Raw genomic sequence first — 56,142 nt, forward strand, 5'->3', positions numbered from 1 at the left:
GAGAGCCGGTGCTCGCGCTGATCCTGCAGAAGCTGCCGGTGACGCTGCAACTCGCGATCGCATCGATCATCGTCGCCATCGGCATCGGCATCCCCGCCGGTATCCTTGCGGCCCGACGCAAGGATACGATCATTGACTATTCGACGAGCGCCCTGGCGCTGTCGGGGCTTTCGATCCCGAATTTCTGGCTCGGGATCATGCTGATCCTGGTCATCTCGGTCGAACTGAAATGGCTGCCGGCCTCGGGCTATGAGCCTTTCTTCAGCGACCCGAAGGGGGCGATCGAGCGGCTGATCATGCCAGCGTTCGTCCTGGGCTCGGGGCTTGCCGCCTTCCTGATGCGGCACACCCGCTCGGCCATGCTCGAGGTGCTGAGGTCGGATTATGTCCGTACCGCTCGCGCGAAGGGGCTCGACGAGGATGCGGTGGTGAACCGGCACGCACTGCGCAACGCACTGGTGCCGATCATCACGCTGACGACGATCCTCTTCGGGGAATTGCTCGCCGGCGCCGTCCTGACCGAACAGATCTTCACGATACCCGGCTTCGGCAAGCTGATCGTCGACGCGGTCTTCAACCGCGACTACGGCGTGGTGCAAGGCGTGGTGCTGTGCACGGCGATCGGCTTCATCTTGATGAACCTGCTGGCCGATGTGCTCTACATCCTCGTCAATCCGCGTTTGAGGGTTCAGTGATGGCGGCAACGGGATCAGGAGCCCTGACCGGGCCGGCCGAACCGACCCTCCGTTCGCGGCCCAGCGTTCTGGCGCGGCTTCTCCGAAACCGCTCCGCGCTGATCGGCGGCGCGATCGTGCTCGTCTTCGTGCTGATGGCGGTGCTCGCGCCGATGCTGCCGCTGGCCGATCCGATCAAGTCCAACTTCCTCGCCATCCGCAAGCCGCCCTCGGAGCTCTACTGGTTCGGCACGGACGAACTCGGGCGAGACCAGCTGTCGCGGCTCTTCTTCGGCGCGCAGGCCTCACTGCTGGCGGGCATCATCTCGGTGCTGATCGCGCTCGCGATCGGCGTTCCGTTCGGGCTGCTCGCCGGCTGGTATGGCGGCTGGGTGGACGCCTCGGTCTCGCGCGTCACCGAGGCCATGCTCGCCTGCCCCTTCCTGATCCTGGCGATCGCCTTCGCCGCCGTGCTCGGCCCGTCGCTGACGAACGCGATGATCGCGATCGGCCTCTCGGCGGTGCCGATCTTCGTGCGGCTCGTGCGCGGGCAGGTGCTCAGCGTCAAGGCCGAGGATTTCGTCGAGGGCGCGCGGGCCGTCGGCGCGCGCGACCTCAGGATCGTCCTCCGCCACATCCTGCCCAACATCCTGTCGCCGATCGTCGTGCAGTCGACGCTGTTCATGGCTCAGGCGATCATTCTCGAGGCGGCACTGTCCTTCCTCGGCCTCGGTCAGCAGCCGCCAGCCCCCTCCTGGGGCCAGATGCTGAACGTCGCCAAGAACTTCATGGACCAGGCGCCTTGGATGTCGATCGCGCCCGGCATCTGCATCTTCCTCGCCGTGCTCGGCTTCAACCTTCTCGGCGACGGCCTGCGCGATGTTCTGGACCCGAAGGAGAGTTGAACTGCTCCTGTCGCGCGCCGGTCATTCCGGAGGCAACGCAACGGAGTGCCGAAATCCGTCGTAGAGTTCGGTGTCCTTCCGAAGGCTTCGGGGTCGGCGTTGCCATGCAGCCTGCCTGGATTGCCGGCCCTTTCTCGTTCCCAGCCCTGCTGGCCCAAGGAATACCGCCTCATGTTCACCACCCGCCCGGAAATTCTCGGCACCTTCGGTGTCTGCACCTCGACGCATTGGCTCGCCACGGCGACGGGCATGGCCATGCTGGAGAAGGGCGGCAACGCCTTTGACGCCTGCGCGGCCGCCGCCTTCGTGCTGCAGGTCGTCGAACCGCATCTCGTCGGGCCCGCAGGAGAAATGCCGGCAGTGTTCTATTCGGCGGCAACGAAGAAGGTCGAGGTCATCTGCGGGCAAGGCACCGCGCCGCAGGCGGCGACCAGCGAGGCCTTCAAGGCGCTCGGCCTTGACCTCGTGCCCGGCTCCGGCCTGCTCACCGCCGTCGTGCCGGGCGCCTTCGGCGGCTGGATGACCCTGCTGCGCGACCATGGCCGCCTGCCGCTGCGCGAGGTGCTCGAACCCGCGATCGGCTACTTCGAGAACGGCCATCCGATGCTGCCGCGTGTCTCGGATACGATCGCCGGCCTGACCGACCTCTTCACCGATGAATGGCCGACCTCGGGCGAGGTCTACCTGCCGGGCGGGCAGGTGCCCAAGGCCAAGGCCCTGTTTAGGAACCAGGCGGCTGCCGACACCTACAAGCGCATCCTCGCCGAGGCTGAGGCCGCCGGCGGCAGCCGCGAGAAGCAGATCCAGGCGGCTTACGACGCCTGGTACAAGGGCTTCGTCGCCGAGGCCATCGATACGTTCTGCCGCACGACGGAGGCGATCGATTCCTCCGGGCGCCGTCACAAGGGGCTGCTGACCGCCGACGACATGGCGCGCTGGCAGCCAACCTATGAGACGCCGGCCAGCGTGACCTATCACGGCTGGGAGATCTTCAAGATCGGCCCCTGGGGCCAGGGCCCGGTTTTCCTGCAGACGCTGAAGATCCTGGAAGGCATCGACATCGCCGGAATGGGCCCCGACAGCGCGGCCTTCGTGCATCATGTCGCCGAGGCGATGAAGCTCGCCTTCGCCGACCGCGAAGCCTATTACGGCGACCCGGATTTCGTGAAGGTGCCACTGGCGACGCTGCTCTCTGAAGATTATGCGCGCGGGCGGCGCAACCTGATCAGCGACAAGGCCTCGCACGAATTGCGACCGGGCGTGATCCCCGGCTTCGAAGACCAGGTCGCCCGCGCCATGGCTGGGGTGCGCTATGCCGGCCAGGCAGGTGCGGGCGGCGCCACGGTCGGCGAACCGACGATGGCCTCGATGGTCGCGGCCGGCCGGCGTGGCGACACCGTCCATATCGACGTCATCGACAAGTGGGGCAACATGATCGCGGCGACGCCCTCGGGCGGCTGGCTGCAGTCCTCGCCGGTGATCCCCGCGCTCGGCTTCCCGCTCAACTCGCGGGCCCAGGCCTTCTTCCTTGAGGAGGGGCTGCCCTCCTCGCTCGCCCCCTTCAAGCGTCCGCGCACGACGCTGACGCCGTCGCTCGCCTTCGAGAACGGCGAGCCGCGCCTCGTCTTCGGCACCCCGGGCGGAGACCAGCAGGAGCAGTGGCAGCTCGGGCTGTTCCTGCGCCGGGTGCACCATGGCCTGAACCTTCAGGAAGCGATCGACCTGCCGCTGTTCCACACCCAGCATTTCCCCTCGACCTTCTACCCGCGCGAAGCCAAGCCCGGGCATCTGGCGGTGGAGGAAAGCATCGGCGAGGCGGTCCTGACCAATCTCGTCGCGCGCGGCCACGCGCTGGAACGCTCCCCGGCCTGGACGATCGGCCGCCTCACCGCGGCCGAGAAGAGCCCCGACGGCCTCTTGCGTGCGGCCGCGACGCCGCGTCTGATGCAAGCCTATGCCGCCGGCCGCTGAAGGATCGATCGCATGACCTGGTCCATCGTCGCGCGCGACGCCGCCACCGGAGCCTATGGTGTCGCCGTCTCGACCTGCGCTTTCGCGGTCGGCTCGCGCGTGCCCTATGGCGGCGGGCGCATCGGCGCGATCGCTACGCAGGCTTTCGTCAACCCGCTTTTCGGCATCGACGGCTACCGGCTGCTCCAGGAAGGGCGCTCAGCGGTCGAGATCGTCGCGACGCTGGTCGCAGCTGATGAAGGCCGGGCGCATCGCCAGCTGCATGTCATCGACCGCGAGGGCCGGATCGCGGCCTATACCGGCGCGGCCTGCATCGAATGGGCCGGGGCCGTGGACGGACCGCAGGTCTCGGTCGCCGGCAACATGCTCACCGGCCCGGAGGTGGTCGAGCAGACGCTGAAAGCCTACATCGCAGCCTCGGCGCTCGATTTCGACGAGCGGCTGCTGGTCGCCCTCGAAGCCGGCGAGAAGGCCGGGGGCGATAAGCGTGGCCGGCAATCGGCTGCGATCCGCATCTGGTCGGGCGAGCCTGTGCCGAGTTTCGACATCCGCGTCGACGACCATCCCGATCCGCTGGCGGAACTGCGCCGGCTGTGGCGCGTCGCGCACCAGCGCTACGTCCCGTTCCAACAGGCCTCGCCCTCGCGGGGGCGGCCGGCGGGCGTGACGGACCGGGACGAGCTGGACCGGCTCTGTACGGAGTATGCAGCCGCCTGGAACGCACGCCATCCGGAGGTGTGACCGACTGGCGCGGCAAAGCGGGAGGAAGCCATGGCCGAGAGCGACACTGACACGCTGCTGCGCCGGATCGCGGCACTGGAAGCCAAGCTTGGCGCACTGACGCAGATGATCTCCGCGAGCGGCGGCTCGCTCGTCATCACCGCGCCCGCGGGGCTGAGCATCACCTGCGGAGGAGCGATGTCGATCCAGGCCGGAACGGCCCTGTCGATCGCGTCTGGCACCAACGTCGCCGTTTCCGCCGGCAGCCGGATCAAGCTGGCTGGCGGCCAGGAGATCGCGCTCGACAGCCGCCAGTGCAATCTCTCGGCGACGGTTTCGATGAGCCTGGACAGCGACAAGGCGTTCGCGATCGAGGCTGGCCGGGAGATGACGGTCAAGGTCGCCAAGACTCTGACCGTCGAAGCCGCCGATTCCATGAGACTGGACAGCGGCGGCGCCGAACTGACCCTGAAGAAGGACGGCACCACGACGCTGAAGGGGCGCGACATCACGATCGAGGCATCCGGCCGCCTCACCGCAAAATCGAGCCGCGACCTCGTGCTCAAGGGCTCCAAGATCAGCCAGAATTGAGCGTCGAACCGCCTCGCCCGCCCATTTCCCTCAGAACCACGCCGTCATCCTGGACAAACTGCGAGCAGCGCGGCTCCGGGATGACGGCGGTGTTTCCTCGCGAAATCGTCAGGCTCAGCCGAGCTTGCCGCGCGCCGCGACCGGCAATTCGCCGACCAGCTTGTCGCCGCGCACCGTCACCAGCCGGTCGACCATGTTGACGACGACGCAGACATGGTTGGGCACCACGCGCACGACATCGCCGACCTTGGGCCGGCCATTGCTGGCGGACAGATCGAGGAAGCCGTGCTCCTCCGCGAACTTCGCGATCCTGGCCGCCGGGTATTCGAGAATATGGCCATGGCCATCGAGACCGCCCGAGTCACTCGTCAGCGTCTTCGAACCGGAATCGAGAATGCCTCGCTCGGGCCCGGCGCGGCTCACGACCGTCGCATAGACCGTGAGCGCACAATCATCGAGCGATGCCACGCCGGCCGCGACCTGCATACGATCGTTGAAGATCGAGGTGCCGGCGCGGTGTTCGGTCGCGCCCTTGAGCTTGCCGATATTGGGGATATTGGGCGAGCCGCCGGTCGAGACGATGCCGGCCTCGAGCCCGGCGTCGCGCAGGCCCGCATTGGCCGTGTCGAGGAAGGTCTGCGTGCGCGCCCAGCCGTCCTCGGGCGGGTACATCAGGAAGCCCGCGAAGGTAAGCCCCTTCGAGGCCGCGATCAGCTTCGCGAGTTCGACGGCTTCGCCCGGGGTCTCCACGCCTGCGCGCTGGCGGCCGGTGTCGCATTCGACGACGACCTCGAGATCGCGGCCGGCGATCTCGGCCGCGTCGGGAAGGCCGGCGATGGTAACGGGATTGTCGGCGGCGACGATCATCCGCACCCGGCGCTGAAGCTGGCCGAGGCGGCCGAGCTTCTGCTCGCCGAGGATGTTGTAGCTGATCAGGATGTCATCGATGCCGCCATCCGCCATGACCTCGGCTTCGCCGAGCTTCTGGCAGGTGATACCGCGCGCGCCGGCCTCGATCTGGAGCCGGGCGAGTTCGGGAGATTTATGCGTCTTGATGTGCGGGCGGTTGGCAACGCCGGCTGCATCGCAGACCGCCTGCAGGCGGGCGATATTGGCCTCGACCTTGTCGAGGTCGATGACGACGGCCGGCGTGCCGTAGACGCGGGCGATCTCCGCCTTGAGTGCTTCCTGGGCGGGCGTGGTCACGGCAGCACCTTGATGATCGCCTCGATCTCAACGGGCATGTTGCCAGGCAGCGAGCCCATGCCGACAGCCGAACGTGCATGGCGGCCGTTATCACCCAGCACCGCGACGAGCAGGTCCGAGCAGCCGTTGATGACCTTGGGCTGGTCGCCGTATTCAGGCACGGCATTGACCATGCCGAGCAGCTTGATGACCTCGACCTTGTCGAGCGAACCCGCCGCTTCCTTCATCGCCGCGAGCAGGCCGAGCCCTGTGTTCTTGGCGAATTCATAGGCCTGCTCGGTGGTGAACTCCTTGCCGACCTTGCCGTTCGGGATCGAGCCATCGGGATTTCGCGGCCCCTGCCCCGACAGAAAGACGAGATCGCCCACCTTCTTGAAGCGGACATAGTTGGCCATCGGCGCTGCGAGCGTGGGCAGGCTCAGCCCCAGATCCTTGAGTTTCTGTTCGGCGCTCATTGGTCTTCCTCATGGTTTCTGGTTGGTGACGCCGGTGGCGCCGGGACTTCAAGCTCGCGTTCCAGATAGCGCGCGGCATCGTCATAGCTCGCAAGCTTCGCGGCAAGTGCGGGGTCATGCATCTCGCGAAAGCCATGCCGCTGCCAGAAGCCGGACGAGTCGTTGACCGCGATCAAGGCCAGCCGCGGTTGCTGCGCCTGACGGGCCAGAGCCACCAGGCGCTCGAGGATCAGGCGCCCTGCCCCGGTTCCCCGCGCGGCCGGCAGCAGCGCGAGATCGTGGATGTAGAAGGCACCCGGCGCATCCGGCAGGTGGCCGAGCGACGTGTTCAGCGCCGGCGGCGCGCCGCGATGCCAGGGATGGGCGACGACATAGCCGAGCAAGCCACTGGGCCCTTCGAGCACCAGGCAGCCATCCGAGAACAGACGCAGCCGTTCGGCGAAGACCGCTTCGTCTTCGGGGTAGTCCGGGTGCACCACCGCGGCGACCGCCAGCACAGCCGGCAGGTCGGTTGCGTTCATCGGGCGCCACGTCGCTTCAGACATTCGGGCCTGTCCAGCCATCGGGCTTGGGCGTCATGCTCGGGCCGGTCCCGAGCATGACGCACACACCCGCGTTCAGGCCGCGACCTTCTTGAACTTGTTCGTGCGCTTCGGATGCCACCACGCTCCCTTGAGCACGACGCCCTCGGAGACGATCTTGCGGTCGCCCGTCATGTGCTCGCCGGTGACGTCGGCATAGTCGAACTTGCCTTCCTTCACCGTCAGGATCGTGGCGTCGCCAAGCGAGCCGACCTTGAGCGAGCCGTACTCCGGGCGCTTCAGCGCCATCGCCGCATTCACGGTCGAGGCGGCGATGACGTTGTTCAGGCTCATGCCCATGACCAGGAACTTCGACATGGTGGTGACCTGGTCATAAGCCGGGCCGTCGATGCAGAGCTTGTGGACGTCCGAGGAGATCACGTCCGGCTCGAAGCCGTTGGCGAGCATGGCGCGCGTCGTCTTGAACGAGAACGAGCCCTTGCCGTGGCCGATATCGAAGATGACGCCGCGCTTGCGGGCGGCCATGACCTCGGGCTTGACCGTGCCCTGCGCGGTCGACGGCGCGTTCGGGAAGGGGCGGAAGGCGTGCGTCAGCACGTCGCCCGGCCGTAGCATGTCGACCACCTCCTCGTAGGACGGTGGCGGGTGGTCGATATGGCACATCAGCGGCATGCCGACTTCGTTGGCGACCTGCAGCGCGATGTTGAGCGGCACGGCGCCGGAGTTGCCCGAGGCGTGCAGGCCGACACGGACCTTGATGCCGACGATCAGGTCGCGGTTCTTGTCGGCGACCTCGACGCAGTCGATCGGGTTCATCATCCGCAGATCGCCGCTCTCGCCGACCATGACGCGGTGGTCGAAGCCATAGATGCCGGCATGCGAGACATGGAGATAGGCGAGGATGCGAGCCTGGCTCTTCTCGATGACATGCTTGCGGAAGCCCGCCCAGTTCCCAGGGCCGGCCGATCCCGTGTCGACCGAGGTGGTGACGCCGGACACCCGACAGAACTCGTCGGCATCGATGCCGAGCGAGGTGCCGCCCCAATAGACATGGGTGTGCAGGTCGATCAGGCCCGGCGTGACAATGTAGCCGGAGACATCGCGGACCTCCTTCGCGCCCTTCAGATCCTTGCCGAAGCCGGAGACCTTGCCGTCGGTGAAGGCGACATCGGCGATGCCGTCATGCTTCTGCGAGGGGTCGATGACCCGGCCGCCTTTCAGGATGAGATCATGTGTCATTGAGCTTTCCCGCCCGTCACTTCGATTTCAGAACAAGACGCCGGCGCCCCAGGTGCGACTAGGCCGCACCCGGAATGACCAGCCAAAAGGTCGAGTCGTCACACCGGCCCCACGGCGCCCTTGCGCTCGACGATCAGGCCATAGGCCTGGGGCTCCCGGTGCTTGGCGAAGTTGAAGGTCGAATTCTTGTAGCTCTTGCCGAGGTCCATGTCGCAGCGGGCGACGACGAGTTCATCGCCCTCGGTCACGGCTTGCGCCACGACCTCGCCGGTCGGGGCGATGATGCAGGAGCCGCCGATCTGGTCAACGCCGGCCTCGGGGCCCGCCTTGGCGACGCCGACGACCCAGGTGGCGTTCTGATAGGCGCCGGCCTGCATCACGAGCTGGTTGTGGAAGTTGCCAAGCCGGTCATGGTCCGGGGCCGGCGGATTGTGCTTGGGCGTGTTGTAGCCGAGCACGATCAATTCGACATCCTGCAGGCCCATCGAACGGTAACTCTCCGGCCAGCGCCGGTCGTTGCAGATCATCATGCCGATATTGGCATCCATCGTGCGCCAGACCGGCCAGCCGAGATTGCCGGTTTCGAAATAGCGCTTCTCCAGGTTCTGGAACGGAGCCTCGGGACGGTGCTCGGGGTGGCCCGGCAAGTGGATCTTGCGATACTTGCCGACGATCGAGCCTGACTTGTCAACCAGGATCGCGGTGTTGAAGCGACGCTTGCGGCCATCCTCATGGGCGAGCTCGCAATAGCCGAGGTGGAAGCCGACGCCGAGGCGCTTGCTCTCCTCGAAGAGCGGGGCGGTTTCGTTGCCCGGCATCGCGCTCTCGAAATAGCCGTCGATCTCGTCTTCATCGTCGATCCACCAATGCGGGAAGAAGGCGGTGAGCGCCGCTTCCGGGTAGACGACCAGATCTGCGCCGTGGCTCTTGGCCTGGCGCATCAGCTCGATCATGCGGGCGACGGCGGACGCCCTGCTCTCGTCGCGCTGGATCGGGCCGAGCTGGGCTGCGGCAATGGTCAGGATGCGGGTCATGATGGCTATGCTTTCACCCGGCTCGTTTCGTCGCGTCGGGAGCCGGAACGCGATGACGTTACGGAAACGACAATTGCGCCGAGCCGGGTGGCGGCGTAACTTCGACGGGCGGGCCGCGGCCGCGCCCCCAAGCGATGGCCTGGCCCTGTTGCGGCGAAGGCAAGCGGGGGAGCACAGCGATGACCGTGTTCAATGTCGTCCGTTTCCGCGTCAAGGCGGGCCGGGAGGAGGACTTTCTGGCAGCCCATCGCGACGGCAACGCGCGGTGGCCTGGCCTCGTCAACGGGCACATCATCAGGACCGGCGAGCGATCCTACTGCCTGATTGGCGAATGGGCGGATATCGACGCGATCAAGGCGGCGCGCGCTCCGATGATCGCCACGCTCGACAGCTTCCGCGACACCTTGGAAGACCTCGGCGGCGGACTTGGCGTCACCGATGCGGTCTCCGGCGAGAAGGTGGTCGACCTTCTCGCCTGACGGGACCTCGAGGTCGCAGGACGGATCCGGGACACCCGAATTCCGCTGCGCAGACGCGCTGCTATGGACACCAGACATGCCGCGGCGCCGTCACAATGCCTTCGCCAGTCTCGGGTCAAGCGAGTCGCGCAAGCCGTCGCCGAGCAGGTTCACCGCGAGCACGGTGATCGAGAGGAAGATCGCCGGGAACAGGATGATGTGCGGCTTGACCTGCCAGAGCGCGCGTCCCTCCGCCATGATGTTGCCCCAGGACGGCGTCGCCGGCGGGATGCCGGCCCCGATGAACGACAGGATCGCCTCGATGATCATGGCGCTGGCGCAAATATAGGTCGCCTGCACGCTCATCGGCGCGAAGGTGTTCGGCAGGATGTGACGCAGGATGATGCGCGGCGTGCGGGCGCCGTTGGCGATCGCGGCCTCGACATAGGGTTGCTCGCGCAGCGACAGCACGACGCCGCGCACGAGACGGGCGACGCGCGGAATCTCCGCAATGGTGATCGCGATGATGACGTTCTGGATCGAGCCGCGTGTCAGCGCCATCAGCGCGATGGCGAGCAGGATCGGCGGGATCGACATCATGCCGTCGATGATCCGCATGACGACGCCGTCAGCCCAGCGCACGAAACCGGCGAAGAGCCCAACAGCGAGGCCGATCACCGAGGACAGAAGCGCCACGCTGAAGCCGACCACGAGCGAGACCCGCGCGCCATAGACGACGCGGGAGTAGATGTCGCGGCCAAGCATGTCGGTGCCGAACCAATAGAGCTCGGACGGCACGCGGGTCCGCCGGGAGGTCGCGATCGCCGTCGGATCGACGGTCCAGAGCAGCGGCGCGAAGATGCCGATCAGCGCCATCAGCGTGAGCAGCGAGCCGCCGATCAGCACGGAGGGGTGACGGCGCAGATAGCGCCGGAAGCGGACCCAGCGACCGAGCGTCGGCTTGATCGCGGGTTCGGGCGAAGCCGCCAGCGCGGCTGGTGCCGGAAGGGAGCTTTGCATCGTCAATAGCGTATCCTCGGGTCGACGAGGGTGTAGGTCAGGTCGATGAGCAGGTTCACCAGGACGTAGACGAGGCTGAACATCAGCACGACGCCCTGGATGACCGGATAGTCTCGCCGCAGGATGGCATCGACGGTGAGCCGGCCGAGACCGGGAATCGCGAAGACGCTCTCGGTTACGACCGCGCCGCCGATCAGAAGCGCGATGCCGATGCCGATGATCGTGACGATCGGAACGGCGGCGTTCTTGAGCGCGTGGAGGAAGAGCACGTCACGCTGACCGACGCCCTTGGCCTGGGCCGTACGGACATAATCCTGCTGCATCACCTCGAGCATTGTCGCCCTCGTGATGCGCGCGATCAGCGCGATATAGACCAGGCCCAGCGTCACCGCCGGCAGGATCAGATTCTTGAACCAGGGCCAGAACCCCTGGGACAGCGGCGTATATCCCTGCACCGGAACCCAATCGAGCTGAAGCGCGAAGACATAGGCCAGCAGATAGCCGACGACGAAGACCGGCACCGAGAAGCCGAAAACGGCAAAGGCCATGGCGCCGCGGTCGATCCAGCTTCCGGCCTTCCAGGCGGCGATGACGCCCATCGGCACGGCGACCGTCACGGCGAAGATCAGCGTCAGCACCATCAGCGACAGTGTCGGCTCGATACGCTGGGCGATGAGCTGCGTCACCGGCAGGTTGGTGAAGATCGAGGTGCCAAGGTCGCCCTGCAGCACGCGGAAGGCCCATTCGGCGAAGCGAACAAGATAGGGACGGTCCAGACCGAGGCTGGCGCGGATGCGCTCGACGTCGGCAGGCGAGGCCTGGTCGCCGGCGATGACCGCAGCCGGATCGCCCGGCGCGATGTAAAGCAGAGAAAAGACGAACAGTGCCACGAATGCCATCACAGGGATGGTCGTGATGATCCGTCTGACGATGAAGGCTAACATTGCGGCTTTCTAGCCCTTTTTCACTCGGTCCGGTGTCTGACTGCCCCGGGCTCTTGCTCGGCCCGGCGAAATGAAAGCGGCGGGATCGGCATGCAGGATGCCGACCCCGGATCAATGCGGGGGCGGCAACGCGCCCCCGCTCGCAGGCATCAGGCCTTCGACACGCCCCAGAGCACCGGGAAGGGCCCGCTGGTGACGCCAGAGACGTTCTTCCGCCAGGCCTGGTAGCCGAGATAGAAGCCCGTCGGCACATAGACGACGTTCTCGACGGCGGCCTTGTTCAGGCGGCCCATCGCGGCCTTCTCCTCCTCCATGTTCTTGGCGTTGAACCAGTTGGTCACCTCGGTCTCGACCGACGGCACATCCGGCCAGCCGAACCAGGCCTTTTCGCCATTGGCGCGCACGGCCGTGTAGGAGGACGGGTTCACGCAGTCGGCGCCGGCATGCCAGGTGTGGAACATGCTCCAGCCGCCCTGCCCCGGGGCCGTCTTCTGGGCGCGGCGGGCGCCGACGGTGCCCCAGTCGGTCGCGACGAAGTCGACCTTCATGCCGATGCTCTTGAGCAGTTCGGCCGTGACGTCGCCCATCGACTTGGTCGCCGCCATGTCCTGCGCGACGACGCAGACCACGGGCTCGTCCTTGTAGCCGGACTCGGCCAGGAGCTTCTTGGCCTCGGCGACGTTCTTCTTCTTCATGATATCGCCGCCCTCCTCGGTGTAGAGGGGGGTGCCGGGCGTGAAGAAGCCGGCCATCGGCTTCCAGAGCTTGTCATCGTCGCCGATGATCGAGCGCATGTAGTCTTCCTGGTTCAGCGCCGTCATGACGGCCTGACGCACCTTCACATTGTTGAAGGGCGGGTGCATGTGGTTCATGCGGAAGGCGCCGATATTGCCCAAGGGATCGCCGATATCGACGTTGATGTTGGCGTTCTTCTTGAGGACCGGCACGAGGTCCGCCAGCGGGGTCTCCCACCAGTCGACCTCGCCGTTCTGGAGCGCGGCCGCGGCCGTCGCCGGATCGGGCATGATCACCCATTCGACGCGGTCGAACATCATGTTCTTGCCGCCGGCCAGCCAGTCGGCCTTCTCGGTGCGCGGCTTGTAGTCGGCGAACTTCTCGAACACCGCCTTGGCGCCGGGCACCCATTCGCTGCGCACGAACTTCATCGGCCCGGAGCCGATGTATTCGGTGATCTGGGTGAACGGATCGGTCTTGGCGATGCGCTCGGGCATGATGAAGGTGCAGGGCGCGTTGTTCTTGCCGAGCGCGAGCAGCATCTTCGGATAGGGCTTGTTGAGGACCCATTTCCACGTCTTGTCGTCGACGGGCGACAGCTCGACCTCGATCGCCTTGATCATCAGGCCCATCGGGTCGCGCGCCTGCCAGCGCTTCAGGCTCTGCACGACGTCCTTGGACGTCACCGGCGCACCATCGTGGAACTTCAGGCCGTCGCGCAGCGTGAAGGTCCAGGTCAGGCCGTCGGCGGAGACCGTCTCGCTCTCGACCATCTGACGCTGCGGCTGGAACTTGGAATCGATGCCGTAGAGCGTGTCCCAGACCAGCAGGGCCGCATTGCGGACAACGTATTGCGTCCCCCAGATCGGGTCGAAGTTGGCGAGATTGGCCTGAGGCACGAAGCGCAGGGTCTTCGTCGCCGCGCCTTGCGCAAGGGCCGGCATCGCGAGCCCACCGGCCGCGGCCATTGCGCCGGAACTCGCGGCGGCTTTCAGAAATGTTCTGCGATCCATCAATCTCTCCCCTGAAACGGCAACCTCTGACGGGCGACCCTGGCGCGAATTTGGGCAGAAAAAATCTGCCGTGACAACTCGTCTGGCGGGCCTCCCGTAGGCGCCGGACCGCCTGCACGGTTCGTGCCAAACGGAACTGCTCACGCCTTTTCCGTGTGATGTGCTCTCCGGCATGCCGATTTGCCCGGCCAGATTATTTTGACGCGCCGGGCGAAAGGCCGCGAGGTCTGCATCATCGCGGAGGCGGTCTTGCCTTTCGTTAGGGCAGAGACCTCGCGCGAGCCTCGAATCGATGCCGCGACGCTGATGGAACGTTGGAAACCAAGTGCTTCGTCATGGTAGTGCCGACATGACGCTGCGTCGTCACGGGAGGAGCGGATGCGAGGCATTTGGATGGCGCTGGCGGCGACACTCGCCGGCTTCGCGGCCCAAGCTCAGGCGCCCGATGCGCAGGAGTCACGCCGCCAGCAACGACGCGCCAGCGCTGCGCCCGCCGTCCAGCCGGACCCGGCGACGCCGACCATCCCGTTCATCGACGGCCATGTCCACCTCAACGACGAGGCGATGCAGCTCGACCTGATGCAGCGCTTCGGCGCGACGCGCGCGGTGATCTTCTGGGGCCGCGCCAGCGACAACGAAACCATCGCCGAGGTCACCCGCCGCCATCCCGGGCTGTTCATCCCCTTTGTCTCGGTCTCACCCGAGCGGTCGCTCTTCCGTTCGGCCTGGGACAGCGACGATCCAAAGCTGCTCGCCCGGCTCGACGAGTGGCTGGCCTCAGGCATCTACAAGGGCATCGGCGAAATCTCCGCCGTGCACTTCCCCTCGCCCGGCCTGAACGAGACGGATTTCGATCCGGTCGGCGCGACGATGCGTGGCATCTTCGCGTTGGCGCGCAAACATCGCGTCCCCGTGCTCGTCCACATCGAAACGACCCGGATGCGTGAACTGTCCAGCCTGCTCGAGGCCTTTCCCGACGTGCAGGTCATCTGGGCGCATGGCGGCTACACGCCGCTGTTCCTGGCCCGCCGGATGCTCGAACGGCACCCGAACCTGACTTATGAGCTCAGCGCCCGGACCTGGCCGAGACATCCGCGCGCGCCGGACTACACGATCCTTCGCGACGGCCAGCACGTCTGGCCGGAATGGCTCGAACTGATCGAAGCCAAGCCGGACCGTTTCGTCGTCGGCACCGATGCGAGCCATCGCTCGCAAGCCAGCGAGGTGATCAAGTTCGAGAGCGTCCAGAACCTGCTGCGCCAATTGAGCCCGACGACGCGGGAGCGCGTGGCGCACTCCAACCTGATCGACCTCGTCGAACCGCGGCGTTGACGACCGCGCGTCAGATCACCCCGACGGGCGCGTCGATCCGCGCGAAGGGCCGCGCGGCCTCGAAGGCTGCCGCGGCGCGCAGCACCAGCGCATCGCGCCCGAAGGCGCCGACCACCTGAAGCCCCGCCGGAAGGCCTGCGCTCGTCAGTCCGCAAGGCAGCGAGACCGCCGGCGCCTGCGTGATGTTGAAGGGGTAGGTGAAGGGGGTCCAGCGCGTCCAGTCATCGCCATAGCCGCCATGGGCGGGGGTGTTGGCGCCGACATCGAAGGCCGGCAGCGGCAGGGTCGGGGTCAGCAGCAGATCGAAGTCTGCATGAAATTGCGCCATCTTGTGCGCAAGCGCATTGCGCTGGTTCAACAGCGCATCGACGTAGCTCGCGCCCGAAACGCGCTCTCCTTGCTCGGCAACGGCGACGAGGCCAGGATCCATGCGAGCCCGCTCGGCCGGGCCGGCACTGCGCAATGCGAGTGCGGCACCTGCCGACCAGATCGCCATCAGCGTCTCGATCGGATCGTCGAAGCCCGGATCGACCTCCTCGACGCTGGCGCCGAGATCGCGGAATGCCATCGCGGCAGCTTGCGTCAGCGCGGCGATCTCGGGATCGACCGACACGTTGCCGCCGAGCTTCGGCGACCAGGCGATGCGCAGACCCTTCACCCCGCCCTTGAGGCCGTCGACATAGTCGGGCGGGCGGACGATCATCGCGGTCATGTCGCGCTCATCGGGCTGGCCGATCGCATTCATCGCGAGCGCCGTGTCCGCGACGGTGCGGGTCAAGGGCCCGAGATGGGCGAGGAAGCCCATGGTCGAGATCGGCCAGGCAGGAACGCGGCCATAGGTCGGCTTGAGGCCGACCACGCCCGTGAACGCCGCGGGGATGCGGACCGAGCCGGCGCCGTCGGTGCCGATATGGATGCAGCCGAGGTTGAGCGCCGCGCAGGAGGCTGCGCCGGCCGAGGAACCGCCGGGACCGGTCGCGATGTTCCAGGGATTGCGGGTTATCCCCGAGAGCGGCGAGTCGCCGACACCCTTCCAGCCATATTCCGGCATCGTCGTTTTGCCGAGGAAGACCGTTCCGGCCTCCCGCAACCTTGCCGTCGCCGGCGCGTCTTCCGGAAAGGGGGCATCCGATGCCACGGCCGAGCCGCGCCGCATCGGCCAGCCGGCGACACCGATATTGTCCTTGATCGTGACGGGCACGCCATCGAGCGGACCGAGCGGCTCGCCCTTCAGCCAGCGCGCCTGCGAGGCCTCCGCCATGGCGAGCGTGATCTGCGCATCGCGCACCACAAAGGCGTTGATCTGCGGCTCGAAGCGCTCGATCCGCTCCAGCGCATCTTGCGCAACCTCTACGGGCGAGAGTTCGCGGCTGGCGAAGAGCGGGCCGAGCTCGGCGGCCGAAAGCGATGCGATTGCCGTCATGGACACAGCCTGTCGTTGAGAGCGGAAGGACTGGAAAACGCGGGAGGCGGCCGATCTCGTCAGCCGTTGGCGGCACGCCACGCCGCGCTCAGCAGGACATTGGCACCGGCGGCCATATCCTCGTCGGTGCTGAATTCGGCCGGATTGTGCGAGAGGCCCCCGATCGAAGGGATGAAGACCATGGCGGTGGGGCAGAGCCGCGACATCATCTGGGCATCGTGGCCTGCGCCGGAGATCATCCGGCGGATCGGGAGACCGAGTTCCGCGGCGCTCTGCTCGACGCCTGCGATCAGCTCCTCGGCGAAGGGCGTCGCCGGGAAACGGGCTAGATCGCGGAAGGAAATCTCGATGCCGTCGCGGGCCGAAAGCTCGGCGCAGAATGCCCGGACCGCGGCCTCCGCTTCCGCCAGCGGCGCATCGAGCGGGTTGCGCAGGTCCAGCGTCATGGTGACCGTCTCGGGGACGACATTGACGTTGGCCGGCTGCACGCGGATGACGCCGCAATTGGCGAGCTGGCCGGGTATCGTCTTGGTCAGTTCATTCGCGAAGATGTTGATGCGCGCCGCCGCGAGGCCCGGGTCCTTGCGGTAGACCATCGGCGTGGTGCCCGCATGGCTCGGCCGCCCCTTCAGCGTCAGCTCCAGCCAGCAGATGCCCTGGATGCCGGTCACAGCGCCGAGCCCACCGCCGTCGCTCTCCAGCACCGGGCCCTGCTCGATATGCAGTTCGAGATAGGCATGAGCGGGCAGGAAGCCCGGCTGTTCCGGTCCTTCATAGCCGATGCGCTTCAATTCCGTGCCGAGCACCGCGCCGTCGGCATCCAGTTCGGCATGGGCGGCGGCGACGCTCATACCGCCGGCCCAGACATAGGAGCCGAGCATGTCGGGATGGAAGCGCGCGCCCTCCTCGTTGGTGAAGGCGATCACGGCCATGTCGCGCTTGGGCGTCAACCCGGCATCACGCAGCGTCGCCAGCACCTCGACGCCGGCGACAACACCGAGCGCGCCGTCGAAGCGGCCACCGGTGCCAACGGTGTCGATGTGCGAGCCCATGATGACGGCGGCGCCTTGCTCGCGCCCCTTCAGGATGCCGACGACGTTGCCGATCGCATCGACCTTCACCTCGAGCCCGAGATCCTTCATCTGGCCGACGAGCCAGTCGCGGCCCTGCCGGTCCTCATCGCTCAGGGCCAGGCGGCGGCAGCCACCTTCAGGGGTCGCACCGATGGCGGAGAGTGCCGTGAGCCGCGACGCCAGCCTGGCGCCGTCGATCCTCAGATTGCTGCTCATCCGTCATCTCCATGCAGGCCCGTCCGTGGCGGCCAAAGGGCAGGCAAGATGCGCGCCGTCCGGCCGGTTCGACAGGCCCTTCCATAGGGGAACCGGCATGCGCCTGTCGATGGTCGGGGCCGGCCCGCGTAACCGCAATGAAAGGAAACGGCGCGCCTTCATGCTATGCTCGGGCCAATCGGCGAACACGAAGCGGTTCGCAATGGCATCGCCTGAAATTTCGCAGGAGAGCAGCCATGACCGATCATGACATCGAACTGGTCAGGGAGAGCTTCGCGCATCTGCATCGCCGCAAGGTCGAGACGGCGGCGATGTTCTACGGGCGCCTGTTCGAGATCGCTCCCGAGGTCAGGCCCCTCTTCACGAAAGAGATCGCGGAACAGAGTGCGAAGCTGATGGAAACACTGACCGTCGCCATGGCGGCCCTGCGCGATCCCGAGGGCCTGACCGCGCTGCTGCGCAAGCTCGGCCGCAACCATCGCAGCTATGGTGTCGAGGAGCGACACTACGCCAGCGTCGAGGCGGCTCTGATCTGGACGCTGCGGGCCTCGCTCGGCAGGGGCTTCACACCCCAGCTCGAGCGTGCCTGGACATCCGTCTACCGCCACATGGCGGGAATCATGATCGCTGCGGGCCGCGCGGGCTGAACCTCAGAACTCCTCCCAGCCAGTGTCGTCATGGCCGTTGGCGACCTTTCTGGCAGGTGCGCGCGGCGTCGGCGTGGCGGCCGGGGCTCTGGTCTGGACGAAGGCGGCTTCAGCGATTCGGCGCAGGCGGGCAGGTTCCGAGGCCGCCGGTGCGGGCTGGCGGTGGGCGACGACGGCACCGCCCGCTTCCGACCCGGTCCGGAAGGCCGCGACGAGGTCGTTGAGCTGCCCAATCCGGCCGGTGAGCGAGCCGGCCGATGCGGCGCTCTGTTCGGCCAATGCGGCATTGGCCTGGGTCATCTCGTCGAGATGGGCGACGGCCTGGCTCATCTCGTCGATGCCGCTGGCCTGTTCGCCGGAGGCTGCCGAGATCTCGGCGATGGTGTCCGCAACCTTCTGCGACGATGCCAGGATCTGGCTCAGCTGCGCGCCGGCCTGGCGGACCAGCTTGACCCCCTCGCCGACCTCGCCATTCGAGGACGAGATCAGCGCCGAGATGTCCTTGGCTGCCTCGCTCGAGCGCTGGGCAAGCGTCCGCACCTCGGAAGCGACGACGGCAAAGCCCTTGCCGGCATCGCCGGCACGCGCCGCCTCGACGGCGGCATTCAGAGCCAGCAGGTTGGTCTGGAAGGCAATGTCGTCGATCACGCGGATGATGTCGGAAATCTTGGTCGAAGCCGCTTCGATGCGGGCCATCGCGTCGACGGCCTGGCCGGCGATCAGCCCGCCGCTCTGGGCCGCCTGCATCGCCTCGTCGGCGACGGCCGCCGCCTGGCGCGAGGCCTGGGCGGTGGCCTTGACCGAGGCCGCGAGCTCCTCGGTCGTCGCAGCCGTCTCTTCCAGGCTCGACGCCTGCTCCTCGGTGCGCTTCGACAGGTCATCGGCGCCGGTGTTGATCTCGCGCGCCGCCAGTCCGACATCGGCCGTCGTGGCCTGGATCGTCTTCACCGTCGAGGACAGACGCTCGACCGTGGCGTTGAAATCGTCGCGCAGCTTGACGTAGTCGGCCGGCAGGTCGAGCTCGATGCGATATGTCAGATTGCCGTGCGACAGCTCGGCCAGTCCGTCCGCGAGCGCGCCGACGACCTTCTCGAGTTGCTGCGCCTGTTCCAGCCGTTGCTGGGCGGAAAGCTGGCGCTGCTCCTCGGTCGAGCGGCGGGTTTCGTCCATCAGGCTGGCCTGGGATGCCGCCTCGACTTCGAGCCGCTCCTTCTCGATCGCGGCATTGCGCAGCACCGCCACGGCGCCCGCCATGTCGGCGAACTCGCCGCTGCGGAAGCTGGGCACGACGGAAGCCAGATCGCCGGCGGCAAGGCGCTCCATCGCCGCCTTGAGGCTGCCGAGAGGCTTCATCATCCGGCGCACGAGCAGGAAGAGCGCCACGCCGGCAACGGCTGCAATAACCAGTCCGGCGATGATGTTGCCGGTGATCATCTCGCTGATCACCGACATGAAGTCCTGCTGCTTGATGCCGACATAGAGCACGCCGATGACGCTGTTGTCGGACTTCTGGATGATCGGCTCGTAGATCGTGAAATAGGGCGTACCGAGGATATCGGCGGCACCGGAATAGGTGGCGCGCTGCTTGAAGACGGCGTCATAGGCCGCACCCGGAGCGAGCTTGGTGCCGACGGCGCGCGAGCCGTCCGGTTTCTGCACGTTCGTCGCGACGCGAACATCGCCCATGAAGACCGTGGCCGTGCTGCCCGCGAGTGCCTTGACCTTGTCGACGGCCGCGAAATTGCCGTTCACAAGTTCGTTGCCGAAGAACAGCTTGTCGCCTTCGAGCCGCGGCTCGCCCTTGGTCGCGAGGAGATCCCGCAGCAGGTTGATGTTGACCGAAAGGCTGGCCTGGGCCCGCTCGCGCATCGCCTTTTCTGCAGCCTGCAGCGAAACCAGCACCGATGCGGCGACGGCGAGGCCGACGAAAAGAACACCGACGACGGCGAGGCGCGTCGCGATCGGCAGGCCGGCAGTCACAATCTTTTTCATGGAGAGCCAATCCGGTGGCGACGCCGGAGCAGAGGCCGAATTCTTTCACAGGACATTCGATCACATGCGGCCGACGCCGGGTTTAATGATTTATAGGCAGGCAGCGCGCCACGAAGAGGCGCAAATATAGGCATCGTCTCATCTGATCTATTCGTGACCGAGCATCGGGGTTCATGCTCGAGTCGCCGCGCAAGACGCTCAGATTCAGTTTAGACTTAATCAAAGCCGTGAATAATCGCTTAACCTTGCGGATGCGTCGGGTGTCGAGGTGCAAGGCCGGCACCCGCCCCGTCGAGCCTGAATTCTTCGGGGTTGGCGTCGCCGCAAAGCCCGCGACTGCGTCTGTTGCCGATGGGCCACAGCCGCGCGCCGCCATCATTTCGCCACGTCATGTTCACCCCGCGGCCATGTCCACCGCCTTGAAACGGTGTCATGCGTTCTCGTGGGAACGCAAACCTGTTTCCGCCGTTGATCCTCCGTTTTCGCAAGATCGAACAAAGCAGAGCCAAACCCATGTCCGCCGCCGTGCCTGCCGCCGCCCCAGCCGCCTCCGTCTTCGATCGTCCCCTTAAACGACTGGCGGCCCTGCTGATGCCCCTGCTGCTGGCGGCTTGCGTCAGCGCCCAGCAGCAGCCCTATGAAGTGGCGCACAGGGCAGGCCCGCAGATCAGCCCCGAATATCTGGCGATGTATGGCGAGCGTCCCGACGAGCAGTTCCCGCTGCCGGAAACCGATCTCAGCGAGGTCGATCCGCGCTACCTGCGCAGGGAAGTCGCCTACCCGACCCGCGAGCAGCCCGGCACCATCGTCGTCGACACGGACAACCGCTATCTCTACCTCGTGCGAGAAAATGGCCGGGCGATCCGCTACGGCATCGGCGTCGGCAAGCAGGGCATGTCCTGGCGCGGTCGCGCCACGGTCGGCCGCAAGGCTGCCTGGCCGCGTTGGACGCCGACGCCGGCGATGATCGCGCGCGACCCCGAGAAGAACGGCCCCTGGGCCGGTGGCATGGCGGCCGGCATCGACAACCCGCTCGGCGCGCGCGCTCTCTATCTCTACCAGGGCGACCGCGACACGCTTTACCGGATCCACGGCACGAACGAGCCTTGGTCGATCGGCAAATCCGTCTCGAGTGGCTGCATCCGCATGTTCAACCAGGACATCATCGACCTGCACAGTCGCGTGCCCACCGGCACCAACGTCGTCGTGCTGAACCGGGGCCAGCTGCTTACGCCGGAGCCCGGCGAGAGCTTCGACGAGTTCACCTCGGAGAGCAGCATCTGACGTGGGGGCGCCCTGTCGCGGCGCCTTGATACCGTCACATGCACGCACCACCTCTTGGTCGGCGGCGCATCCGCGCCGTCCGACATGAGAGGAGATGACGATGACGCCGCAAGAACGCGACGTGATCGCCGGGATTTTCGACCGCCTGAAGCAGGCGGCCAACCAGCCCCGCGACCCCGAGGCTGAAAACTACATCGCCCAGCGCCTGCGCGAGCAGCCCTACGCGCCTTACGCTATGGCGCAGGCCGTCTATGTCCAGGAAACCGCCCTGACCAATCTGCAGGCGCAGGTCGAGGATCTCCAGGCGCAGCTGCGCGAGTTGCAGAGCCGGCCGACCGAGGCCCCCGCCCAGGCAGGCGGCTTCCTGTCGGGCATCTTCGGTGGCGGCGCCCAGCCCACCCCGCGTGCCGGCTCGGTGCCCTCCTTCCCGCCGCGCTCTCAGGACGCGCCCTCTGCGGCCTGGACGCGGCAGCAGCCCGGCGCGATGGCGGCGGCACCGGCCCAGCAGCCCGGCCCTGCTACGCAGCAGCCCGGCCCTTGGTCGAACCAGCCGGCGCAGCAGCCTCCCGGACGTGGCGGCGGCTTCATGGCGAGCGCGCTGACCACGGCGGCGGGCGTCGCCGGCGGCATGATGCTTGGCAGCGTGCTGACCAACGCATTCGGTGGTGGTGCGGCCAAGGCGGCCGAGGCCAAGCCCGCAGCGGACACCAACGCCGGCGCGCCTGCCCAGGACAACGGCGCCGGCGCACAGCCGGCAGCTTATGACGACGGCTCCTCGAACGAGGCGAACTACCAGCAGGCCGCTCATGAAGAGCCCGTCGACGAGGGCTATGACGACGGCTCAAGCATGTTCGACGGCGGCGACGACGACAGCTGGACCTGACGGCCGACCGTCGAGTACCTTCGGTCCGAAATGACGAACCCGCCCGGCGCGAGCCGGGCGGGTTTCTTGTATTCACAGACGATCCACGGGGCTCGTCAGATCACCAGCACCTTCGCGCCGACGCGCACGCGGCCATAGAGGTCGATGACGTCGTCGTTGGTCATGCGGATGCAGCCCGACGACACGGCCTGACCGATCGTGTGCGGCTCGTTGGTGCCGTGGATGCGATAGAGCGACGAGCCCAGATACATCGCCCGCGCGCCCATCGGATTTTCGGGGCCGCCCGGCATGAAGCGCGGCAGATCGGGTCGGCGCTTCAGCATTTCGGGTGGCGGCGTCCAGTTCGGCCACTCGGCCTTGCGGCTCACCGTCTTCATGCCGGCCCAGGAGAAGCCCGGACGGCCGACACCGATGCCGTAGCGCAGAGCCCTCCCGTTGGGCTGGACCAGGAAGAGGAAACGCTGCGGCGTGTCGATGATGATCGTGCCGGGCTTGTGCGGCCCGTCATAGGCCACGTCCTGCTTGCGGAAGCGGGGATCGATGACCCGCTCGATCGGACGCTCCATCTCGATCGGCTGGCCCAGGGCCGCGACGCGACGGCCCGGCTCTCGCTGTCCGGCCGCCTGTTCAAACGGGTCCGCCTCGTAGCCGGCCGGCTGCCTGACATTGCGGCCATAGGCGTAATTGCCGCCCGGCCGGTTGTAGACGGCCCCGCCCCGCCCCTGCGGCGTCGGATCGCGGCCGGTCATGAGCATCTCGATGAAGCCGCCTCCGTAGTTGCCGCGCGCCGTGGAGGCCGTGACCATCGGGTCGGCCTGCGCGGGGTAGTGATAGTTCTGGGCGAGCGCCGATCCAGGCGCGGCGGCCGTTCCCGACAGCACGAGCAGCGGAACGAAGAGGACAGGACGCATGACGCAACTCTCTCGACATCGACTTCGAAAAGCCTGCGGGAGCGTCTTAAAAGGAATGGTGAATCGTTGACTCTGGCCGGCCCCTACAGCGATCAAACCAGCGAAATCAACGAATTAACCTTATCGTCCCCCAAAGGGACAGGGTGAAGGAAACGTTGCAGAAGCGACCGCCTTCCCACCCCGCGGAGGCTCGCCCGGTCAGGGCCGCCGGGAGCGGCGCGCCGCCCACCAGAGCAACAGCATGGTGCGCCAGCGCGCGACGTCACAGGCCAGGATGACGGCGCCATAGACCAGCCCCCCGAGCGCGACCTGCAAGGCGAGTTCCGGCACGGCCGCGAAGCGCCCCTGCAGAGGCCAGATCGTGGCCGCCATGGCGGCCACGGCAAGCAGGACGGCGGCACAATCGCGCCATGGCGGGAGCACCGGCAGCAGACGCAATGCCGCCACCGCCGTGATGACGAGCACGACGAGGAAGGCTGCCGTCTGGGCCGTGGCATAGACGATCGGTGAAGACGCCGCGAAGGCCGCGACGACGGCGATGTTGGCGCAGAGCCCGAAGACCGCCGCAAGCGTCGCGACCAGAGTGCGCTTCTCCAGCAGGAAGGCAGGATAAAGGCCGGCCTGAAAGATCGTGAGCGCGACGAAACCCGGCAGTAGCGGCGCCATATAGGTCGAGAAGCTGCCCTGGAAACTCGGCGGCACGAGGAGGCGATCGAAAGCCGGGAGAACCATCGCGAAGCCGGCAGCAGCGGGCAACGCCACCGCCAGCACGGTGACGAGGTTGGCCGCGATCCGCTTCTGCGCAGCCCTCCGGCCGCGCGTCTCGTCCAGACGGATCACCTGCCGCAGCATGACGATCTCGAGGGTGGAGCTGAGGGCGCCGAACAGGCGCAGGCCCATATCGGAGGCCAGCGAGAAGTAGCCGGCCTCGGCGAAACCATGCGCGCCAGCCAGCAGCGAGCGGTTCAGCAGCGGGATCAGGGAATAGATCGCATTGCCTGCGACGAGCGGGAGGGCGTATTTGGCAAAGCTCCAGGCGACGTCGCGGCGCGCCGCGGAGAACGAAAGCGGAGCATCGGCAAGCGCCCGGCGCACCGAAATCAGCGCGGCGGCGGCGCTGAGCAGCCCGCCGAGCAACACGACGGTCGGGTCGCGCGTCAACCAGGCGCCGCCGACCATCAGGATCAGCGCCAGGAGGTTCTTGACAATCACCAGCCTGGCATAGGTGGCGTCGAGGAAACGCGCCCGGGCGATCGCGCCGTGATAGTCGAAGAGCCCCGCGCCGATGCCGGCCAGGACCGATGCCGCCAGCATCATCGCGGGCATGCGGAAATCGATGCCGGCCACGACCGCGGCAATCAGGAGTGCGCACAGGGTCATGCTGACGCCAGCGATCAGGGCGTCCAGCGTGGCGCGGATCTCGGGCTCGCTCTCACGCGTCCTCAGCGAGTAGAAGCGCACCGCCGAGAGCCTGATCCAGTCGAGCAGCGCCGTATTGACGAGGACGATGATGGCGGCGCCGATGGCGTAGCGGCCGAACTCGGCCGGGCCGAGAAAGAAGGCGACCAGCAGGCCGAGGACGAAGTTCAGCCCGGCATTGATGATGAAGGGCAGGAGAACCGTCATCTCGTCTCTGTCATGGCGTCCAGGTCACTCATGTCATTCGGCTCTTGGCGGCGATGGACGGCTGGCCTTTGCAATGAAAAGGCTTGGCGACTCAGGCATGCTGCGGGGGCCTGCCGACACCATGGCCTAGACGGCCCTCCGGGGTTTTCCAAGGGGAAGCGCCGACTGCGTGGCCTCCACCGCACTCAGCTGGGGCGGAACCGGGCTGATGCTGCATCTGCTCTGCTGCGCTGGAGGCATGGGGAGGATCGTCGCGAGCCTCTATCGCGCAGTCGGGATTGGCCCTAAGCGATCCGCCATGACCAGCCCACAGCTTCCGCTTCGTCCCGCCCGCGACGACGATTCCGAGCCGCTCGCCACCCTGATCGCGGCAAGTTTCGCCGAATATCCGAACTGCCATTTTGTCTGGGACGAGTTTCCGGAGCTTCGCAACCCCGCGAGCGCGTTCACGGCAAAGGCGGGACGGCTCTGGGTCGCGGATGCGCCGGGAGGCGGCATCGCCGGCTCGCTCGGCGTCGCGCCTGTACCCGGGCAGAACGCGGTCGAGATCACCAAGGTCTATGCCGACCCGGCCTTCCGCGGGACCGGGCTGGCACAGGCGCTCTTCGCGGAGGCCGTCGCCTTCGCCCGGGCGGGCGGTTTCGCCGAGATGATGCTCTGGTCGGATACGCGCTTCGCGCGCGGCCACCGCTTCTACGAGAAGCTCGGCTTCCAGCGCTGGCCGGGCGAGCGCTACCTCGCCGACGTCTCCGCAACATGGGAATATCACTTCCGCCTGAATCTGACGTCCCGGGCATGACCCCCGGCCCGGCTTTTCGCGCCGCTCTGGGCATAGCGCTCCTCACCGCCATGGATGCGGTGGTGAAGGCGCAGATGCAGGCGCACCCCTTCATCGTGGCGCTGTTCATGCGCTTCGCCATGGGCGGACTCTGCGCACTCGTCGTCCTCGCTGTCGTGCGGCCGGCGAGGCCGACGCGCGCCAGTCTGATCGGCAACGCGATCCGGGTTCCGGTGGTGGTGCTCACCGCCGGCAGCTTCTTCTATTCGCTCTCGGTTCTGCCCCTGGCGGAGGCGCTGACGCTCTCCTTCCTCGCGCCGGTCTTCGTCGCGCTGCTTGGCGGCGTCCTGCTCAAGGAGCGGCTGGACGGACGCATCTTCCAGGCGCTCGCCTTCGGTGTCGCCGGCATGCTGGTGATGGTCTGGCCGCGGCTGCAGGGACATGTCAGCGGTGCGGGCCTCGGTGTCGCGGCCGCACTGTTCTCGGCCGTCGCCTATGCCTTTAATCTGATCCTGCTGCGGCGGATCGCGATGAAGGAACATCCGGCCGTGATCGTGGTCTTCCAGAATTGCGGACCGGCGCTGCTGCTCGCCATCCCCGCCGCACTGAGCTTCGTGCCGATGACGGGCGGCGACCTCATGGTCTATCTCTCGGCCGGCGCGCTCGGCGTCGCCGGCCACCTGACGCTGACCTCCGCCTTCGCCCGTGCCGAAGCGTCGCGGCTCGCTCCGCTCGAATACACCGCGCTGATCTGGGCGAGCCTGCTCGGCTACTTCGTCTTCGGCGAGGTTCCGCTGATCACCACCTATGCCGGCGCGCTGCTGATCGTGGCCGGCGCGGTCGCGATCACCCGGCGCTAGCCCGCCGCCTTCACCGGGAAGATCATGCAGGTCTCGGTGCCGTGCGCGAGCAGCTTGCCGCGCTCGTCGAGGAGCCGGCCCTCGCTCGTCGCGACCGTGCCGCCGCGATGGATCAACTTGCCTTCGCAGCGCACCGTGCCGCTGCCCGGCATGACGGGACGGACATAGTTCACCTTCATCTCCAGCGTGGTGTAGCCCTCGCCCGGCTTGAGCGTCGCATGGGTGGCACAGGCCATGGCTGAATCGAGGATCGTCGCGGTCCAGCCGCCATGGATCGTCCCGAGCGGGTTGAAGAAGCGCGCTGACGGACGGCCGACGAAGACCACCCTGCCCTCCTCGACCTCGACGAGATCGAAGTCCATCGCATCGGCGAAGGGCGGTCCGGGATGCTGGCCCTCGATCATGCCGCGCAGGAAATCGAGGCCGCTGCCGGCCAGCAGCGTCTCCCGCGATACCACTCCGACCTCGCGCGCCATCGTTCATCCATCCCGCCGTTGTCGTGTACATACACGGTACTTGCCGGAGCGAGGCCTGGTCAAGCCGAGGTCACGGCGTTCCGCGGGCAACCCGACGGAGCGCCTTCAGCCGGTCGCGGGTCTCGTGCCAGTTGTCCTTGCCGAGCCCGCCCTCGATGCGCTCCTGCGCCTCCCGCCAATGCGGGATCGCGGCCTCGATCGCGGCACGCCCCTTCTCGGTCACGGCATAGATCGCAGCCCGCCCCTTGCAGGCGACCGGCTCGATCAGCCCGGCGGTTACGAGCAGTTGCAGGTTGCGCGTCAGGGATGTCCGCTCGAGCGCGAAACGGTCGGCCAGTTCGGTCACGGAACGCCAGGCGCCGGTCGAGAGCGCCGACAGCAGCACGAACTGCGTGATCTTGAGCCCGGTCGGGCGCATCGCCTCGTCATAGGCGCGTGTCACTGCGCGCGCCGTCATCCGCACATGCAAGGCGACGCAGGCTCGGGCGATGTCGTCCAACTGCGGGACCGGCCCGGATGGGTCGGAGCCGGCCAGATCGGGCCTGGCGGGAGCGCGCGCATCTGTCGTCATTCCGCCATGCTAGCGTGTTCGAAGGGCAATGCCAGCCAGCACCGCCACGGCCGGCGGATTCACCTTTCGTGGGGATCGTTTCTTGACTCGCGGCGGGCACGCGCCTATCTCCCCGCCATCCGTTGGCACTCGCCTCACGAGACTGCTAACAGATGCCCATCGCGGGCTCTTCAGAGGCCTGCATCGAATTTGTACCGAGAGGAAGACAGAACCATGAAGTTCCGTCCGTTGCATGACCGCGTTGTGGTCCGCCGCCTTGATGGCGAAGAGAAGACCAAGGGTGGCATCATCATCCCCGACACCGCCAAGGAAAAGCCCCAGGAGGGCGAGGTCGTGTCCGTGGGTCCCGGCGCCCGTGACGATGCCGGCAAGCTCGTCGCGCTGGACGTCAAGAAGGGCGATCGCGTCCTCTTCGGCAAGTGGTCCGGCACCGAGGTCAAGATCGACGGCCAGGATCTCCTGATCATGAAGGAATCCGACATCATGGGCGTCATCGGCTGAAAGCCTGAGACCGCTCTTTCCGTCATTTCATAAGGAGTTGCTCTCATGGCAGCCAAAGACGTCAAGTTTTCCTCCGAAGCCCGCGACAAGATGCTGCGCGGCGTGGACATCCTCGCCAACGCCGTGAAGGTCACGCTCGGTCCGAAGGGCCGTAACGTCGTGATCGAGAAGTCCTTCGGCGCCCCGCGCATCACCAAGGACGGCGTCACCGTCGCCAAGGAGATCGAGCTCGCCGACAAGTTCGAGAACATGGGCGCCCAGATGGTGCGCGAAGTGGCCTCGAAGCAGAACGACGCCGCCGGCGACGGCACCACGACCGCCACGGTCCTGGCCCAGGCGATCGTCCGCGAGGGCTCGAAGTCGGTTGCGGCCGGCATGAACCCGATGGACCTGAAGCGCGGCATCGACCTGGCCGTCGAGGCCATCGTCGCCGACCTCAAGAAGAACTCCAAGAAGGTCACCTCGAACGCGGAAGTCGCGCAGGTCGGCACGATCTCGGCCAACGGCGACAAGTCGGTCGGCGAGATGATCTCGACCGCCATGCAGAAGGTCGGCAACGAGGGTGTCATCACCGTCGAGGAAGCCAAGACCGCCGAGACCGAGCTCGACGTCGTCGAGGGCATGCAGTTCGACCGCGGCTACCTCTCGCCGTACTTCATCACCAACTCCGAGAAGATGGTGGCGGAGCTCGAGGACCCCTACGTCCTGATCTTCGAGAAGAAGCTGTCGTCGCTGCAGTCGATGCTGCCGATCCTCGAGGCCGTCGTGCAGACCGGCAAGCCGCTGCTCATCATCGCCGAGGACGTGGAAGGTGAGGCTCTCGCCACCCTCGTCGTCAACAAGCTCCGTGGCGGCCTGAAGGTCGCGGCCGTCAAGGCTCCGGGCTTCGGCGATCGCCGCAAGGCCATGCTCGAGGACATCTCGATCCTGACCGCCGGCCAGATGATCTCGGAAGACCTCGGCATCAAGCTCGAGACCGTGACCCTCCAGATGCTCGGCCGCGCCAAGAAGGTGCGCATCGAGAAGGAGAACACCACGATCATCGACGGCGCCGGCAAGAAGAAGGACATCGAGGCCCGCGTCTCGCAGATCAAGGCGCAGATCGAGGAGACCACCTCGGACTACGATCGTGAGAAGCTCCAGGAGCGTCTGGCCAAGCTCGCCGGCGGCGTCGCGGTCATCCGCGTCGGCGGCGCGACCGAGGTCGAGGTCAAGGAGAAGAAGGACCGCGTTGACGATGCCCTGAACGCCACCCGCGCTGCGGTGGAAGAAGGCATCCTGCCGGGCGGCGGCGTCGCCCTGCTGCGCGCCCTCTCCTCGGTCAAGTCGATCAAGACCCAGAACGACGATCAGAAGACCGGCGTCGAGATCGTCCGCAAGGCGATCACCGCTCCGGCCCGCCAGATCGTCGACAACGCCGGCGATGACGGCGCGGTCGTGATCGGCAAGCTGCTCGAGTCGAAGGACTACGCCTACGGCTACAACGCCCAGACCGGCGAGTTCGGCGACATGGTGAAGTCCGGCATCATCGACCCGACCAAGGTCGTGCGCACGGCGATCCAGGACGCGGCTTCGATCGCCGGCCTGCTCATCACCACCGAGGCGATGATCGCGGAGCTGCCGAAGAAGGACGCCCCGATGCCCCCGATGGGCGGCGGCGGCATGGGCGGCATGGACTTCTGATCCATCGCGCTCAGCGAAACCAAGGAAGGCCCGGCGCAAGCCGGGCCTTTTTTGTTGCCGCGGCCCGAAACCATCCTGTCGATGGCTGCATGTCACCGCTTGCCAGCGCACGGCTTCTCGCTTCTGTTGTCTCCGGCCGTGCCTACGGTGCCGACACTCCGCTTCGGAAGGGTCGTCCTCCCACTGAAGCGCCCGGTGAGCCACGCTCGCGCCGGGCCAAACGGAGACTGTCATGGTTCGGCGCTCTGCGGTCGTGGTCGCGGCCTATGCCCTCGTCGCGCTGCTCGCGGTCGCCGCGGCAATAGCCAGCGGCTGGTACGCGCTCAAGGACGAGCAGCCCGTCACGCTGGCGGTGGCCGTCGGCGGCAAGGGCGGCAATGTCGACCAGTTGATGAACGAGCTGCGCGAGGTCGTCGCCACTCAATCCAAGACGATCCGGCTCACGATCGTTCACACTGACGGTTCGGCGACGAATGCGCGGATGGCGGCCGAGGGCAAGGTCGCGCTGGCATCGGTCCAGGCGGACATCATGACCGCTCCGAGCGTCAAGACTGTCGCCGTCGTCGGCCAGGAACACTTCCAATTGATCGCCCGGCGTTCGTCCGAGATCCGGAGCCTGCGCGACCTGGCCGGCAAGCGGCTGGCCCTGCCGCCGGAGGGAACCTCCGGAAACCAGAACTTCTTTGCACTCGCTCAGCACCACGACCTGCCCCTCGCCCAGATCAGGATCACGGCCGCTCCGGTCAACGACAACTTCGCGGCGCTGGAGCGCGGCGAGGTCGATGCCATCGCCTTCGTGCGTGCGCTCCGCGATCCAGCGACGATCGAGTCGATGCGCCGCCTGCAGCAGAAGGGCGACGGGCTCTTCTTCGTGCCGGTCGAGCAGGCCTCGGCGATCCGGCTGGTGAAGCCCTATGTCAGCGAAAGCACCATCAGCCAGGGCACCTATCAGGGCTTTCCGCCCGTGCCCGAGCGCGACACGCCGACGCTGGCGATCGGCATCAACCTCGTCGCCGGAGCAGCTGCGCCCGACGCCGCGGTCGAGGAGCTGACGCGCATCCTTTTCGAGGAACAGTTGCGCCTGGCTTTCCGAACGCCGCTGGCGGCCGGCATTGCGCGGCCTTCCCAGAGCGGCCCGTCGCTTGCCGTCCATCCCGGGGCGAAGGCCTTCTACGACGGTGCAAAGCCGTTCCTGCTGATGCGCTATCGCGACGAGATCACCTTCCTGATCTCGATACTGACGATCGCCTATTCAGGGCTGATGGTGCTGCGTCTGCAAATCCGAAACCGCCGGAAGGTCCGCGTCAGCGCCTACAACGACAAGCTGATCGAGATTGCCTCGCGAGCACAGGAAGCCAGCGACGTCGCCACGCTGCAACGCTGCCGCGCCGACCTCAACCTGCTGATCCAGCGCGTCATGAAGGATTTTTCGGAGGAGCGCATATCGGATCAGGGCTTCCACGTGTTCTCGCTGAGCTGGGAGGCCGTACGCGCCTCGATCGCCGAAGCCATCGGCGAGGTCCGCGCCGCCTCATCGAATGGACCGCGCGCCGCCGCGTGAGCCAGCGGCGGCAATGCCCGGCCACCGGCGTTGACCGTTCCGTCCGGGCCGTGAGAAGCGCCGTGCGGAGCAGCCGGCGAGCATCGCTTCCTGCCGTCCGAATGATGACAATTTGCTCATCTTGACGCGTTGCCATTGAACGGCCGCATCCACTGCGACATGGTCGCGCTCGCGGCTGTCGCCGCGATTCAATAGCTGATCAGGAATTGCCGATGCGCCCGTTGAGTTTTGCCGTCGCCGCGCTCGCGCTCATTGCGCTCATCGCTGGCCAGCAGAGCGGCGCCGCCGGTACGATCGGCATGGGCGTGGTCGGCGTGCTGCTCGCCGCGGCGCTGTTCCGCTCGACCGAGATCGACTTCTTCCTGAAGATCTTCTCCGGCATCTTCGGCGCGGAATATGTCGTGTTCGGCGCCGGCGCGCTGCTGGCGCAGGGAGGATACTGGCCGCAGGACTGGATGTCGGCAGCGCCGCCGACGAGCCTTGCGACGACGGTCGCCGTCTTCGGGATCCTGATCTACGCGATCTCCTTCGTGCCGGTGGTGCAGCGCATAGCGCGCATCTCCTCGCCCTATTTCCTCTCCGGCGATGCGACCGAGGCCAATCTCTGGCTGCTCGGCCGGTACCGTGTGAAGCTCGGGCATCTTGCGATCGCGCTGATCGTCTTCCTGGTGGTGTTGAACCAGGCTCAGGTCGGCATCTCGCTGCGGCTGAACTTCTTCTATCGCGACTTTTACAATGCCCTGCAGGAGAAGAACGCCGCGGCATTCTGGGAGCAGTTGCTCTGGGTCTTCTGCATCTGGGCCGCGATCTCGGCCATCTCGAGCCTGATCGAGATCGTCGCCCAGTCCGTGCTGCTGATCCGCTGGCGCGAATGGATGGCGGCCGAGTACAGCCGGCGCTGGCTGCAGAGCGGCACGCATTACCGGATCTCGCTGGCAGGCACCGCCGACAACCCCGACCAGCGCATCTCGGAAGACACCCGCGCCTTCCTGAACCAGACCTACTCCTTCTCGCTGACCATGCTGACGCAGGTCTCGACGCTGGTCTCGTTCTCGATCATCCTCTGGAACATCCCGGTCGCTATCACGGTGCCGGGCACGAACCTCGTCATTCCCGGCTTCATCTTCTGGGCGACGCTGATCTATGCCGCAGTGGCGACCTGGATCACCCATCTCATCGGCAAGCCGCTGATCGCGCTCGACTTCGAGCAGGAGAAGCGCGAGGCGAATTTCCGCTTTTCGCTGGCCCGACTGCGCGAGTATTCCGAGCAGATCGCCCTGATGCATGGCGAGCCGGCCGAGCGGCAACATCTCGCGCGCAGCTTCCACGCGATCGTCTCGAATTTCTACCAGCTGATGTGGCGCAAGCTGAAGCTGACGACCTTCACCCTGTCCTACAACCAGGCGAACGTCGTCATCCCCTTCGTGCTGCTGGCGCCCTATTACTTCGCCGGGGCTATCACCTTCGGCGTGCTGACGCAGGTTTCCTCGGCCTTCGGCCGCGTCGAGACGGCGATGTCGTTCTTCATCAACAGCTACCAGTCGATCGCCTCCTACCTCGCCTCGATCAACCGCCTCACCACCTTCGAGGCCGCCATCGCGCAGGCGCAGGCGGCCGAGGTGGGCGCCAAGACGCTTCATCGCGATCCGGCTGATGATCGCGACGTCCATGTCAGCGGCGCCACGCTGACGCTGCCCAATGGCGCTCCGATCGTGCGGGTGAACGATCTCGATCTCGGCCAGGTCCGCCGGACCCTGGTCGTCGGCCCCTCGGGCTCCGGCAAGTCGACGCTGTTCCGCGCCATCGCCGGCATCTGGCCGTTCGGCGAAGGTAAGGTCGGCATCCCCGCCAATGCCGAGATCATGCTGCTGCCGCAGCGGCCCTATCTGCCGCAGGGCACGCTGCGCGCGGCCCTCGCCTACCCGTCCGAGGCCGACGCCTATGGCGATGCCGAGATCCAGGACGCGATGGACAAGGTCAAGCTCGGCCATCTCCGCGACCGGCTCGACGAGGTCGATCTCTGGGGCCAGCGCCTGTCAGGCGGCGAGCAGCAACGGCTGGCGGTCGCGCGGGCCCTGCTGGCCCGGCCCGACTGGCTGTTCCTGGACGAGGCGACCGCCTCGCTCGACGAGAAGCTGGAAGGCGAACTCTATGCCGCCATCGACAAGGCCTTGCCGGAGACGCGCGTCGTCTCGATCGGCCATCGCGGCACGCTGCGCGAGATGCATGATGCGGTGGTGACGATGGAACCGAACCCGGACGGCACCTTCAGCCCGCGCATGCCGGTGAAGGTTCCGGCAGAGGCGTAGCGCATCGCGCGCTACGCCAGGCGTCATGCTCGCCCTTGTGGCGGCAATCCACGTTTTGAACAGAGCATCTGACCAGCGAGGACATCGATGGTCGGGACAAGCCCGACCACGACGGGAAGTCGCAGTCGTTTCAGATGCCGCGGTCGAACTGCAGTTCGCCGGCGGCGCCCTTGATCACGAGCTTGCCGTTGACGAGGTCCCAGCTGCGCGCTGCCCGCAGCGCCGTCAGGTAGCTGCGCTCGAACTCTGAGGCGCCCTTGTCGCAGGTGCGCTTGGTCAGGGCGAGAGGACCGACCGCGAAAGCCTGCTGGCGCAGCGGATAGGCGGACGCCGAGAAGGTGTTGCAGCCGCCGAAGCCGGTGCCGCGCAGGCTGGGATCGACCTGCAGGGTCGCGCGCCGGTCACCGATCGGCTTGCCGTTCAGCGAGACCGCGGTCCAGGAGGCGCCGAGCGGGAAGTTCTTGTCCTGCTGCTGGATCGGCGCTTGCTGCGGCGTGCCCATTTCCTCGCGCGACGGCATTTTCTGGCGGCTCTGCGCGAGCGCATCCGCCGGTAGCAGCAGCGGGGCTGCCACAACGGCGAGAGCAGCGGCGTAGCCAAGGCGTCGAATCATTGTCGTCTTACCCGATCCTCAAAGCTGGATGCACGGAAACCTAGCGCATGGGCCGGCTCCAGTGAAAGCGCGTAGCGGCGTATCGCTCCGTAATCAACCGCGAAGCTCATCCGCCCGCGCTGCAATCGCACACGCCAGATCACGAGGCACGGATTTTCCTGCCCGCGACTGCATCCGGATCGCGATTGGATTCGTAGGTAGGAAATGCGTCGAAAACACGAGGTCCAGGCGCTGGCCCTACCCCCCAGGGCCGCCCGCGACCGGCGAGGCCGCTTGCCCCCAGCGGCGGCCTCGCTTGGCCGACCCCGAGGTTTGCAGCCTCAGATGCGGGCCCGAAGCCGCTCGATCAAGGGATTGGCCTTGCGGAAGACATAGGCCGGCGCACTGACGGTGATGTCGTCCGCGCCCGCGCCCGCGAGGTGCTCGACCAGCGAAAACACCGCCTTCTCCGGGCAATGGATCGTCACGACAGCGCCTGCCGGCGTCGCGCCGAAGGGCAGCCGCGCCCCGAAAAGCCCGGCGAGGTCGCCGAGCGTACCGGAAGCCGCATCGAGCCGAGCCCGAATTTCGCGGACCGAACGCGCCTCCTCTTCCGCTGCGATCCGCGAGAGAATCGCATTGGCTGCCGCCTTCGCCCGTTCGCCCCAGGGCGCGCGCACGGACGCGACGAGGTTAGCCTCCGACGCCAGCATCACGCCGTCATCGAGAATCTTCAGGGCGTTCGCGGACAGGGTCGCGCCGGTCGTGGTGATGTCGACCACGATTTCGGCGCTGCCGGCCGCCGGCGCCCCCTCGGTCGCCCCCAGGCTCTCGACGATGCGATAGTCGGCAAGCCCGTGGCTGGCGAAGTAGCGGCGGGTCAGGTTGACGTATTTGGTGGCGACGCGGAGCTTGCGCCCCTGGCGGATGCGCATGGTGGACGCGACATCGTCGAGGTCGGCCATCGTCCGTACATCGATCCACGCCTGCGGCACAGCGACGACGACATTGGCGTGGCCGAAGCCGAGCGGGGTCAGCATCTCGACGGCGGCGTCGGCATCCGCGACCTGCTCACGCACCAGATCCTCGCCGGTGATGCCGAGATGGGCGGCACCCGATGCGAGCTGAGAGACGATCTCGGATGCCGAGAGAAAAGCGACCTCGGCGCCCTCGACGCCGGCGATCGTGCCGCGATAGTCGCGCTCGCCACGCGACTTGACGAATTTCAGGCCCGCGCGGCCAAAGAAGGCGGTGGCGTTCTCCTGCAGCCGACCCTTGGAAGGCACGGCCAGGACGAGAGGAGCGTCGGTCATGCTGCGTCTCCCGTCAGGCGCTCGAGCCAGATCGAGGCGCCGACGGCCGGAATCGGCGCCGGCGCGCCGAGGCGGGCGAGAACCTGATCGTAGCGGCCACCGCCGGCGACCGGCTTGCCGTCACCGCGCGCGGCGTCGTGCAGCTCGAAGATGAAGCCGGTATAGTAGTCGAGATTGCGGGCGAAGGCGGCCTGGAAGGCGATCGCTGCGACGTCGACACCGCGCACGGCGAGGAAGCCGGTGCGCTCGTCGAAGGCGTCGAGCTGGCGGCCGAGGTCGAGCGAGGCCTGGTCGGCGAGTGCGCGCAGCGCGGCAGACGCCGTGTCGGGGTCGCCCTTGATCGAAAGCACCTGGGCCAGCAGCGCCTTCACATCGCCATTGACCGGATTCTCGCGCTCAGCCGCGCGCGCCAGGAAACGCTCGGCGATATCGCCGGCGCTGCGGCCGCCGACCGTCGAGATGCCGGCGATCGAGAGCACGTCCTCGACGAAGGCCTTGGCGGCCTTGGGGTCCTGGCCCTCCAGCGCCTTGAGCAGGCCTGCATGAGCGGCCTCGCCATCGGCGACCGGCGGATCGAGCGCGTCGACCGCCTGCGGGCCCCTGCCCTGCACGACCGCGCGCATCAGGCGGCGGCGGGCGCCGGCCGGAACCGAGAGGCCGTCGAGGAGTGCCCCGAGCAGCGCGACGTCGCCCATCAGGATCTTCGGGCTGGTGAGCCCGAGCCCGGCCGTGGCCTCGACCGTCAGCGCCATGATCTCGGCGTCCGTCGCGGCGAAATCTTCGCGGCCAAAGGATTCGATGCCGGCCTGCGCGAATTCGCCCGGCTCGCCGGCGCGCATGCGGAAGACCGGACCGGCATAGCTATAGGCTGCCGGCTCGCTGGAACCGGAGGCGATGTGATCAAGCGCGACGGGGATGGTGTATTCCGGCCGCAGGCACCAGTCGCGGCCATCCGCATCCTGCGTCATGAAGATGCGGCGGCGGATGTCCTCGCCGGAAAGATCGAGAAAGACATCGGCCGGTTGCAGGATCGCGGGTTCGGCGCGGGCGTAGCCCTCGCGCGCGAACAGCGCGATCACGGTCTCGATGCTGGCTGCGATGGCGGGCACGGCTGCTTCATCCTGTTGCGGGCGCTGTCCTAGCAGCGGCGCCCGCAATTTTCGACTGATTTGAGGGAAATGGGTGAACGGTCTTCCTTCTCCCCCGTGGGGAAAGTGGCTCACCCGTGTCGCGCAAGCACCTTCTTCACGCCCTCGACCAAGCCGGTCACCGGCACGGCGAACTGCGCCTCGGCCTGCTTTGCCTTGTGCTCGGCGGAATCCTTCACGTCGCGCGAGGCTGCCGCGAGTTCGGCGCCGAGGATCAGATCCTTGATCACGACCGTGCCGGCGTCGCGCTCCGAAGAGCCCTGGATGATCGCGCAGACGGCTCCACGGCGGTCGGCATATTTCATCTGCGCGTTGAAGCCGGAAGCGCCGAGATAGAGATCGGCGCGGCAGAGCGCCTTGCCTGCGCCGTCCTTCGCCTGCCGGAGCGCCGAGACCATCGCCTGATAGCCCGGCATGAACTCCGGCGACTTGTTGTCCATTGCGGTGACGACGACGAGCGGCAACTCGTTCTTCGCATCGACGATGGATGACTTGACCGCCTTCAACGCCGAATAGAGGCGCGAGACGCCGATCGAGAAGCCGGTCGCCGGCACCGGCTCGGGCCGGAAGCGGCCGACGAGACCATCATAGCGCCCGCCGCCGGCGACCGAGCCGAAGCGCACGACCTGGCCGTCATCGTTGGTGACCGGGAAGGTCAGCTCCACCTCGTAGACCGGGCCGGTATAGTATTCGAGGCCGCGGACGACCGAGGGGTCGATGATGACCCGCCCGAGATAGCCGGCCGCGGTGATCAGTTCGCGGATCTGCTCCAGCTCGGCGATGCCGGCCTGACCATTCTCGGCGCCCTCGACGAGGCCGCGCAGATCTGTGAGCGCCGCGGCCGAGAACTTGGCAGAGCCTTCGCTGTCCGCGGCATTCGTCTTGCCCAGCTCGGCAAGCTTCTGGCCGAGTTCGAGATAGCGCAGGATGCGGTCGGACTGCGTATCGGACAGCCCCGCCCCCTTGGTGAAATCACCGCTCTCGTCCTTCCGGCCCTCGCCGAGGAGCTTGCGGATCTCTTCGAGCGGAAACTTGTCGGCCTTGTCGATCGCGCGCAGCACGGTGAGGCGCGCGGCAGGGTCGATGCCGGCCGCATCCATCACGCCGTCGAGCACCTTGCGGTTGTTGACCTTGACGACATAGTCGCCGCGCTTGACGCCGAGCGCCTCCATCGTGTCGGCGGCGAGCATGCAGATCTCGGCATCGGCCGCGACGGTCCCTGCTCCGACGATATCGGCATCGAACTGCATGAACTGCCTGAACCGTCCAGGCCCCGGCTTCTCGTTTCGGAAGACATAGCCGACGCGATAGCTGCGATAGGGCTTCGGCAGCGCGTCGAAATTCTCCGCGACATAGCGGGCGAGCGGCGCGGTCAGGTCGTAGCGTAGCGAGAGCCACTGCTCGTCATCGTCCTGGAAGGAGAAGACGCCTTCGTTCGGCCTGTCCTGATCGGGCAGGAACTTTCCGAGCGCATCGGTGTACTCGACGAAGGGCGTCTCGACCGGCTCGAAGCCATAGACCGAGAAGCTCTCGCGGATGACGGCGAGCATGCGCTCGGTGGCGGCGACATCGGCCGGGCCGCGATCGACGAAACCGCGCGGCTGGCGGGCCTTGAGCTTGTCGGGCTTCGACATGGGATCTTCGCTTCTCTGGTCGTGCGGGCGGCCGTTCGGCGCCTGAATTGTCTGGCCGTGGGTTAGCCCGCTGACGCCGAAGGGGCAAGTGACGCGAGCGTCGGGCGATAGGCTCGGCGAGAGGCTTGCGCTAGCATCCCCCTGGCAACGGAACGGAGTACGGGATGGCCGGACGGCTCGTGAAGATGATCGCCAGCCTGATGGCAGGCCTGCTGCTCGTGGCCTGCAGCCCGAGCGAGTCCGACCAGCGCAAGGCCTTCATCGCGTTCCTGCAGAGCGATGTGCTCCCGCGGCAGGGTGCGCGCGTACCGCAGCCGAATGCGGAGAAGCAGAAGAGCTTCGGCGACTACGCGGCCCATTATGCCGTGATCACGCGCTTTCATGAGCGCATGAACGCCTCCGTCGCCAACCCAATGCAGGAGACGATGGCCAAAGGCTTGCCGCGCACGATCGAGGAGGTCGTGAAACGCAAGTCCGATATTGCCGCGGTGCGCGCCGGCTTCGCCAAGATGAAGGAGGCCCTCGACCAATCCGCCGCCGCCGCCGATACCGAGCGGGCGGCATTGAAGCAGCCCGACGACCTCAAGACCGTCTATGCCGCGACCTGGGACAAGCTGGTGGCTCAGCCGGTCGCTACCTTCCGCGAGATCTTTCCGCCGACCGACGAGGCATTTGGGTCGGCTCTGGCGATGGCTGATCTGATCGATGCCAATCGGCCGGCGATCAAGCTCAGCGGCTCACAGATCGAGATCAGCAACGCGGCCCTTCGCACCAAGGTACAGGCTGCGATGACCGCCATGGCCTCCAAGCAGCGGGCGATGTTCGAGGCCCAGCAGAAGCTGCGGCGGATGGTATACGGGAGCTGACCTGCAAGGTCGCTGTGCGGAAGGCGGATGAGCGCCACAAGGGCGAGCATGCCCCGCATGGCTACTCCGCCGCCAGCGCCTGCACCCGCAACGGCCGGTCGGCGATCCCCGCCTTCGCCAGCTTCTCCGGCAGCGGGCCACCGGTCGCCCAGTCCAGAAGCTCGGCGGTGTGCACGATCGGCGTGGTCGCGCCCTTGTCGGCGAAGCCCTTGGCGATCTGGGTCATGCAACCGATATTCCCGGTTGCGACCAGCATCGGCTTCGTCTTCTCGATATTGCCGACCTTGCGCTCGCGCAGCTTCCCCGCGATCTCCGGCTGGAGGATGTTGTAGACGCCGGCCGAACCGCAGCAGATGTGCCCCTCCGGAACTTCCTTGACCCGGAAACCGGCGGTCGAGAGCAGGCGCTTCGGCCCGTCCTTGAGCTGCTGGCCGTGCTGCATCGAACAGGCGGAGTGATAGGCGATCGGCATTGCGACATCCCGGACGGGAGAGAGCTCGATCATCTCAAGGAACTCGGTGACGTCCTTCGCCAGGGCGGACACACGTTCGGCCTTAGCGGCATAGGCCGGCTCGTTGCGGAACATGAAGCCGTAATCCTTGATCGTGGTGCCGCAGCCCGAGGCCGTGATCAGGATCGCATCCAGCCCCTCGCCTTCGATCTCGGCCATCCAGGCGTCGATGTTGCTGCGGGCGAAGGCGAGCGCATCATGCTCGCGGCCCATATGATGGACGAGCGCGCCGCAGCAGCCCTCGCCTTTCGGCAGCACGACCTCGACGCCGTGGCGTGTCAGCAGGCGGATCGTGGCTTCGTTGATCGCAGGATCGAGCACCGGCTGGGCGCAGCCGGAGAGGATCGCGACGCGCTTTCCGCGCGGCGCCGCGACGGGCGGGAAATTCTGCGGACCCTCCATATGCGAGCGCGTCGGCAGGCGCGCCGGCGCCAGCGCCAGCATCGCCTTCAACCGCTGGCCGACCAGCGGGAGCGCGCCGAGAACCGGCCCAAAGGGCTTCGCCAGCATCGCGCCGAGCATGGCGAGGCGGAAGCGGCCGGGATAGGGCAGGATCGCGGCCAGAACCCGCCGGAGCAGCCGGTCGTGCCAGGACCGCTCATAGGTCTCCTCGATATGGGCTCGGGCATGGTCGACGAGGTGCATGTAGTGCACGCCTGAGGGGCAAGTGCTCATGCAGGACAGGCAGGAGAGACAGCGATCGACATGCTTGACCACCTCCTCGGTCGCCGGCTTGCCGTTCTCGAGCATGTCCTTGATTAGGTAGATGCGCCCGCGCGGCGAATCGAGCTCGTCTCCGAGCAGCAGATAGGTCGGGCAGGTCGCGGTGCAGAATCCGCAATGCACGCAGGTGCGCAGGATCTTCTCCGAGGCCGGCAGCCTGGGGTCGGAGGCAAGAAGGTCTGGGGTGAAGTTGGTCTGCATTGTTACGCTCTGATCGTCCTGTCACCCACTGCGCGTCTTTCCTTCTCCGGATCGGAGAAAGGCCGCCTTACATCCCCGCATACATCCGGCCCGGCTCGAACAGCCCGACCGGATCGAAACTCTGCTTGATGCCGGCGGTGACGCGCATCAGCGGATCCGCCAGCGGCTCGAAGACCGGAACGGTGGCGCGGATCGCAGCAGGGGCCCTCACGAGCGTCGCATGACCGCCGAGCGGCTTCAGGGCGGCACGGATGGAGCCTGCAGCCGCGTCCTCACCGGTGGGCAAGGCGAGCCAGACCAGCCCGCCGCCCCAGTCGTAGAACCAGCGCGCACCCGGCACATGCGCCGCAATCGTCGCCGTCGCTCGCGGCCCGTTGCCAGGCGCCACCGACACGCGCCAGACGGCCTCGTCCGTGCCGGCAAAGAAGCGGGCATCGCGGACGTCGCGCCAGAGCTCGGCCGAGGCCGCGCCCTCCACGGTCACGGGCGCACCGTGCTGGCGCAGCAGCTCGGCCAGCTCATGGCTGCGATAGTCGATCGAGTCGGAGAAGTTCTCCAGTCGCAGCAGCGTCCGGGCCTGGTCGGCACCGACTCCCTCTGGCAGGTGCGCGGCGGCGAAGGGTTCGAAAGGCGAGCCCAGCGCCGCTGAAAGCAGCGCGACGGCCGCATGATCGGACAGGCCGCGCCAGACCAGCGTCACGACGCGCTCGGGACTAGGCAACACGCGAAAGGTCACCTCGGTCAGAAAGCCGAGCGTGCCATGGCTGCCGGCGGCGAGCTTCACAAGGTCGAGCCCGGTGACGTTCTTCATCACCCGGCCGCCCGACTTGATCGCCTCGCCGCGGCCATTGACCATGCGGATGCCGATCAGCGAGTCACGAGCAGCGCCGGCGTTGATCCGGCGCGGGCCCGAGATGTTGGCGGCGGCGACGGCGCCGATCGTCGGCTCGCCCTCGCTACCGAGCAGGGCGCGGTGGTCCATCGGCTCGAAGGGCAGCATCTGTCCACGTTCCGCCAGAGTCTGCTGAACGAGGGTGAGCGGCGTGCCGGCGCGTGCGCCGATCACCATCTCCGCCGGCTCATAGAGCGTGATGCCGGTCAGGCCGGCGCTGGAGAGCGTGCTCTGTGTCTGCGTCGGGCGCCCGAGGCCGGCGCGCGTATTGCCGCCGATGATGGACAGGGGCGTGGCGCTCTCGATCAGGGATTTGACGACGGCACAGGCCTGCGCCTCGGTTGTAGGGATATGGAGGGTCACGCCGCGATCCTGCCTTCGAGCGGGAACACCTTGGCCGGGTTGAGCAGCCAAGTCTGGTCAAAGACCGCCCTCACCCGCATCTGCTGGGCGAGATCCTCGGACGTGAACTGGAAGGTCATCAGGTCGCGCTTCTCGATGCCGACGCCGTGCTCGCCGGTGAGGCAGCCGCCGACCTCGACGCAAAGCTTGAGAATGTCCATGCCGGCATCCTCCGCCTTCTGCGCCTCGACCGGATCGTTGCAATTGTAGAGGATCAGCGGGTGAAGATTGCCGTCGCCGGCATGGAAGACATTGGCGACGCGCAGGCCATGGCCCTTCACGATCTCGTCCATGCGGCGCAACACATAAGGAAGCTGGCCGGTCGGGATCGTGCCGTCCATGCAGATATAGTCGGCGATGCGCCCGGTCGCGCCGAAGGCGGACTTGCGGCCTTTCCAGATCGCGGCGGATTCCATCGCCGACTGGCTCTCCTTCACCGTCTTGACGCCATGCTCGCGGGCGATGGCGACGATGCGGGCGAGCTGGGCGTCCATTTCGGCGTCCGAGCCCTCGACCTCGATGATCAGAAGCGCCTCGACATCCATCGGGTAGCCGGCCTTGGCGAAGGCTTCGCAGATCTCGATCGCAGGCTTGTCCATGAACTCCATCGCGACGGGAATGATGCCCGCGCCGATGATGGCAGCGACCGCCTCGCCCGCCTGCTCGCTGGTCGGGAAGCCGAAGAGCACCGGGCGCGCGCCTTCTGCCGAACGCAGGATGCGCACCGTCGCTTCCGTGACGATGCCGAGCTGGCCTTCCGAGCCGACGACGAGGCCGAGCAGGTCGAGGCCCGGCGCATCGAGATGCGCGCCGCCGATCTCGACGATGCTGCCATCCAGCATGACCAGCGTGACGCCGAGCACGTTGTTCGTGGTGACACCATATTTCAGGCAATGCGCGCCGCCGGAGTTCATGCCGATATTGCCGCCGATCGAACAGGCGAGCTGCGACGACGGATCGGGTGCGTAGAAGAAGCCTTCCGCCGAAACCTCCCCGGTGACTGCGAGATTTGTGACGCCTGCCTGCACTTTCGCGGTGCGGTTGGCGTAGTCGATCTCGAGGATGCGGTTCATCTTCGAGACGCCGATGACGACGGCATCCTCCTGCGGGATCGCGCCGCCGGCCAGCGATGTGCCGGCACCGCGCGGGACGACAGGCACGCCCTGCTCGCCGCAATAGCGCAGCACCGCCGCGACCTCCTGCGTCGTCGAGGGCAGCACGACCGCCAGCGGCAGGCGGCGATAGGCCGTCAGGGCGTCGGTCTCATAAGGCCGGCGCTCGTCGGCGGAGGTGATCAGCGCCTCCGGCGCAACCAGCCTGGACAGCCCGGCGATGATCGCATCGCGGCGGGCGAGGATATCCGGGTCGGGGGCGGGAAAGGCGATGGCGGACATGGCGAAGATTCCTGGGCAACGGCGCAGACCCTAGACGAAATCGAAACTGCTTGCAGCGTGACCAACGCGCATGATTATTTCCAATTCGGAAAAGATGGCGAGAGGACAACCCTTCGGATGGATCGCTTCGGGGATCTCGACGTCTTCGCGCATGTGGTGACGGCACGCAGCATGTCGGCCGCGGGCCGGCAGCTGAACCTGTCGCCGGCCGTGATCTCCAAGCGCATCCGCCGGCTGGAGGAGCGACTGGGCGTCAGACTGCTGCAGCGCACGACGCGCCAGCTCTCGCTGACCGAGGCCGGACAGGGCTTCTATGAGCGCGTGGTCTCGATCCTGTCCTCGATCGAGGATGCGGAGGCCTGGGTCGCAAGCGGCGCCGGCCAGGCACGCGGCACGCTGCGCGTCTCGGCGCCGACCTCCTTCGGCCGGTTGCACATCGCGCCGCATCTCAAGCCCTTCCTCGACGCGCATCCGCTGGTGACGGTGGATCTCGTGCTGAGCGACGCCTTCATCGACATCGTCGGCGAGGGCTTCGACCTTGCGATCCGGATCGCCGACCTGCGCGATTCGAGCCTGGTGGCGAAGCGGCTGGCACCGAACCACCGCGTGCTCTGCGCCGCACCGGATTATCTCGCCCGATCCGGCACCCCCACCAGCATTGACGACCTGTCTCGGCACACGCTGATCACCCACAATGCCGATCACTGGCGCCTGGACGGACCGGAAGGACCGGTGAACGTGCGGGTCAACGGCCCGCTGCGCACGAATTCCAGCGAAGTCGTACGCGAGGCGCTGATTGCCGGCGTCGGCATCGCCCTGCGCTCGACCTGGGATGTCGGGCCGGAATTGAAATCGGGCGCCCTGCAGCGCGTGCTTACGGGCTATTCCGTCGGCAAGCGGGTCGCGGTGCATGCCGTCTATCCCAGCCGTCGGCACATGGAGCAGAAGGTGCGCGCCTTCGTCGACTACCTCGGCGAGCTTTACGGACAGACGCCCTATTGGGATGCTGGGCTGGAGCTGTAGACAAGAATCGATCGGCGCCCGCCGGGCTGACCGATGAAAACCAGGGCTGGAGCGTTCTCATGTTCGGCGTCATCGAAGGCACAGGGTCCACCGTCCTGGACCCGCGCTTCCACCGCGTCATCCCCGGCTCGGCCCGGGTCGAACGGCTGTGGAGCGGGTCGCGCTGGGCTGAGGGGCCGGCCTGGTTCCGGGCGCATAACACCCTGGTCTGGTCCGACATCCCGAACGACCGCATGCTGCGCTACGACGCGCTGTCAGGCCAGACGAGCGTCTTCCGCCAGCCGGCCCGCAACTCGAACGGCAATACGGTCGACTCCCAGGGACGGCTCGTCAGCTGCGAGCATGGCGGGCGGCAGGTGACGCGCACCGAGCATGACGGCTCGATCACCGTGCTGGCCAGCCATTACCAGGGCAAGCGGCTGAACTCGCCGAATGATCTCGTGGTGAAGTCCGACGGCTCGATCTGGTTCACCGACCCCGATTACGGCATCCTCAGCGACTATGAGGGCAACAAGGCCGATAGCGAGATCGGAGGTTGCAACGTCTATCGCATCGATGGGCAGAGCGGCGCGCTGACGCTCGTCGCGGACGATTTCGTCAAGCCCAACGGGCTGGCCTTCTCGCCCGACGAGCGCATCCTCTACATCGCCGATACGGGGGCAAGCCATGATCCCGTCAATGGCCCGCGTCATATCCGGGCCTGCGGGGTCACGGCCGATGGCACGCAACTCGCGGGCTCCAGCGTCTTCGCGACCTGCACGGCGGGGCTGTTCGACGGCTTCAGGCTCGATGTCGCGGGACGGGTCTGGACCAGCGCCGCCGACGGCGTCCACATCTACCATCCGGACGGCACGCTGATCGGCAAGATCGCGATCCCCGAGGTTGTCGCCAATGTCTGCTGGGGCGGGCCGCGCCTCAACCGGCTCTTCATCTGCGGCACGAGCTCGCTCTATGCCGTGCTGACCAACACCAACGGCGCGGTGTGGCCGAGCGTCTGAGCAAGGCCGCTGGCACAGCCCTTGCTGAATTGCATGCATCTCTTCCCTCGGAGCTGCATGCATGTTCAAACGCCTGGCTATTTCGGCCGCACTCGCCCTTTCCCTCGCCACGGCGGCGCAGGCGGAATCGGTGGTGCGCTACGGCATCTCGATGGCCGATATCCCGCTGACCTCCGGCCAGCCTGATCGTGGCGCCGGTGCCTACAAATTCACCGGCTACACGCTCTATGATCCGCTCGTCGCCTGGGAGATGGATGTCGCGGACCGGCCGGGGAAGCTCGTTCCCGGCCTCGCCAGCGAATGGAAGGTCGATCCGGCTGACCAGAAGAAGTGGCTGTTCACGCTCCGCGACGGCGTGAAGTTCCATGACGGCTCGGCGCTCGACGCCGCAGCGGTGGTCTGGAACCTCGACAAGGTTCTGGACGAAAAGGCGCCGCATTACGACCGCCGCCAGGCCGCGCAGGTCAAGCCGCGCCTGCCCTCGGTCGCCAGCTACCGCGTGGTCGATCCCAAGACGGTCGAGATCACCACCAAGGCGGTCGATTCCTTCTTCCCCTACCAGATGCTCTGGTTCCTGGTCTCGTCGCCCGCCCAATACGAGAAGGTCGGCAAGGACTGGGACAAGTTCGCGATGACCCCGTCGGGCACCGGCCCCTTCAAGCTTGACAAGTTCGTGCCGCGCGAGCGCGCCGAGCTCGTCAAGAACGCCGAGTATTGGGACAAGAAGCGGCTCGCCAAGGTCGACCGCCTGATCCTGCTGCCCATGCCCGAGGTTCTGGCGCGCACCAACGCGCTGATCACCGGCCAGGTCGACATGATCGAGACCCCGGCGCCCGACACCGTGCCGCAGCTCAAGGCCGCGAAGATGCGGATCGTCGAGAACGTCACCCCGCATGTCTGGAACTATCACCTCTCCGTCGCGCCGGGCTCGCCCTGGGCGGATGTCCGCCTGCGCAAGGCGCTCAACCTCGCCATCGACCGCGACGGCATCGTTGCCCTGCTGAACGGCCTCGCACGTCCTGCCATCGGCCAGGTCGACCCGACCAGCCCCTGGTTCGGCAAGCCGTCCTTCCAGATCAAGTACGATCCCGAAGCGGCCAAGAAGCTGCTGGCCGAGGCCGGCTATTCCAAGCAGAAGCCGCTCAAGACCACCTTCGTCATCGCCCAAGGCGGCTCGGGCCAGATGCAGTCGCTGCCGATGAACGAGTTCATCCAGCAGAACCTCAAGGATGTCGGCATCGAGGTCGAGTTCAAGGTCGTCGAGCTGGAAGTCCTCTACACCCGCTGGCGCAAGGGCGCGAAGGACGAGATGAACGCCGATGTCACCTCGAACAACATCGCCTATGTCACCTCGGACCCGCTCTACGCGATCATCCGCTTCTTCCACTCCAACCAGGTCGCGCCGGTCGGCGTGAACTGGGGCACTTGGTCGAGCCCAGCGGTCGACGCCTTGCTCGACGAGGCAGCGAAGAGCTTCGACGTCGCCAAGCAGGACGAGCTCCTGGCCAAGGCCCACAGCCTGATCGTCGACGATGCCGTGCTCGGCTGGGTCGTCCACGACACCAACCCGCATGCGCTGTCGCCGAAGGTGACCAAGTTCGTGCTGGCCCAGCACTGGTTCCAGGACCTGACCACGATCGGGATGGACTGATAACTCGACCAGCCGCCGGAGCCTCAGGGCTTCGGCGGCTCCGGCTTCAGCCGGGCGACGATGAAGGGCATCGCAAGGCCCAGCGCCATGAAGCGTGCGAGATGATGTGCGCCTACATAGAGCGGGTCGAGCCCCATGGCGAAGGCGAGCATCGCCATCGCCTCGAGACCTCCCGGAGCAAAGGCCGCCATCGCCGTCGCATAGGGCACGCCCGCGAGCCAGGCGGCAGGCCAGGCGAAGGCGAAGGCCACCGCGACCGACACGAAGAAGCCACCGATCGCGAGCGGAAACAGGGCCAATATCTCGCTGCGCTTGACGTGCGAGACCCGCCCTCCCATCGCCGCTCCGAGCATGATCAAAATCGCGATCTGGATCGCCTGCGGCAGGGTTCCGTGGACCACGCCGGTGCCGTGCAGCACGGCGCTCGCCAGCGTCGCGCCAAGGATCATCGGCGCTGTGACGCCCCATCGCTCGAAGACCAACCCCGTGGCCAGGCCGGCCGCGATCACAACCAGCATGTCGCCGGCCGAGGAGATCACCACCGCCGGAGGTTGGGTCGGAACGCCGGCCCCGGTCATCTGCATGATGGTCGGCAGCACCGCCACCAGCACGAGAATGCGGAACAGCTGCACTACCGAGATGCGGCCGATATTCGCCCCCTTTTCCTGCGCGACGGAGATCACGGCGGAGAGAGCGCCGGGCGCTGCCGCCAGCAGCGAGTCAATCCAGGACCAGCGTGCGACGTAGTGAAGATAGGCCCCGGTCGCGAACATGATCGTGATGAGGCCGACGAAAAGCACGGCGAGAGAGCTCGGATAGCGCGCCGCAGCGGCGAGCGCCTCGGGGGTCGCGGCCGAGCCGATCAGCACGCCGGAGAGCAGCATGGTCGAGTCGAACCAGGGCTTGCGTAGCACCGGCAGCGGCCGCGCCATCCCGATCACCGAGATCAGCAGCATCGAGCCCGAGAGCCAAGCGGCCGGCACGTCGAAAAGGGAGAACAACGCGCCGCCCAGCCCGGCGAGGCCGATCACCAGCGCTTCGCGGCGCCAGACCGCAAGACGTGACGTGGGATAACCGAAGAGTGCCATAGCGTCCCGGAAGGCGCTCGCACGCCGGAAGGGACTGCCGGGCGCGGCCATGCGCTGTCATGGCCGCGCGGCGCTGCCCGGTCAATTTGGAATATCCCGGCCTCGCGCAAAGCAGCCCTGCGCCGGGCGAAAGCGGGACTGCTCAACCCGCGGCGAGCGCACCCTGCAGCCGTTTGACGACCTCGACCAGATCCGAGGACTTGCGGGCAAAGCACAGCCGCAATCCCGTCTCGCCGCCGGGCCCGAAGGCCGTTCCGGGTGCGAGGCCGACATTCGCCTTGTCGACGAGGTCGATGGCGAGCGCGCGGGAATCCGACCAGCCGTCGACCGAGAAGAACTGGTAGAACGCGCCGTCCGGCGGGGCCAGCGTCACGCGGTTGGTCGCCTTCAGGCCCTCAGCGATGATCTTCCGTCCCTCGGTTGCGCAGGCGATCTGCTCGGCGACAAAAGGCTCGCCCTCGTCGAGCGCGGCGATGGCGGCACGCTGGACGAAGACCGGCGAGCCCGAGGTCGAATACTGGATCAGGTTCTCGATGATCTGGCCGAAGGCGGGTGGCGCCTCGATCCAGCCGATGCGCCAGCCGGTCATGGCCCAGTTCTTCGAGAAGGTCTGGACGAAGAGGATACGGTCCTCCGGCTCCATCACGTCATGGAAGGAGGCTGCGCGAGCCGAACCGTCATAGACGAAGCGGGCATAGATCTCGTCAGCGATGATCCAGATGCCGTGCTTGCGCGCCAATGCCAGGATCGCCGCGAGTTCATCCTTCGTCGCGGTCCAGCCGGTCGGATTGGCCGGCGAGTTGATCGCGATCGCGCGCGTCCTCGGCGTGATCGCGGCAGCCAGCCGGTCGAGATCGAGCGTGAAGCGGCCATGGACGTAGTCCATCGGGACATTGACCGGCACCGCACCTGCGACGCCGATCGCGGCGGCGACGTTCGGCCAGGCCGGGGTCGGGATCACCACCTCGTCGCCCGGGCCGGTGATCATGCGCACGACGATCTGGACCGACTGCATGCCGGAGCCGGTGACGAAGAACCGGTCCATCGCGAAGGGCTGGCCGTAGAGGGCGGTGTGGTAGCGCGCCAGCGCCTCGCGCAGATCGGGGATGCCTCGCTGCCAGGTGTAGAAGGTCTCGCCGTCGGCCAGGGACTTGTTGGCGGCGCGCACGATGAAATCGGGCGTCGGAAGATCGCCCTCGCCGACCCAGAGCGGGATCAGCCCGTGTTTCAGCCGGCCGTGGTTGACGACCTCGACGATGCCGCTCTCGGGGGCATTGCGAGCCTCGGGGCGCAGCCCGGAAATCAGGCTGGAGCCCGCAAGCGTGACGGTGGACATGCGTTTCGACCTCGCGACTTCGATCAGCCACCTTTAGCCGATGCCTGCGCCGACAGGCATGAAATCACGAGATCGGGTCGATCGGTCGCGGTGATGAATCGGTGCGACCGATCGGAGCCTCGTCAGACCGACTTCTGCTTGAGCAGGTCGCGGATCTCGGTGAGGAGGACGACGTCGGCGGCCGGCGGGGGCGGCTCCGCCGGCTTGGCCTGTTCCTTGTAGCGCAGCGTGTTGATGCCCTTGACCACCAGGAACAGGACGAAGGCGATGATCAGGAAGTTGAGCGCGGCCGTGAAGAAGGAGCCATAGGCCAGCACGGCGCCCTGCTTCTTCGCCTCTTCGAGGACGGGGGCAGTCACGGCCTTGTTCAGGCCGATGTAGTAGTTCGAGAAATCGAGGCCGCCGAGCGCGCCGAAGAACGGCATGATGACGTCGGAGACGAGCGAATCGACGATCTTGCTGAACGCCGCACCGATGATCACGCCGATCGCGAGATCGACGACATTGCCCTTCAGCGCGAACTTCTTGAATTCCTCAAGCATGCTTTAGCCCCTTCCTCGGTCTGGCGCCCTGAGCCCGTCCGGCCACATCGCGTCGCGGATCCGAGGCTAAAGAAGAATGTCGTGCGTGGAAACCAGTTCCCTCCCATTGGTAACGTCCTCTAATGTCCGGCCATCGCAGCGCCTGGTGATGGAGGCAGCATGATCCCCGCATGGTCCGTCATCTTGGTGGCGCTGGCCTATCTGTGCGCGCTGTTCGCGATCGCCCATGCGGCCGACACGTCCGGCCGCCGACTGGTCAACGGCAAGGCGCGGGCGACGATCTATGCGCTGGCGCTCGCCGTCTATTGCACCTCCTGGACCTTCTATGGCTCGGTCGGCTTCGCCAGCCGCGCGGGGCTCGACTTCCTGGGCATCTATGTCGGCCCGATCCTGGTGATCGGCTTCGGCCACCGCTTCGTCGGCCGCATCGTCGGCATCGCGAAGTCGCAGAACATCACCTCGATCGCGGATTTCGTCGGCGCCCGCTACGGCAAGAGCGAGCGGGTCGCGGCGCTGGTCTGCCTCGTCGCCGTGATCGGCGCCCTGCCCTACATCGCGCTGCAGCTCAAGGCGGTCGCGAATTCGCTGTCGGTGCTGCTCACGGCCACCGGCGGGAGCCCGATCACCGCAGACGTCCCCGTCCTCACCGACCTCGCCTTCCTGGTGGCGATGGTGCTGGCGGGCTTCGCCTGTGCCTTCGGCACCCGCCATATCGACGCGACCGAACACCAGGACGGGCTCGTGCTCGCCATCGCGGCCGAGTCGCTGGTCAAGCTCGTCGCCTTCCTCGTGCTCGGCGTCTTCGTCGTCTACGGGCTTTACGATGGTGCCGGCGACCTCTTCGCGCAGGCCTCACATCTTCCCGATGGCGTGGCGCCGGTCTGGGAACGCACCTCGAACTGGCCGACCTTCCTGACGCTGACGCTGCTTTCGACCTGCGCCGCATTGCTTCTGGCGCGGCAGTTCCACATGACGATCGTCGAGAACCGCGATGCGCGCGACGTGCGCCGCGCCGCCTGGATGTTTCCGGTCTACCTCGTCCTGATCAACCTGTTCGTGCTGCCGCTCGCCATGGCCGGTGAATTGCTGATGCCGGGCGCCGGCGTCGACCGCGACATGACCGTGCTGCTGCTGCCGTTGCAGAAGGAGGCCGGGCTGCTCGCCCTGCTGGTCTTCGTCGGCGGCCTGTCGGCCGCGACGGCGATGGTGATCGTCGCCTCGGTCGCGCTCGCGATCATGATCTCGAACCATCTCGTCATGCCGCTGCTGCTGCGCGGGCGGCGCGGGTTGAGCGACCCGGCCGGCAGCAAGGCCCAGCTCGCGGCACAGGATGCCGACAACGGCACGACGGGCGGGGACCTCGGCTCGCAGGTCGTGATCATCCGGCGCGTCGCGATCCTCTGCGTCATCCTGCTCGGCTATGCCTATTATCGCGCTGCCGGCGAAGCGGCTCTGGTCTCGATCGGCCTGCTCTCCTTCGCGGCGACCGCGCAGATCGCGCCGGCCTTCTTCGGCGGGCTCGTCTGGCGCCGCGGCACGGCGCTGGGCGCCGCGGCCGGGCTGATCATCGGGATCGCGACCTGGGCCTATACACTGCTGATGCCGAGCCTCGCCCATCCGGGCAGCTACTGGAGCGACATCGTCGCGCTCGGCCCGTTTGGCAAGGCCGCGCTGCGGCCGGAGGCGCTGTTCGGACTGGACCTGCCCGCCCTGCCCCATGGCGTGGTCTGGAGCCTCGGGCTCAATCTCCTGGCCTATGTCGGCTTCTCGCTGCTGCGCCCGGCAACAGCGATGGAACGCCTCCAGGCCAACGCCTTCGTCGAGTCCGACAGGGCGACGATGGCGCAGTCCTTCTCGCTCTGGCGCTCCAGCGTCACAGAGGCGGAGTTACAATCCACGATCGGGCGGTATCTCGGCCAGGAGCGGACGCAGCGCGCCTTCGAGGGCTTTGCCAGCAGCCGCGGCGAAGAGCCCAGCCCCGCGCGCGACGCCGACATCCATCTGCTGCGCTTCGGCGAGCATCTGCTCTCCTCGGCGATCGGTGCGGCTTCCTCTCGGCTCGTGCTGTCGCTGCTGCTGCGCCGGCGCAACCTGACGACCGAAGCCGCCTTCAAGCTTCTCGACGACGCCTCGGCGGCGCTGCAGTACAACCGCGACATCCTGCAGCACGGCCTCGACCATGCCGGCCAGGGCATCACCGTGCTCGACCGCGACCTTCGGCTGCTCGCCTGGAACCAGGCCTTCATCGAGCTCTACGACCTGCCGCCCGCGATGGTCCGCTTCGGCACCGGGCTCGACGAGATCGTGCGCTACAATGCGGCGCGCGGCGCCTATGGCGTCGGCCAGCAGGACGAACTGATGGCCGCCCGGCTGCAGAGCTTCGTGCATGATAGGGAGCCGGTGCGGCTCAAGCTCTATCCCTCGAAGAAGGTCATCGAGATCCGCACCAATCCGCTGCCCGATGGCGGCTTCGTCACGACCTATACCGACATCACCGAGGCGGTGGAGGCGCAGGAAGAGCTGGAGCGCACCAATGAGAGCCTGGAGCGCCGCGTCGTCGAGCGCACCGAGGAGATCCTGCGCGTCAACACCGAACTCCAGCGCGCCAAGGCCGAAGCCGAGGAGGCCAACGCCTCCAAGACGCGCTTCCTCGCGGCCGCGAGCCACGACATCCTGCAGCCGCTGAACGCGGCGCGCCTCTATGCGACCTCGCTGGTCGAGCGCGACCGGGCGGCGGGCAGCCCCGACCTCGCCGAGAACATCGACGCCTCGCTCGATGCGGTCGAGGAGATCCTGACCGCGCTGCTCGAAATCTCGCGCCTCGACGGCGGCGCGCTGAAGCCCGAGCTGACGTCCTTCCGGCTTGACGAATTGATGCGCCAGCTCCAGCGCGAATTCGAGCCGAGCGCGCAGGAAAAGGGCCTCAAGCTGGTCTTCATACCGAGCAGCCTTGCCGTGCGCTCCGATCGGCGGCTGCTGCGGCGGTTGCTGCAGAACCTCGTCTCCAACGCCATCAAGTACACGCCGAGCGGAAAGGTCCTGATCGGCTTCCGCCGGCGCGGCCCTCAGATCTCGGTCGAAGTCCTCGATACCGGACTCGGTATTCCCCAGGCGAAGCAGAAGACCGTGTTCCGCGAGTTCCAGCGGCTCGACCAGGGCGCCAGGGTGGCGCGCGGCCTCGGCCTCGGCCTCTCGATCGTCCAGCGCATTGCGCGCACGCTGGACCACCGGCTGACGCTGGATTCTGTGCCGGGCCGGGGCAGCCGATTCACAGTACTCGTGCCACGCGCCGCGCCGCTGCCCGAAATGACGACCGGCCCGACGCCGCGGCAGGTCCCCGCCGGGCAGCTCGCAGGGCTGAAGCTCCTCGTCATCGACAACGAGCCGGCAATCCTCGACGGTATGAAGCGGCTGCTCGAGGGCTGGGGCTGCACGGTTACGACCGCCGCCGGGCTCGACGAGGCGCTGATCCTCCTCAAGCGGCGCGAGCCCGATGTGGTGATCGCGGACTATCATCTCGACCATGGCAACGGCCTGACGGCGATCAGCACGGTGCGCGAACGCGCGCGGGCGCCCATGCCCGCGATCCTGCTGACGGCCGACAGGACGCCGCATGTACGCGAGGCCGCCGCCGCGCTCGACGTCCATCTGCTCAACAAGCCGCTGAAGCCCGGCGCGCTACGCGCGCTGCTGGCACAATGGCGCGCGACGCGGGTCGCGGCAGAGTAAGGCGGCTCAGGGCCGCCTAGATCATCGCGCGTCCTATCGGACGCGATAACGATGATCTATCTATCTGTTATCTCATCGGATTTATCCGAAAAGTGGATTCCACTTTTCGGTCCGATGCCAAAGTCGCGCTCTCGCGCATTGCATCCTCGGATGCAAGGAAGGCCTCGACCTCGGGCCCCGGCAGCGGGCTTGCCTGCGCCGTGCCGATCTCGGCCATCAACCGCGCGACGGGAACATAGGCGCGCCCGGCCCGGTCATAGAGCGCCGCGCGCACCAGCGCGTGGGCTGCCACAATTTCCGAGCCGTCACTCGCTCGGCTGAGCACGCGATGCTGGATCACCAGCCAGGACTCGGTCCAGCACAGGATCACCGTCTCGATCCGAAAGGGCCGGAACGGCCGCAGCTCGCGGCGGAAACGGATCATGCCTGCGTTCACGACAGGCACCCAGCGATGCCGCAGCACCGCACGCCACAAGCCGGTGCGCAGCATCAGATCGGTGCGCCCAAGATCCATCAACGACCAGTAGCGGCCGTTATTCATGTGCAGGCTGGTGTCGAGATCATGCGGCCAGACCCGGAAATCCAGCAGCGACGGGTCGGCCAGCGGCTTCAGCTTCGGGCGGAACGGGGAGGTCAGCAGCAGCCAGATCAGGCGGAACCAGAGATTCATCGACATGCTCGCGCGATGGGCGGGGTGCCCCGTCGGCGCTTCTAAGGCGCAATAGTTTATATTGGAACCATTTCGTTTGGTCGGAAAAGCGCGGCGTCATCCCGGAGTACCTTCCAGTCGCCAGGATGACGTCATGGTTCCCGTGCATTATTCGCTTGCGACGCGTCCCAGCAGGAAACCCCTCATGCCGACCCTGCACGTCTCCCCCCTGTCGAAACTCCACGAGACCGTGGCCAGGGTGCGCGCGAGCCATCTGGTCACTCTGATCAACGTGAACACCGTGGTCGAGCGGCCCGCCAGCATTGCCGAAAGCCGTCACCTTTTCCTCGGCATGTCCGACATCAACGCCGAGATGGAGGGCCATGTCGTGCCGGCGCAGGATCACGTCGAACGCTTCCTCGCCTTCGTGGGGGAATGGGATCGCGCCGCCCCGATGGTCATCCATTGCTGGGCCGGAATCAGCCGCTCGACGGCCGCCGCCTATATCGCGTCCTGCGCACTGGCGCCCTCGCGCGACGAGGAGGAGGTCGCAGCCGACCTGCGGGCTGCCTCCCCCTCGGCAACCCCAAACGCCCGCCTGGTCGCGATCGCGGACGGCATTCTCGGCCGCGGCGGCCGGATGAGCACGGCGATCGAGAGGATCGGGCGCGGCGCTGATGCCTTCGAGGGAACGCCGTTCTTGCTCCGCCTCGACTGACGATGCCGCGGCCGGGTTCGACGCCGGCAACTTCGTGCGACCTTTGGCGACCGCGGCGTGCATATCGCCGCCGTGCTCCGGATTCGATGCAGAAAATTGCTTGCGCTGCGCGGAATTTGCGACAATGCATCGCGCAGAGGATATCGGCATCATGACCATCGAACTCGATTCACGCGACCGCGCCATCCTGCGTATTCTGCAGGCCGATGGCCGCATCACGAATTCCGATCTGGCCGAGAAGGTGCACCTGTCCCCCTCGGCCTGCCTGCGCCGTGTCCGGCAGTTGGAAGAGAGCGGGCTAATCCGCGGCTATGCGATGCTCCTCGACGACAAGATCGCGGGATTTCCGGGAACCGCGTTTGTCTTCGTCACGCTCGACCAGCAGGGCCGCGCCTCGCTGGAAGGATTCGAGCAGGCGGTGCTGAACCTGCCCGAGATCCTGGAATGCCATCTGCTCGCCGGCGCCCATGACTATCTGATGCGGGTGATCTATCGCGACAGCGCGGATTTCGAGCGCATCCACACCGACATCATCACGCAGTTGCCCGGCGTCACCCGCGTGCAGTCGACACTGACCCTGCGCAGCATCAAGAAGAGCTCGGCGCTGCCGGTGTGACCTTGTCAGGAGCACGCCTGCTGACCCGTTCCCGGGGTTGCGGGCGCCGCCTCTCCGGCGGATAAGCATCCGGCAATCGGGAATCATGCTGTGAGCGAAGCCAAAGTGACCGACGCCAATGGCGATGTCGCCGCCCTGCCCTTCGAGCAGGCGCTGAAGGAACTCGAGGCGATCGTGGCGCGCCTGGAGCGCGGCGACGTCCCGCTCGAGGAATCGATCGACATCTACACCCGCGGCGAGGCGCTGAAGGCGCGCTGCGATGCGTTGCTCAAACAGGCCGAGGCGCGCATCGAGAGGATCACGCTCGGCGCCGACGGCAAGCCGACCGGCACCACTCCGCTCGACGTCGACAACTGAGGCTCCGCCGTCAGGCTGGCAAAGCGGCAACCAGTTCTTCGATCAGCCTTGCGACATGCTGCACCGCCGGATCGCCGGCACGCCGCTTGTGCCAGGCGCAATGCAGCGGAAAGCCCTCGACAGCGA

Annotated in this window: 51 protein-coding genes (2 of these 51 running past the window's edge); 24 read left to right on the forward strand and 27 right to left on the reverse strand. The window is 66.8% G+C overall.

The window, feature by feature from the left end; translation table 11 throughout:
- The 5 genes from VGN82_RS18615 to VGN82_RS18635 all read left to right on the forward strand — a co-directional run.
- A protein-coding gene (locus VGN82_RS18615; protein WP_327528528.1) for an ABC transporter permease crosses the window boundary here: on the forward strand, nt 1-695 show its 3' portion. 250 nt of this gene lie to the left of the window's left edge; the window shows 695 of its 945 coding nt (coding positions 251-945); its start codon lies beyond the left edge, outside the window; the stop codon is at nt 693-695.
- Nucleotides 695-1,579, forward strand: coding sequence for an ABC transporter permease (locus VGN82_RS18620; RefSeq protein ID WP_327528529.1), 885 nt, complete (start codon nt 695-697; stop codon nt 1,577-1,579). The genes VGN82_RS18615 and VGN82_RS18620 overlap by 1 nt, the downstream gene beginning before the upstream one ends.
- A gap of 171 nt (nt 1,580-1,750) precedes the next feature.
- The gene (locus VGN82_RS18625) at nt 1,751-3,550 is read left to right on the forward strand and encodes a gamma-glutamyltransferase family protein (protein WP_327528530.1); all 1,800 of its coding nucleotides are present in this window, start codon (nt 1,751-1,753) and stop codon (nt 3,548-3,550) included.
- 12 nt (nt 3,551-3,562) lie between these two features.
- Nucleotides 3,563-4,291, forward strand: a complete 729-nt coding sequence (locus tag VGN82_RS18630; protein WP_327528531.1) for a DUF1028 domain-containing protein — start codon at nt 3,563-3,565, stop codon at nt 4,289-4,291.
- Between the two features lie 30 nt (nt 4,292-4,321).
- On the forward strand, nt 4,322-4,861 hold the full coding sequence (locus VGN82_RS18635; RefSeq protein WP_327528532.1) for a DUF2345 domain-containing protein: 540 nt from the start codon (nt 4,322-4,324) through the stop codon (nt 4,859-4,861).
- 114 nt (nt 4,862-4,975) lie between these two features.
- On the opposite strand, the gene VGN82_RS18640 is transcribed toward VGN82_RS18635, so the two are convergent.
- The 5 genes from VGN82_RS18640 to VGN82_RS18660 form a co-directional block, all read right to left on the reverse strand.
- Nucleotides 4,976-6,067 (reverse strand): D-TA family PLP-dependent enzyme, encoded by a 1,092-nt coding sequence (locus VGN82_RS18640; RefSeq protein WP_327528533.1) that lies wholly within the window; start codon nt 6,065-6,067, stop codon nt 4,976-4,978.
- A complete protein-coding gene (locus VGN82_RS18645) occupies nt 6,064-6,522 on the reverse strand; it encodes a RidA family protein (protein WP_327528534.1) in 459 nt (152 codons plus the stop codon). Before VGN82_RS18645 ends, VGN82_RS18640 begins: the two co-directional genes overlap by 4 nt.
- Entirely contained in the window at nt 6,519-7,085 is a 567-nt protein-coding gene (locus VGN82_RS18650; protein ID WP_327528535.1) for a GNAT family N-acetyltransferase, read from the reverse strand. The genes VGN82_RS18645 and VGN82_RS18650 overlap by 4 nt, the downstream gene beginning before the upstream one ends.
- Before the next feature lie 54 nt (nt 7,086-7,139).
- On the reverse strand, nt 7,140-8,303 hold the full coding sequence (locus VGN82_RS18655; RefSeq protein ID WP_327528536.1) for an amidohydrolase/deacetylase family metallohydrolase: 1,164 nt from the start codon (nt 8,301-8,303) through the stop codon (nt 7,140-7,142).
- Nucleotides 8,304-8,401: 98 nt separating this feature from the next.
- Nucleotides 8,402-9,337, reverse strand: coding sequence for an N-carbamoyl-D-amino-acid hydrolase (locus VGN82_RS18660; protein WP_327528537.1), 936 nt, complete (start codon nt 9,335-9,337; stop codon nt 8,402-8,404).
- 179 nt (nt 9,338-9,516) lie between these two features.
- Here VGN82_RS18660 and VGN82_RS18665 point away from each other — a divergent pair, with 179 nt between their 5' ends.
- A complete protein-coding gene (locus VGN82_RS18665) occupies nt 9,517-9,816 on the forward strand; it encodes a putative antibiotic biosynthesis monooxygenase (protein WP_327528538.1) in 300 nt (99 codons plus the stop codon).
- A 90-nt stretch (nt 9,817-9,906) separates the two neighbouring features.
- On the opposite strand, the gene VGN82_RS18670 is transcribed toward VGN82_RS18665, so the two are convergent.
- The 3 genes from VGN82_RS18670 to VGN82_RS18680 all read right to left on the reverse strand — a co-directional run bounded on the left by VGN82_RS18670 (nt 9,907) and on the right by VGN82_RS18680 (nt 13,507).
- Entirely contained in the window at nt 9,907-10,815 is a 909-nt protein-coding gene (locus VGN82_RS18670; protein WP_327528539.1) for an ABC transporter permease, read from the reverse strand.
- Nucleotides 10,816-10,817: 2 nt separating this feature from the next.
- Nucleotides 10,818-11,759: an ABC transporter permease gene (locus VGN82_RS18675; RefSeq protein ID WP_327528540.1), complete on the reverse strand. Its 942-nt coding sequence runs from the start codon at nt 11,757-11,759 to the stop codon at nt 10,818-10,820.
- Nucleotides 11,760-11,908: 149 nt separating this feature from the next.
- Nucleotides 11,909-13,507: an ABC transporter substrate-binding protein gene (locus tag VGN82_RS18680; RefSeq protein ID WP_327528541.1), complete on the reverse strand. Its 1,599-nt coding sequence runs from the start codon at nt 13,505-13,507 to the stop codon at nt 11,909-11,911.
- A gap of 378 nt (nt 13,508-13,885) precedes the next feature.
- On the opposite strand from VGN82_RS18680, the gene VGN82_RS18685 reads away from it, so the two are divergent.
- Nucleotides 13,886-14,839 (forward strand): amidohydrolase family protein, encoded by a 954-nt coding sequence (locus VGN82_RS18685; RefSeq protein WP_327528542.1) that lies wholly within the window; start codon nt 13,886-13,888, stop codon nt 14,837-14,839.
- A gap of 10 nt (nt 14,840-14,849) precedes the next feature.
- Here the strand turns inward: VGN82_RS18685 and VGN82_RS18690 are convergent, their stop codons facing one another.
- Nucleotides 14,850-16,262: an amidase gene (locus VGN82_RS18690; protein ID WP_327528543.1), complete on the reverse strand. Its 1,413-nt coding sequence runs from the start codon at nt 16,260-16,262 to the stop codon at nt 14,850-14,852.
- Between the two features lie 59 nt (nt 16,263-16,321).
- Nucleotides 16,322-17,551, reverse strand: coding sequence for a M20 family metallo-hydrolase (locus VGN82_RS18695; protein WP_327528544.1), 1,230 nt, complete (start codon nt 17,549-17,551; stop codon nt 16,322-16,324).
- Nucleotides 17,552-17,787: 236 nt separating this feature from the next.
- Here VGN82_RS18695 and VGN82_RS18700 point away from each other — a divergent pair, with 236 nt between their 5' ends.
- Nucleotides 17,788-18,198: a globin domain-containing protein gene (locus VGN82_RS18700; protein WP_327528545.1), complete on the forward strand. Its 411-nt coding sequence runs from the start codon at nt 17,788-17,790 to the stop codon at nt 18,196-18,198.
- Between the two features lie 3 nt (nt 18,199-18,201).
- Here VGN82_RS18700 and VGN82_RS18705 read toward each other — a convergent pair whose 3' ends face one another.
- The gene (locus VGN82_RS18705; RefSeq protein ID WP_327528546.1) at nt 18,202-20,190 is read right to left on the reverse strand and encodes a methyl-accepting chemotaxis protein; all 1,989 of its coding nucleotides are present in this window, start codon (nt 20,188-20,190) and stop codon (nt 18,202-18,204) included.
- 513 nt (nt 20,191-20,703) lie between these two features.
- Here VGN82_RS18705 and VGN82_RS18710 point away from each other — a divergent pair.
- Entirely contained in the window at nt 20,704-21,474 is a 771-nt protein-coding gene (locus tag VGN82_RS18710; protein ID WP_327528547.1) for a L,D-transpeptidase, read from the forward strand.
- Nucleotides 21,475-21,574: 100 nt separating this feature from the next.
- Nucleotides 21,575-22,357: a DUF2076 domain-containing protein gene (locus VGN82_RS18715; RefSeq protein WP_327528548.1), complete on the forward strand. Its 783-nt coding sequence runs from the start codon at nt 21,575-21,577 to the stop codon at nt 22,355-22,357.
- A 95-nt stretch (nt 22,358-22,452) separates the two neighbouring features.
- Here VGN82_RS18715 and VGN82_RS18720 read toward each other — a convergent pair whose 3' ends face one another.
- Both VGN82_RS18720 and VGN82_RS18725 read right to left on the reverse strand, forming a co-directional pair.
- Nucleotides 22,453-23,268, reverse strand: coding sequence for a L,D-transpeptidase (locus tag VGN82_RS18720; protein ID WP_414644326.1), 816 nt, complete (start codon nt 23,266-23,268; stop codon nt 22,453-22,455).
- Nucleotides 23,269-23,466: 198 nt separating this feature from the next.
- The gene (locus VGN82_RS18725; protein ID WP_327528549.1) at nt 23,467-24,894 is read right to left on the reverse strand and encodes a lipopolysaccharide biosynthesis protein; all 1,428 of its coding nucleotides are present in this window, start codon (nt 24,892-24,894) and stop codon (nt 23,467-23,469) included.
- A 298-nt stretch (nt 24,895-25,192) separates the two neighbouring features.
- Between VGN82_RS18725 and VGN82_RS18730 the strand changes: the two genes are divergently transcribed.
- A complete protein-coding gene (locus VGN82_RS18730) occupies nt 25,193-25,693 on the forward strand; it encodes a GNAT family N-acetyltransferase (RefSeq protein WP_327528550.1) in 501 nt (166 codons plus the stop codon).
- Nucleotides 25,690-26,532, forward strand: a complete 843-nt coding sequence (locus tag VGN82_RS18735; protein WP_327528551.1) for a DMT family transporter — start codon at nt 25,690-25,692, stop codon at nt 26,530-26,532. Before VGN82_RS18730 ends, VGN82_RS18735 begins: the two co-directional genes overlap by 4 nt.
- On the opposite strand, the gene VGN82_RS18740 is transcribed toward VGN82_RS18735, so the two are convergent.
- Nucleotides 26,529-27,008: a PaaI family thioesterase gene (locus tag VGN82_RS18740; RefSeq protein ID WP_327528552.1), complete on the reverse strand. Its 480-nt coding sequence runs from the start codon at nt 27,006-27,008 to the stop codon at nt 26,529-26,531. The genes VGN82_RS18735 and VGN82_RS18740 overlap by 4 nt on opposite strands.
- Nucleotides 27,009-27,078: 70 nt before the next feature.
- On the reverse strand, nt 27,079-27,579 hold the full coding sequence (locus tag VGN82_RS18745) for a MarR family winged helix-turn-helix transcriptional regulator (RefSeq protein WP_327528553.1): 501 nt from the start codon (nt 27,577-27,579) through the stop codon (nt 27,079-27,081).
- A gap of 213 nt (nt 27,580-27,792) precedes the next feature.
- Here VGN82_RS18745 and groES point away from each other — a divergent pair, with 213 nt between their 5' ends.
- From groES to VGN82_RS18765, 4 genes are all read left to right on the forward strand, one after another.
- Nucleotides 27,793-28,080, forward strand: coding sequence for a co-chaperone GroES (gene groES / locus VGN82_RS18750; protein ID WP_054143942.1), 288 nt, complete (start codon nt 27,793-27,795; stop codon nt 28,078-28,080).
- A 45-nt stretch (nt 28,081-28,125) separates the two neighbouring features.
- Nucleotides 28,126-29,763: a chaperonin GroEL gene (groL, locus tag VGN82_RS18755; RefSeq protein WP_327528554.1), complete on the forward strand. Its 1,638-nt coding sequence runs from the start codon at nt 28,126-28,128 to the stop codon at nt 29,761-29,763.
- A gap of 232 nt (nt 29,764-29,995) precedes the next feature.
- Nucleotides 29,996-31,324: a TAXI family TRAP transporter solute-binding subunit gene (locus VGN82_RS18760; protein ID WP_327528555.1), complete on the forward strand. Its 1,329-nt coding sequence runs from the start codon at nt 29,996-29,998 to the stop codon at nt 31,322-31,324.
- A 212-nt stretch (nt 31,325-31,536) separates the two neighbouring features.
- Complete coding sequence (locus VGN82_RS18765; protein ID WP_327528556.1) at nt 31,537-33,633, forward strand: ABC transporter ATP-binding protein/permease; 2,097 nt, start codon at nt 31,537-31,539, stop codon at nt 33,631-33,633.
- 130 nt (nt 33,634-33,763) lie between these two features.
- On the opposite strand, the gene VGN82_RS18770 is transcribed toward VGN82_RS18765, so the two are convergent.
- From VGN82_RS18770 to hisS, 4 genes are all read right to left on the reverse strand, one after another.
- The gene (locus VGN82_RS18770; protein ID WP_327528557.1) at nt 33,764-34,246 is read right to left on the reverse strand and encodes an META domain-containing protein; all 483 of its coding nucleotides are present in this window, start codon (nt 34,244-34,246) and stop codon (nt 33,764-33,766) included.
- 320 nt (nt 34,247-34,566) lie between these two features.
- Nucleotides 34,567-35,538, reverse strand: coding sequence for an ATP phosphoribosyltransferase (gene hisG, locus VGN82_RS18775; RefSeq protein ID WP_327528558.1), 972 nt, complete (start codon nt 35,536-35,538; stop codon nt 34,567-34,569).
- Nucleotides 35,535-36,647, reverse strand: coding sequence for an ATP phosphoribosyltransferase regulatory subunit (locus VGN82_RS18780; protein ID WP_327528559.1), 1,113 nt, complete (start codon nt 36,645-36,647; stop codon nt 35,535-35,537). Before VGN82_RS18780 ends, hisG begins: the two co-directional genes overlap by 4 nt.
- Nucleotides 36,648-36,757: 110 nt before the next feature.
- The gene (hisS, locus tag VGN82_RS18785) at nt 36,758-38,320 is read right to left on the reverse strand and encodes a histidine--tRNA ligase (protein ID WP_327528560.1); all 1,563 of its coding nucleotides are present in this window, start codon (nt 38,318-38,320) and stop codon (nt 36,758-36,760) included.
- A gap of 164 nt (nt 38,321-38,484) precedes the next feature.
- Here hisS and VGN82_RS18790 point away from each other — a divergent pair, with 164 nt between their 5' ends.
- Entirely contained in the window at nt 38,485-39,186 is a 702-nt protein-coding gene (locus tag VGN82_RS18790; RefSeq protein ID WP_327528561.1) for a DUF3053 family protein, read from the forward strand.
- Between the two features lie 61 nt (nt 39,187-39,247).
- Here the strand turns inward: VGN82_RS18790 and glcF are convergent, their stop codons facing one another.
- The 3 genes from glcF to VGN82_RS18805 form a co-directional block, all read right to left on the reverse strand.
- Nucleotides 39,248-40,621, reverse strand: coding sequence for a glycolate oxidase subunit GlcF (gene glcF / locus VGN82_RS18795; protein WP_327528562.1), 1,374 nt, complete (start codon nt 40,619-40,621; stop codon nt 39,248-39,250).
- 67 nt (nt 40,622-40,688) lie between these two features.
- On the reverse strand, nt 40,689-41,876 hold the full coding sequence (locus VGN82_RS18800) for an FAD-binding protein (protein WP_327528563.1): 1,188 nt from the start codon (nt 41,874-41,876) through the stop codon (nt 40,689-40,691).
- A complete protein-coding gene (locus VGN82_RS18805; RefSeq protein ID WP_327528564.1) occupies nt 41,873-43,309 on the reverse strand; it encodes an FAD-linked oxidase C-terminal domain-containing protein in 1,437 nt (478 codons plus the stop codon). The genes VGN82_RS18800 and VGN82_RS18805 overlap by 4 nt, the downstream gene beginning before the upstream one ends.
- A 117-nt stretch (nt 43,310-43,426) precedes the next feature.
- Between VGN82_RS18805 and VGN82_RS18810 the strand changes: the two genes are divergently transcribed.
- The 3 genes from VGN82_RS18810 (at nt 43,427) to VGN82_RS18820 (ending at nt 46,981) form a co-directional block, all read left to right on the forward strand.
- Nucleotides 43,427-44,332 carry a LysR family transcriptional regulator gene (locus tag VGN82_RS18810; RefSeq protein WP_327528565.1) on the forward strand — a complete coding sequence of 302 codons (906 nt, stop codon included), beginning with the start codon at nt 43,427-43,429 and terminating at the stop codon, nt 44,330-44,332.
- Nucleotides 44,333-44,391: 59 nt separating this feature from the next.
- Nucleotides 44,392-45,330, forward strand: a complete 939-nt coding sequence (locus VGN82_RS18815) for an SMP-30/gluconolactonase/LRE family protein (protein WP_327528566.1) — start codon at nt 44,392-44,394, stop codon at nt 45,328-45,330.
- Between the two features lie 61 nt (nt 45,331-45,391).
- Complete coding sequence (locus tag VGN82_RS18820) at nt 45,392-46,981, forward strand: ABC transporter substrate-binding protein (RefSeq protein WP_327528567.1); 1,590 nt, start codon at nt 45,392-45,394, stop codon at nt 46,979-46,981.
- A gap of 23 nt (nt 46,982-47,004) precedes the next feature.
- On the opposite strand, the gene VGN82_RS18825 is transcribed toward VGN82_RS18820, so the two are convergent.
- From VGN82_RS18825 to mscL, 3 genes are all read right to left on the reverse strand, one after another.
- Nucleotides 47,005-48,120 carry an AbrB family transcriptional regulator gene (locus VGN82_RS18825; RefSeq protein WP_327528568.1) on the reverse strand — a complete coding sequence of 372 codons (1,116 nt, stop codon included), beginning with the start codon at nt 48,118-48,120 and terminating at the stop codon, nt 47,005-47,007.
- 91 nt (nt 48,121-48,211) lie between these two features.
- Nucleotides 48,212-49,405 (reverse strand): pyridoxal phosphate-dependent aminotransferase, encoded by a 1,194-nt coding sequence (locus tag VGN82_RS18830; protein ID WP_327528569.1) that lies wholly within the window; start codon nt 49,403-49,405, stop codon nt 48,212-48,214.
- A gap of 122 nt (nt 49,406-49,527) precedes the next feature.
- Nucleotides 49,528-49,947: a large conductance mechanosensitive channel protein MscL gene (mscL, locus tag VGN82_RS18835; RefSeq protein ID WP_327528570.1), complete on the reverse strand. Its 420-nt coding sequence runs from the start codon at nt 49,945-49,947 to the stop codon at nt 49,528-49,530.
- A 159-nt stretch (nt 49,948-50,106) separates the two neighbouring features.
- Between mscL and VGN82_RS18840 the strand changes: the two genes are divergently transcribed.
- Complete coding sequence (locus VGN82_RS18840; protein WP_327528571.1) at nt 50,107-53,676, forward strand: hybrid sensor histidine kinase/response regulator; 3,570 nt, start codon at nt 50,107-50,109, stop codon at nt 53,674-53,676.
- Nucleotides 53,677-53,743: 67 nt separating this feature from the next.
- On the opposite strand, the gene VGN82_RS18845 is transcribed toward VGN82_RS18840, so the two are convergent.
- Nucleotides 53,744-54,346, reverse strand: a complete 603-nt coding sequence (locus tag VGN82_RS18845) for a thioesterase family protein (RefSeq protein ID WP_327528572.1) — start codon at nt 54,344-54,346, stop codon at nt 53,744-53,746.
- Nucleotides 54,347-54,530: 184 nt separating this feature from the next.
- Here VGN82_RS18845 and VGN82_RS18850 point away from each other — a divergent pair, with 184 nt between their 5' ends.
- The 3 genes from VGN82_RS18850 to VGN82_RS18860 all read left to right on the forward strand — a co-directional run bounded on the left by VGN82_RS18850 (nt 54,531) and on the right by VGN82_RS18860 (nt 56,016).
- Nucleotides 54,531-55,043 (forward strand): tyrosine phosphatase family protein, encoded by a 513-nt coding sequence (locus VGN82_RS18850; protein ID WP_327528573.1) that lies wholly within the window; start codon nt 54,531-54,533, stop codon nt 55,041-55,043.
- A gap of 151 nt (nt 55,044-55,194) precedes the next feature.
- Nucleotides 55,195-55,659, forward strand: a complete 465-nt coding sequence (locus VGN82_RS18855; protein WP_327528574.1) for an Lrp/AsnC family transcriptional regulator — start codon at nt 55,195-55,197, stop codon at nt 55,657-55,659.
- 105 nt (nt 55,660-55,764) lie between these two features.
- On the forward strand, nt 55,765-56,016 hold the full coding sequence (locus VGN82_RS18860) for an exodeoxyribonuclease VII small subunit (protein ID WP_327529180.1): 252 nt from the start codon (nt 55,765-55,767) through the stop codon (nt 56,014-56,016).
- A 10-nt stretch (nt 56,017-56,026) separates the two neighbouring features.
- Here the strand turns inward: VGN82_RS18860 and VGN82_RS18865 are convergent, their stop codons facing one another.
- Nucleotides 56,027-56,142 carry the 3' end of a LysR family transcriptional regulator gene (locus tag VGN82_RS18865; RefSeq protein WP_327528575.1) on the reverse strand. It continues 790 nt past the right edge of the window, so only the last 116 of its 906 coding nucleotides appear in the window; the start codon falls outside the window, past its right edge; its stop codon occupies nt 56,027-56,029.

This window comes from Allobosea sp. (assembly GCF_035999205.1).
Classification (GTDB): domain Bacteria; phylum Pseudomonadota; class Alphaproteobacteria; order Rhizobiales; family Beijerinckiaceae; genus Allobosea.

Coding starts and splice junctions, on each gene's coding strand:
- VGN82_RS18720 (WP_414644326.1), bottom strand. CDS start 23,268: ATGCGTCCTGTCCTCTTCGTTCCGCTGCTCGTGCTGTCGGGAACGGCC.
- VGN82_RS18805 (WP_327528564.1), bottom strand. CDS start 43,309: ATGTCCGCCATCGCCTTTCCCGCCCCCGACCCGGATATCCTCGCCCGC.
- VGN82_RS18770 (WP_327528557.1), bottom strand. CDS start 34,246: ATGATTCGACGCCTTGGCTACGCCGCTGCTCTCGCCGTTGTGGCAGCC.
- VGN82_RS18815 (WP_327528566.1), top strand. CDS start 44,392: ATGTTCGGCGTCATCGAAGGCACAGGGTCCACCGTCCTGGACCCGCGC.
- VGN82_RS18760 (WP_327528555.1), top strand. CDS start 29,996: ATGGTTCGGCGCTCTGCGGTCGTGGTCGCGGCCTATGCCCTCGTCGCG.
- VGN82_RS18745 (WP_327528553.1), bottom strand. CDS start 27,579: ATGACGACAGATGCGCGCGCTCCCGCCAGGCCCGATCTGGCCGGCTCC.
- VGN82_RS18680 (WP_327528541.1), bottom strand. CDS start 13,507: ATGGATCGCAGAACATTTCTGAAAGCCGCCGCGAGTTCCGGCGCAATG.
- VGN82_RS18740 (WP_327528552.1), bottom strand. CDS start 27,008: ATGGCGCGCGAGGTCGGAGTGGTATCGCGGGAGACGCTGCTGGCCGGC.
- VGN82_RS18730 (WP_327528550.1), top strand. CDS start 25,193: ATGACCAGCCCACAGCTTCCGCTTCGTCCCGCCCGCGACGACGATTCC.
- VGN82_RS18645 (WP_327528534.1), bottom strand. CDS start 6,522: ATGAGCGCCGAACAGAAACTCAAGGATCTGGGGCTGAGCCTGCCCACG.
- VGN82_RS18670 (WP_327528539.1), bottom strand. CDS start 10,815: ATGCAAAGCTCCCTTCCGGCACCAGCCGCGCTGGCGGCTTCGCCCGAA.
- VGN82_RS18810 (WP_327528565.1), top strand. CDS start 43,427: ATGGATCGCTTCGGGGATCTCGACGTCTTCGCGCATGTGGTGACGGCA.
- VGN82_RS18715 (WP_327528548.1), top strand. CDS start 21,575: ATGACGCCGCAAGAACGCGACGTGATCGCCGGGATTTTCGACCGCCTG.
- VGN82_RS18710 (WP_327528547.1), top strand. CDS start 20,704: ATGTCCGCCGCCGTGCCTGCCGCCGCCCCAGCCGCCTCCGTCTTCGAT.
- VGN82_RS18630 (WP_327528531.1), top strand. CDS start 3,563: ATGACCTGGTCCATCGTCGCGCGCGACGCCGCCACCGGAGCCTATGGT.
- groL (WP_327528554.1), top strand. CDS start 28,126: ATGGCAGCCAAAGACGTCAAGTTTTCCTCCGAAGCCCGCGACAAGATG.
- VGN82_RS18685 (WP_327528542.1), top strand. CDS start 13,886: ATGCGAGGCATTTGGATGGCGCTGGCGGCGACACTCGCCGGCTTCGCG.
- hisG (WP_327528558.1), bottom strand. CDS start 35,538: ATGACCGACGCTCCTCTCGTCCTGGCCGTGCCTTCCAAGGGTCGGCTG.
- VGN82_RS18705 (WP_327528546.1), bottom strand. CDS start 20,190: ATGAAAAAGATTGTGACTGCCGGCCTGCCGATCGCGACGCGCCTCGCC.
- VGN82_RS18660 (WP_327528537.1), bottom strand. CDS start 9,337: ATGACCCGCATCCTGACCATTGCCGCAGCCCAGCTCGGCCCGATCCAG.
- VGN82_RS18820 (WP_327528567.1), top strand. CDS start 45,392: ATGTTCAAACGCCTGGCTATTTCGGCCGCACTCGCCCTTTCCCTCGCC.
- VGN82_RS18650 (WP_327528535.1), bottom strand. CDS start 7,085: ATGGCTGGACAGGCCCGAATGTCTGAAGCGACGTGGCGCCCGATGAAC.
- VGN82_RS18725 (WP_327528549.1), bottom strand. CDS start 24,894: ATGACGGTTCTCCTGCCCTTCATCATCAATGCCGGGCTGAACTTCGTC.
- VGN82_RS18735 (WP_327528551.1), top strand. CDS start 25,690: ATGACCCCCGGCCCGGCTTTTCGCGCCGCTCTGGGCATAGCGCTCCTC.
- VGN82_RS18690 (WP_327528543.1), bottom strand. CDS start 16,262: ATGACGGCAATCGCATCGCTTTCGGCCGCCGAGCTCGGCCCGCTCTTC.
- VGN82_RS18620 (WP_327528529.1), top strand. CDS start 695: ATGGCGGCAACGGGATCAGGAGCCCTGACCGGGCCGGCCGAACCGACC.
- VGN82_RS18665 (WP_327528538.1), top strand. CDS start 9,517: ATGACCGTGTTCAATGTCGTCCGTTTCCGCGTCAAGGCGGGCCGGGAG.
- VGN82_RS18790 (WP_327528561.1), top strand. CDS start 38,485: ATGGCCGGACGGCTCGTGAAGATGATCGCCAGCCTGATGGCAGGCCTG.
- VGN82_RS18840 (WP_327528571.1), top strand. CDS start 50,107: ATGATCCCCGCATGGTCCGTCATCTTGGTGGCGCTGGCCTATCTGTGC.
- groES (WP_054143942.1), top strand. CDS start 27,793: ATGAAGTTCCGTCCGTTGCATGACCGCGTTGTGGTCCGCCGCCTTGAT.
- VGN82_RS18855 (WP_327528574.1), top strand. CDS start 55,195: ATGACCATCGAACTCGATTCACGCGACCGCGCCATCCTGCGTATTCTG.
- glcF (WP_327528562.1), bottom strand. CDS start 40,621: ATGCAGACCAACTTCACCCCAGACCTTCTTGCCTCCGACCCCAGGCTG.
- VGN82_RS18655 (WP_327528536.1), bottom strand. CDS start 8,303: ATGACACATGATCTCATCCTGAAAGGCGGCCGGGTCATCGACCCCTCG.
- mscL (WP_327528570.1), bottom strand. CDS start 49,947: ATGCTTGAGGAATTCAAGAAGTTCGCGCTGAAGGGCAATGTCGTCGAT.
- VGN82_RS18625 (WP_327528530.1), top strand. CDS start 1,751: ATGTTCACCACCCGCCCGGAAATTCTCGGCACCTTCGGTGTCTGCACC.
- VGN82_RS18675 (WP_327528540.1), bottom strand. CDS start 11,759: ATGTTAGCCTTCATCGTCAGACGGATCATCACGACCATCCCTGTGATG.
- VGN82_RS18700 (WP_327528545.1), top strand. CDS start 17,788: ATGACCGATCATGACATCGAACTGGTCAGGGAGAGCTTCGCGCATCTG.
- hisS (WP_327528560.1), bottom strand. CDS start 38,320: ATGTCGAAGCCCGACAAGCTCAAGGCCCGCCAGCCGCGCGGTTTCGTC.
- VGN82_RS18850 (WP_327528573.1), top strand. CDS start 54,531: ATGCCGACCCTGCACGTCTCCCCCCTGTCGAAACTCCACGAGACCGTG.
- VGN82_RS18825 (WP_327528568.1), bottom strand. CDS start 48,120: ATGGCCGCGCCCGGCAGTCCCTTCCGGCGTGCGAGCGCCTTCCGGGAC.
- VGN82_RS18635 (WP_327528532.1), top strand. CDS start 4,322: ATGGCCGAGAGCGACACTGACACGCTGCTGCGCCGGATCGCGGCACTG.
- VGN82_RS18845 (WP_327528572.1), bottom strand. CDS start 54,346: ATGAATCTCTGGTTCCGCCTGATCTGGCTGCTGCTGACCTCCCCGTTC.
- VGN82_RS18695 (WP_327528544.1), bottom strand. CDS start 17,551: ATGAGCAGCAATCTGAGGATCGACGGCGCCAGGCTGGCGTCGCGGCTC.
- VGN82_RS18830 (WP_327528569.1), bottom strand. CDS start 49,405: ATGTCCACCGTCACGCTTGCGGGCTCCAGCCTGATTTCCGGGCTGCGC.
- VGN82_RS18765 (WP_327528556.1), top strand. CDS start 31,537: ATGCGCCCGTTGAGTTTTGCCGTCGCCGCGCTCGCGCTCATTGCGCTC.